Raw genomic sequence first — 44,030 nt, forward strand, 5'->3', positions numbered from 1 at the left:
TCCGCCGCGCCGCAGAACGAGAGCGCGGCGACCGAGCCGCAATAGAGCCCGCGCGGCGCGCCTTCGATGGCGGCCACGATGTCGGTCGCGCGGATCTTCGGCGCGCCGGTGATCGAGCCGCCGGGAAAAGTTGCGGCGATCAGGGCCCCGACGCCGAGGCCCGGCCGGAGACGCCCGGTGACGGCCGACACGAGGTGGTGCAGCCCGGCATAGGACTCCAGCGCGCAAAGCTCGGGCACGTCGACCGAATCCGGCTCGCACACGCGCGACAGGTCGTTGCGCAGGAGATCGACGATCATGACGTTCTCGGCCCGGTCCTTCGGCGAGGCGAGAAGGGCCTCGGCGGCGGCCCGATCCGCCGCTTCGTCCGGCGCGCGCCGGATCGTGCCCTTGATCGGACGCGTCTCCACATGGCCCTCGCGTAGGCGTAGGAAGAGCTCGGGCGAGGCGGAGGCGACCGTGCGGTGCGGCTCCTCGATGAAGGCGGCGTAGGGCGCGGGGTTCACGGCGCGCAGCCGCAGATACAGGGCGAACGGGTCGAAACCTGCGGGCAGCGCGGCCCGGAGCCGGCGCGACAGGTTGGCCTGATAGACCTCGCCGTCGAGGATCAGCGCCTTCACGCGCTCGACGTCGGCGGCATAGGCGGCAGCGTCGCGGCTCGAACGCCAGTCGGGCGAGGTCGCGGGCAGGGCGCCGGGGGCGGGCGTGGGCCCCGCCAGCGCAGCTTCGAAAAGGTCGAGCCGTTCCCCGGCCCGCCGCTGCCGCGCGGCAAGGGGGGCCGCCACGTCGAGCGTCGGCGAGAAGCCGGCGGAGACGAGGCGGGCGGTGCCGTCCTCGTGGTCGATGACGAGGGCGGTGTCGTAGAGGCCGAAGCCGAGAAACGGGCGCTGCGGATCGAAGCCCGCCGGCCGGTGGAGGGTCTCGAGGAGGTGGCCGGCCTCGAAGTCGATCGTGCCGACGAGCCCCCCGGCAAAGGGCGTGGCGTCGGTCTCCCGCTCGCTCCGATAGCGCCGGAGCAGCGCGTCGAGCGCCTCGAACGGCGGTAGGCCGAAGGGTGCGCCGTCGAGCCGGGCGCCGGACAGATCGGCCTCGAAGCGGGCGAAGGGCGCGGCGGCCAGGATCGACCAGCGACCGTTCTGCGGATGCGGGCGGGCGGAATCCAGCCATGCGAGACCGCCGAGCCCGCGCAGCCGCGCTGCCGCCTCGGCGGGAGAGGGGATGTCGATCGTCCGCTGCCACATGGAGCGAGGCTCCTACAGCATCGCCCGGCAAACCGGTATGGCGAAGTTCGCCTCAGCCGGTGCCGGACGAGAGACGCCATGCCGACCCGCCGGCGACCGGGTTTGGTCGTCGCCGGTCCTCAGCCCTCGACCAGGAGGATGTGCAGCGTCGCCGGCCCGTGGACGCCGATCACGAGGCTCCCCTCGATGTCGGTGGTGCCGCTCGGGCCGGTGACGACGACGAGGTTGCGCGAGCGGGCGAGATCCGCCCCGGCCACCGCATCCTCGAGATAGGCGACGATGTCGCGCACCCGCAGCACCGCGATGTGGTGCAGCGGCAGGAAGGCATCAAGAATCGCCATCTCCGGCCCGGAGCGCAGGACGAGGCTCGCCGTCTCGGCGATCCCCCGCTCCGCCATCGACACGGACACGCGGTCGTCGACCTCGGCGGAGGCGGCAAGGCCGGCCGCCGGCCAGTCGAGGCCCTCGAGATCGGGCCGCGGCTGGATCTTCAGCGCGGGCGCAAGGCCGAGCGCGGCCAGGCGCCGCGCGCAGGCGGCCGGCACCTCGCCGAGGCTCCCGAGGCGCTCCGAGGATGCGCCGGGCGGCAGGCGCTTCACGGCCGCCTCGAACAAGGTGACGAGATCGCCCTCGGGCAGGCGCGGGCGCACGCGCTCCGGCTCGGCAAGCAGCGCATCCGCCTCGGCCCGGATGGCGGCGGGGTCCGCCGGCTGGCCGAGGGCGCGGCCGATCGCGGAAAAGATCGCCTCGCGCGCGCTCATGCGTCTCTCTCGCGCTTCTGCCGCGCGGCCTCCCGCTCCAGGAAGGTCGGCCCCGGCGGCGGCGCCGGCATGTCGCGGTGGAGCGTCCAGGCGCCGGCAAGACCGGGAAGCCTCGCGATCACGCCGCGCCGGCCGCCCATGAAGCGCAGCACCCGACCGGCCATCGCCGTGCCGAGGCGATAGAGGCGCGGACGGGTGGCTGCGAGGGTGAAGAGGCTCAAGCCGTAGCGCATCGAGCGCGGCTCCAGCCCCTCGCGCCAGCTCCGCTCGCGCCAGCCCTTGATGAGGGTCGGCAGCGGAATGTCGACCGGACAGACCTCGCGGCAGCGCCCGTTCAGGGTGCAGGCGTGGGCGAGATCGCGGGTCTTCTCCGTCAGTCCGTCGAAGACCGGGGTGAGCACCGCGCCCATGGGGCCGGGATAGGTGCCGCCATAGGCATGGCCGCCGATCTGGTTGAACACCGGGCAATGGTTCATGCAGGCGCCGCAGCGGATGCAGCGGAGCATGTCGCGCAGCGCATGGTCGGCGAGCATCGCGGTGCGCCCGTTGTCGACGAGGACGATGTGCATCTCCTCCGGCCCGTCGAGGTCGCCTGCCCGCTTCGGCCCGGTGTGGAAGGTCGTGTACTGCGTCAGCGCCGCCCCGGTCGCCGAGCGCACGAGAAGCCGCAGCATCATCGCCGCGTGGCCCATCGAGGGCACCAGCTTCTCGATGCCGGCCGTCACGATGTGGACGCGCGGCGGCGTCGTCGTCATCTCCGCGTTGCCCTCGTTGGTCACGGTGCAGACCGAGCCCGTGTCGGCGACGAGGAAATTGGCGCCGGAGATGCCGACCTCGGCGGTCAGGAAGCGCCGGCGCAGATGCCGCCTGGCGGAGGCGGCCATGGCTTCCGGCGTTTCCTCGCGGTGCGGCTCGGCGTGGGACGCCTTGAAGAGTTCGGAGATCTGCTCGCGCGTCTTGTGCATGGCCGGCCAGATGATGTGGCTCGGCCGCTCGCCCGCGAGTTGGACGATGTGTTCGGCGAGATCCGTCTCCACCCGCTCGATGCCGGCCGCCTCCAGCGCGTGGGGCAGGCCGATCTCCTCGCCGAGCATCGATTTCGAGCGCGTCGCGCTTCTCGCGCCCGCTTTGCGGCAGAGGTCGACGACGATGCGGCAGGCCTCGTCCGAGGTCGCGGCGTAATGCACGACCGCCCCGTTCGCCGCGGCGTTGCGCTCGAACTCGGCGAGGTAGTGCCCGAGGTTGGCGACGACATGGTCCTTGATCTGGCGGCCGCGCTCGCGCGCCACCGCGAAGTCCGGCCACTGGCCGACGATCGCTGCGCGCTTGGTGCGGGCGGTGCCCGTGGTCCGGTCGATCGCGACCTTCAGCCAGTCGTCGGCGAGCGCCTCGCGGGTGCGGGCGTGGAAGTCGAGCTCGGCCCGCTGGCTGGTGGCGCTCATCGCTTCGTCTCCCGGCCGGGCGCCTCGCCGATCGCCGGCGTTGAGAGCCGCCCGGTCAGCGCCTCCACCGTGTGGAAGGCCCGAACGCGCGAGCCGCGCCGTCCGAGCCGCCCGGCCATGTTCATGAGGCAGCCGAGATCGCCGCCAAGGAGGATGTCGGCCCCGGTGCCCTCGATCGCGCGCGCCTTCTCGTCGACCACGGCGTTGGAGATCGCCGGATACTTCACGCAGAACGTGCCGCCGAAGCCGCAGCACACGTTGGCATCGGGCAGCGGCACCATCTCCAGCCCCGGAACACTCCCGAGAAGCCGGCGCGGCTGGTCGTGGACGCCGAGCTCGCGCAGGCCCGAGCAGGTGTCGTGATAGGTCGCGCGGGCGTCGGCGCGGGGCGCCGGCTCGGGGTCGAAGCCGAGGACGTCGACGAGGAAGCTCGTGATCTCGAAGGCGCGCGCGGCCAGCCGCTCGGCGCGCGGGCCCCAGACCGCATCGCCCGCGAAGGTCTCGGGGTATGTGTGGCGGATCGTGCCGATGCAGGAGCCGGACGGGGCGACGACATAGTCGTAGCCGTCCAGTGTCTCGATCTGGCGGCGGGCCATCGCCCGGCCGTCCGCCTCGTCGCCGGAGTTGAAGGCGGGCTGGCCGCAGCAGGTCTGGTCGAGGGGCACCTCGACACGGGCGCCGGCCGCGAGCAGCAGCTCGCGCGTCGCCTCTGCGACGGCTGGGCGCATCACGTTGACGAGGCAGGTCACGAAAAGCGCGACGCGCGGCGCTTCGCCGGCAGGCAGGCGCCCCGGCGTCGGTTGGGTCTGCGCGGTCATGTCCTCGGCCAGTCTCCCCAGCGGTCCGCTTCGGTTGTGGGGCCGGCCGTGCGGCGTTGCAAGCCGCTTCCGGCGCCCGCCGTACACCATGGGTGGGGATGCCTCCGGCTGTCACGAGACTTTCGCTTGGTGATCGGCGCAACCCATGCTTAACTTTTCCTCAACTGCAACGGAGGCCCAAGAAATGTTCGTTGTGCGCATGGACTACGAGGACGTCCGCAAGTTTCAGGCCTTCCGCTCGGTGGTGGACGCGCGCGCCCATGCCCGCCGCTGCCGCCAGGAGGACGACCTCGGCGAGGTCGGCATCCGCATCTTCGACGTGCCGGACACGACGGACGCCGAGATCGCGGTGATGGCGGTGCGCGATGGTCTGGGCATTCCGGTCGGCGAGGCCGAGCCCGATGCGGCGCTGATCCTCGCCTCGATGGGGCTCGGAACCGGCCTGCGGATCTGACGATCTGTCGCACCGCTCGGGAACGCTGTGGCGTCCTGTCCGTTTTGCTCACCTGCAACCGGACAGGAGCCGTTACCCATGGCAACCGATGCATTCCAGCAAGGCAAGCTCGCCTTCCAGAACAACGTGCCGAAGTCGGCCTGCGAATACCCGGCCGGCTCGACGCTGCGAAACGAATGGATGGAGGGCTGGACGCAGGGGCTGAACGCGCGCCCCGCGGACCACTCCCACGACGCCGGCCATGAGGGCGAAACGCGCCACTGACCGGCTCTTCGACCTGATCCTCATCACGTCCTCGTGAGGCCGGCGGCGCAATCCGCCGGCTTTGCGGCATTGTGCCCAAACCCGCCAGCCATGCACTGGCCGAATGTGTCGCGCGCCATAGGTCTTGAGGAAGCGGATGGCGGCCCTTGCGGTGCCGCGGTCCGCCGAGGGGGATCGCGGCGCGGGGGCGCCTCGTCGGTCCGAGCATGGGGGCCGACCTGAAACGCTTGCACACCCAATCCGCGTGGATCACCCGATCGGCCGTCCTGGCCGCGGCCGTCCTCGCGCTCGCCGCCTGTCGCGGGCCGCAATCGACCTTCGATCCGGCGGGCACCGAATCCGCGAAGGTCCTGCACCTGTTCTGGTGGATGCTGGGCGGCGCGGTCCTGATCTGGCTCTTCGTCATGGGCCTGTCGGTCTACGCGACCAAGGTGCGCCCAAAGGCGCACAGCGAGCGGACCGGCACCAAGTTGATCCTCTGGGGCGGCGTCGCCTTTCCCGTCGTTGTCCTGACCGTTCTCCTCGTCTTCGGCCTCCAGATGATGCCGGGCTTTCGAGCGCCGGCCGACGGGCCGCGCATCGCAGTTTCGGGCGAGCGCTTCTGGTGGCGGGTCCATTACGAGGCGCCCGACACGCCGGGCGTCGCCAAGGTCCTGTCGGGCGAGGGCGTGCCCTCGGCCAACGAGCTCTGGATCCCGGTCGGCAAGCGCACCGAGATCCTGCTGTCGAGCCCCGACGTCATCCATTCCTTCTGGGTGCCCAACATCGCCGGCAAGGTGGACACGATCCCTGGTCGCATCACGCGCATCGTCCTCGAGCCGACCCGCACCGGCACGTTCCACGGCATCTGCGCCGAGTTCTGCGGCGACGCGCACGCACAGATGCGCTTCGTGGTGAAGGTCGTCTCGGAGGCCGATTTCGCCGCGCGCGTCGAGGCCGAGCGGGCCCCCGCCACCGTGCTCGACCATCCCGGCCGCACCGCCTTCGAGGCCAACGGCTGCGGCGCCTGCCATCAGGTGCGCGGCACGGGCTCCGCGGGCCTCGTCGGCCCCGATCTGACGCACCTGGCTTCACGTGAAACACTGGGCGCCGGCATCCTGCCGATGACCGTCGACAACATCCAGCGCTTCATCGCGCTCACCGAACACGAGAAGCCGGGCGTCCAGATGCCGTCGTTCGCGACGCTGCCGCAGGCCGAGACCCGTTCCATGGCCGAATGGCTGGAGACTCTGAAATGAGCGCGGCCGTCGAACTCAACGCCATGCGTCGTCCGGGAGACCCGGACCAAGAGGACGAGGCCGTCCGCCGCGGCCAGCAGGAGCGCCTGATCAAGGTCTGGGACACCCCGCCTGGCTGGCGCTACTGGTCCGACGTCAACAACACGACGGTCGGCGTCTGGTACACGGTCACCTCGTTCGCCTTCATGCTCTTCGCGGGCGTTCTCGGGCTCCTGATTCGCGTGCAGCTCGCCGTGCCCGACAACGACTTCCTGTCGGCGACGATGTACAATCAGGTGTACACGCTGCACGGCACTGTGATGATGTTCCTGTTCGCCGTCCCGATCTTCGAGGCGGTGGCGGTGATCCTCCTGCCGCAGATGCTCGGCGCGCGCGACCTGCCGTTCCCGCGCCTGTCGGCCTTCGGCTACTGGTGCTTCCTGATCGGCGGCATCTTCGTCTGCGGCTCGATCTTCTTCGGGCAGGCGCCCAATTCCGGCTGGTTCATGTACCCGCCGCTGACCACGCAGGCGCGTTTCACGCCGGGCTACGGCGCCGACATCTGGCTGCTCGGCCTGTCGTTCATCGAGGTCGCCTCGATCGCGGCGGCGGTCGAGCTCATCGTCGGCACGCTGAAGTGCCGCCCGCCCGGCATGCGCCTCAACCTCATGCCGCTCTACGCCTGGTACGTCCTGGTCGTCGCGGCGATGATCCTCTTCGCCTTCCCGCCGCTGATCGCCGGCGACATCCTGTTCGAGATGGAGCGCCTGTTCGACTGGCCCTTCTTCGACCCGACGCGCGGCGGCGACCCGATGCTCTGGCAGCATCTGTTCTGGATCTTCGGCCACCCGGAGGTCTACATCATCTTCCTGCCGGCGATCGCGCTGCTGGCGATGATCATCCCGACCTTCGCGCGGCGCCCGCTGCTCGGCTATTCCTGGATCGTGCTGGCGGCGGTCGGCACCGGCTTCCTGAGCTTCGGGCTCTGGGTCCACCACATGTTCACGACCGGCCTGCCGGCGATCTCGCTCGGCTTCTTCTCGGCAGCGTCCGAGGCCGTCGCGATCCCGACGGGCGTCCAGATCTTCGTGTTCCTCGCGACCTGCCTTGCCGGCAACGTCATCTATTCCGTGCCGATGCTCTTCGTGTCGGGGGCGCTCGGCATCTTCGTGCTCGGCGGCCTCACCGGCGTCATGGTGGCGCTCGCGCCGTTCGACTGGCAGGTGCACGACACCTATTTCGTGGTGGCCCACCTCCACTACGTGATCCTCGGCGGCGTCCTCTTTCCGATCGTCGCCGGCATCTACTACTACTGGCCGATCGTCGCCTCCCGGAAGCTCCACGACACGGCCGGCAAGATCGCCTTCTGGCTGATGTTCATCGGCTTCAACGTGGCGTTCTTCCCAATGCACTATTCCGGCATGATCGGCATGCCGCGGCGGGTCTACACCTACCCCGCGATGATGGGGCTGGAGATCCCGAACCTGATCTCCACGGTCGGCGCCTTCATTTTCGCCGCCGGCTTCCTGACCGTGATCGTCGACATGTTCCGGCCGCGCAAGGATCCCTACGCCAGCCGCAATCCCTGGAACGCCGGCACGATCGAATGGTCGGGCGAGATCCCCGACCAGCCCTGGGGCGTGCGCTCGGTGCCGATCGTCAAATCGCGCTACCCGCTCTGGGACCAGCCGGGCTTCGTCGACGACATGGACAAGGGCCGCTTCTACTTGGCCGACGCCGAGGAGGGAAAGCGCGAGACGCTGGTGACCAGCGTCCTCGACGCTGAGCCGATCCAGTGCCTGCGCGTGCCCGGCCCCTCCTTCGTGCCGATGTGGGCGGCGATCTTTCTCGGCGCCTGCTTCATCGCCGCGACCTTCCATCTGTGGACGGTGACGATTGCAGCGCTCGTCGTCGCGATCGCGGTGATCCTGTTCTGGCTCTGGAAGGCGACCGCGGTCATTCCGGAGAAGGAGACGAAATACGTCGGCCTGGGGCTGGAACTGCCGCTCTACGTCTCCGGCCCGCAGTCGGTGTCGTGGTGGGCGATGTTCATCACCATGATGGGCGACGCGACGGCCTTCCTGTCGCTGTGCTTCGGCTACTACTTCTTCTTCACCGTCCATGCCGACTTCCCGCCGGCCGGGACGCAAGGACCCGGCCTCCTGTGGCCGACGGTGTCGCTGGCGCTCTTCGCACTCGCCTGGGGCAGCTGCCTCCTGTCGCACCGCGTCCTGAAGGCGGGCGGCGTCGGGGGCGCGCGTGCGCTCCTCGCGCTTTCGTTCCTCGCCTCGCTCGGCGCCGGCGCGGCGCTCCTCTGGGGGCCGCACGCGACGGGGCTCCAGCCGACCGCCCACGTCTATCCCGCGACCGTCTGGATCCTCGCCATCTGGACCGCGATCCATGCCTTCGTCGGAACGCTGATGGTCGGCTACTGCCTCGCCCGCTCGTTCCGGGGCTTCCTGACGCCACGCCACGACATCGACCTGTCGAACGTGACGCTCTACTGGCACTTCGCCATGGCGACCGGCCTCGTGACGGTGGCCACCATCGCCTACTTCCCGCTCGTCGCCGGTGGAGGCGTCTGATGCTCGGCTTGCGGCGCGGCACGCGCGACAGTCTCATCACCATGATCGCGACGCCCACGGTGTGGGCGCTGCACTTCCTGTTCTGCTACATCGCGGCCGCCGTGGTCTGCGCGCCCAACACCAACATCTTCGAGCCGATCGGCGGCGTGCGCGCGGCGATCGCGGTGGCGACCTTCGCCGGCCTCGTCTTCTGCTGGTTCGCCGGGATCCGGGCCTGGCGCGAATGGAAGCAGGCGGGCGGCAAGCCGCCGCACGACAAGCCGACCGACGACGATCGCGAACGCCAAATGGAACTGGCCTCCGTGCTCCTGTCGGGCCTGTCGTTCCTCGCCATCATCTTCACCGCGCTGCCGGCGCTGCTCGTGGCGGACTGCCGGTGAGCCCCGCCCTCAGCCGCCACGCGCCGCTGGGCTTCGGCCTCGCGCTTCTTCTGTTCCTCTGGGCGGGACCGCTGGTCGGACGTGCCGAGACCTCGTTCGCCGCGCACATGATCCTTCACATGGGCCTCGTCGCCGTCGCGGCGCCCGTTCTCGCCTTCGGGCTGACGCGCTCGGTGCCGGCGCTCGGCGCGCGCATCTCGCCGCGCTTTGCAATCCTCGCTGCCCTCGCCGAGTTCGTGCTGGTCTGGTCCTGGCACGCTCCGGCGCTGCACGACGCGGCGCGGCGCGAGACATGGGTGCTCGTGATCGAGCAGGCCTCGTTCCTGACGGCGGGGCTCCTCGTCTGGACCGCCGCCTTCGGCACGGCCGAGGGTGCGCGGGGGGCCCGGGCGGCGGGCGTCGCAGCCCTCCTGATGACGTCGATGCACATGACCCTTCTCGGCGCGCTCCTCCTCTTCGCGCCGCGCCCGCTCTACGCCTGCGGCGACCTCTGCTCGCCGCTCTCGACCCTGACCCCGCTCGAGGACCAGCAACTCGGCGGCGTCCTGATGCTGATCGTCGGCGGCTCGGCCTATCTTGTGGGCGGCCTGTCGCTGCTCGCCCGTCTCCTCAACGAAAAGCGCGACGCGCAGGTGCCGGCATGAAGTGGACGCTGACGATCCGCCCCTGGCACCTCGTGGCCGCGCCCTTTGCGGCGGTCGGGGCCGCCCTTCTCGTCGGCGGCTCGGGCCTCGTGTCGGTCGCCGCCAACACCGGCCACTTCGCGCCCGTCGAGTGGTTCCTGCACTGGACGCTGCAGCGCGCCGTCGACACGCAGTCGCTGCCGATCTCCAAGCCCGACGACGTGTCGCTGGATGACCCCCTCCTCGTGCAGCGCGTCGCCGGGCACTTCGCCAGCGGCTGCGCGCCGTGCCACGGCGCGCCGGGCGAACTGCAGACGCCGGTCGCGCGCGCGATGATGCCGCCCGTGCCGCGGCTGGAAACCCAGGTCGGCGAGTGGCGCGACCGCGAGCTGTTCTGGATCGGCCGCCACGGCATCAAGTATTCCGGCATGCCATCCTGGTCGACGCAGGACCGCCCCGACGAGGTCTGGGCGCTGGTCGCCTTCCTGCGCGCGCTGCCCGACATGAGCCCCGAGCGCTACCGCGAGCTCGCCTACGGGCAGCCGAGCGCCGAGCCGGGCCGGCCCGGCCTCCAGGCGCTAGGGCAGGCGGGCGACACGGCGCTGGCCGACTGCGCCCGCTGCCACGGCGAGGACGGGCGGGGCGTCGGTCCCGCGGGCAGCTTTCCGCCGATCGGCGGCCAGTCGGAGGAGTATCTCTTCCGCACGCTGCAGGCCTTCTCGTCCGGCACGCGCCAGAGCGGCATCATGACGCCCGCCGCCGGCATCCACGACGAGGCGACGCTGCGCCGCCTCGCCGCGCACTATGCCGCGCAGGCGCCGATTCCGGCACCGGTGGGGCCGCTCGGGCCCCCGGCGGGCGTTGCGATCGGCTACGAGGGCGCCGTGCGCCTGCCGCGCGGCTCGATCGGCCCCGACGCGCCCACGGACGAGCCGGTGCCGACCGGCGCCGCGGCCGCCGTCGACCCGTCCGCCGCCCACGGCTATCCGGTCTCGACCAGTGGCCTGATGGAACTCGGGCGCCGGATCGCCGAAGAGGGCCTGCCGCGCCAGAAGCTCGCCGCCTGCCAGACCTGCCACGGCGCCGATGCGGCGGCCACCAATCCGCTCTATCCGCGCCTCGACGGCCTGCCGGAATGGTACACGGCGACGCATCTCCAGATGTGGAAGGACCGCCATCGCGGCGGCACGCCGCTCGCCCACGTGATGGAGACGATCGCGATCAACCTCACCGAGGAGCAGATCGACGCGCTGGCGCTCTGGTACTCGCGGCGCGGCGACTGACAGGACGGGGCGCTTCCGAAGGAACGCCCTTTCCGGCATGAAGAAGGTCCGAGCGATTCGCGCGAAAGGACCGGCACCGATGGACGACCGCCCGACGGACGCCGCCTCGTGACGGAGCCCCTGTTCCTTGGCCTCGATGCCGGCGGCACCGCCTGCCGCGCGCGGCTGGTCGATGCGTCCGGCCTCGTCTTCGGCGAGGGGCATGCCGGACCGGGACAGGCGCGGCTCGGCGTCGAGGCGAGCTTCGAGGCGATGCTGACCGCGGCCCGCGAGGCGTGGCGCGCGGCCGGTCTCGGACCCTTCGACTTCGCCCGCCTCCATGTCGGGGCCGGCGTCGCCGGGATCGAACGGCTCGGCGTCGCAGACACGTTCGCCGCGCGGCCGCATCCCTTCGCCAGCCTCGTCTTCTCCGGTGACGGCGCGATCGCCTGCCTCGGGGCCCATGGCGGCGAGGACGGCGGCATCGTCGTGGCCGGCACCGGATCGATCGGCTTCGGCCTTCTCGAAGGGCGCCTCCTGCGGTTCGGCGGCTACGGCTTTCCCGGCTCCGACGAGGGCTCGGGCGCGCGCATCGGTCTGGCGGCGGTGGAGGCGGCGTTCCGGGCGGTCGACGGGCGCCTGTCGGGCTCCGAACTGGCCGATGCCCTCCTCCAGCGCTTCGGTGGGGAGGCGCATGCGCTGACACGCTGGTGCGACGGCGCCTCGGCAAGCGACTACGCGTCGCTGGCCCCGCTGGTGGTCGAGGCGGCGGCATCGGGCGACCGCGCGGCCGACGCGATCCTGCGCGCGGCGGCTCAGGCGATCGGCGATCTCGCCGATACGCTGCGCGACGCCGGCTGCGAGCGCGTCGCACTGACCGGCGGGCTGGGCGCACCGCTGACCCCTTACCTGCCCGACGGCCTTGCCGAGACGCTGGACGAGCCGCTCGGCGATCCGCTCGACGGCGCGCTGATCCTCGCCGGTCTCGAGCCGTCCGGCGCCGGGGATCGCTGAACGAAGGCTGGCGCCGCTCCCCCCTCGGCCTATAGTCAGGCCCGATCCGAATCGCCCGACACCAAGGACTGGACCCGATGAAGTCACGCGCCGCCGTCGCCTGGGAAGCAGGCAAGCCGCTCACGATCGAGACCGTCGACATCCGGGGGCCGCAGCCGGGTGAGGTGCTGGTCGAGATCATGGCGACGGGCGTCTGCCACACCGACGCCTACACGCTGTCGGGCCTCGATTCCGAAGGCAAGTTCCCGGCGATCCTCGGCCACGAGGGCGCGGGCATCGTGCGCGAGGTGGGCGCGGGCGTCACCTCCGTGAAGCCCGGCGACCACGTCATCCCGCTCTACACGCCGGAATGCCGCAACTGTAAGAGCTGCCTGTCGCAGCGCACGAATCTCTGCACCGCGATCCGCTCGACGCAGGGGCAGGGCGTCATGCCGGACGGCTCCTCGCGCTTCCGCTGCGACGAGACGACCGTCTTCCACTACATGGGCTGCTCGACCTTCTCGAACTTCACCGTCCTGCCGGAGATCGCGGTGGCCAAGGTGCGCGAGGACGCGCCCTTCGACAAGATCTGCTACATCGGCTGCGGCGTGACGACGGGCATCGGCGCCGTGATCTACACCGCCAAGGTCTGGCCGGGCGCCAACGTCGTGGTGTTCGGCCTCGGCGGCATCGGCCTCAACGTGATCCAGGGCGCGCGCATGGTCGGCGCCGACAAGATCATCGGCGTCGACATCAATCCCGGCAAGGTCGAGATGGCGAGGCGGTTCGGCATGACCGACTTCGTCAATCCGCGCGAGGTCGGCAACGACAAGGTGGTGCAGGCCATCCTCGACCTCACCGGCGGCGGCGCCGACTTCTCGTTCGACGCGACCGGCAACACCGACGTGATGCGCCAGGCGCTCGAATGCTGCCATCGCGGCTGGGGCGAATCGATCATCATCGGCGTGGCAGAGGCGGGCAAGGAGATCTCGACTCGGCCGTTCCAGCTCGTCACGGGCCGCGTCTGGCGCGGCACGGCCTTCGGGGGTGCGCGCGGCCGGACCGACGTGCCGAAGATCGTCGACTGGTACATGGACGGCAAGATCAACATCGACGACCTCATCACCCACACGATGCCGCTGGACGAGATCAACACCGCCTTCGACCTGATGCATGAGGGCAAGTCGATCCGCTCGGTCGTCGTCTACTGAGCGTGACCGCCGAGACGTGCTGGCACTGGTCGCGGCTCCCCGAGATGACGGGCGAGCAAGTCCACGATCTCCTGAAGCTCCGGCAGGACGTCTTCGTGGTGGAGCAGGCCTGCGCCTTCCCGGAGATCGACGGCCGGGACGGCGAGGCGCTGCACCTGCGGGCTCTGTCGGGCGACGACCTCGCCGGGGTCCTGCGCGTCTTCGCGCCGGACGAGGCGGGCCGGGCCCGCATCGGCCGGATCGCGACCGCAGCCGGCTTTCGCGGCGGCGGCCTCGGTCACAGGATGATGGCCGAGGCGCTGCGTCTGTGCGCGGAGCGCTGGCCGGAGGCCGCGATCGACCTGTCGGCGCAGGCGCATCTGGAAACCTTCTATGCGCGTCATGGGTTCGTCACCATCTCGGATGCCTATCTGGAAGACGGCATCCCCCATCTCGACATGCGTCGCGCGCCGGCGGCGTAAGACCAACCGAAAGGACCGCCCATGCCCCTCGACGTAATCTCGGAAGCGAAGGCCCATGGTGGCACGCAAGGGGTGTATCGCCACCAGTCCCGCACCACCGACACGCCGATGACCTTCGCCGTGTTCACCCCGCCGCAGGCCCGGGACGGGAAGGTGCCGGTCCTGTGGTACCTGTCGGGCCTGACCTGCACGCACCAGAACGCGATGGACAAGGGCGAATTCCGCCGCGCGGCGGCCGAGCACGGGATCATGATCGTCCTCTCCGACACCAGCCCGCGGGGCCCTGGGGTGCCCGACGAGGCGGACAACTGGCAGTTCGGCTCGGGCGCCGGTTTCTACGTCGACGCGACGCAGGCCCCCTATGCCGCCAACTACCGAATGTATTCCTACGTCACCGACGAGCTGCCGGGCTACGTCGCGACGCATTTCCCGGCCGACATGAACCGGCAGGGGATCTTCGGCCATTCCATGGGCGGGCACGGGGCGCTCGTCGCCGCGCTGCGCAACCCCGAGGCCTACAAGAGCGCGTCGGCGTTTGCGCCGATCGTCCAGCCGTCGACGGCCGACTGGTCGCGCCCCGCCTTCGAGAAGTATCTCGGCCGCGACCGGACAACGTGGCGGCCCTACGACGCGACGCTCCTGATCGAGGACGGGCACCGCTTCCCGGAGTTTCTGGTCGATCAGGGAACAGCCGACCCGTATCTCGACGACGGTCTTCGCCCGCAACTCCTCAAGGAGGCCTGCGACAAGGCGGGCATCCGCCTCGCGCTCAACATGCGCGAGGGCTACGACCACTCCTACAACTTCATCTCGACCTTCATGGACGACCACATCGCCTGGCACGCCGAGCGCCTGAAGCGCTGAGCGCCCGGGCGGGCGTTTCAACCGTTTCGATGGAACGCCCGCCCGTCATCCGTTAAACCCGTGGCCCGAACAGGCACGTGGAGGGCGAATCGGATGAGCGGCAACCAGGCGGATCTCGGCGTCTTGGGCATGGGCACGATGGGGGCGAGCCTTGCGCTCAACTTCGCCGACAATGGCGGGTTCACAGTCGCTCTCGGCAACCGGACGGTCNGATCTCGGCGTCTTGGGCATGGGCACGATGGGGGCGAGCCTTGCGCTCAACTTCGCCGACAATGGCGGGTTCACAGTCGCTCTCGGCAACCGGACGGTCGAGAAGGCCTACGGCGTGCGCGACGAGAACCCGGCGCTCGCCGATCGTCTGGTGCCGACCGACTCGATCGAGCACTTCGTCGGGGTGCTCAAAAGCCCGCGTGTCGTGGTGCTGATGGTCAATGCCGGCCGGCCGGTGGACGACCAGATGGATCTCGTCCTGCCGCATCTTTCCCCCGGCGACATCCTGATCGACGCCGGCAACGCCGACTTCAACGACACGGTGCGCCGCGAGAAGGCGGTGAAACCCACCGGCATCCATTTCGTCGGCATGGGCGTGTCCGGCGGCGAGGCCGGCGCGCGCAACGGCCCCTCGATCATGGTCGGCGGCGACAAGGCCGTGTGGGAGCGCTTGAAGCCGCTCCTCGAGCCGATCTCGGCCCAGTTCGACGGGTCCCCGTGCGTCGACTGGCTCGGCCCCGACGGCGCCGGTCATTTCGTCAAGACGATCCACAACGGCATCGAATATGCCGACATGCAGATGATCGCCGAAGTCTACGGCATCCTGCGCGATGCGGTCGGGCTCCGGCCGCAGGAGATGGCCGACATCTTCGCCGACTGGAACACGCGCGATCTCCAGTCCTACCTCATCGAGATCTCCTCGCTGGTGCTGGCCGAGCGCGACCCCGAGACCGGCGGCGCCTTGGTCGACCAGATCGTCGACGAGGCGGGCCAGAAGGGCACCGGGCGCTGGTCGGTGATCGAGGCGCAGAAGCTCGGCGTCGGCGCGACGACGCTGGAGGCGGCGGTCTCGGCGCGCGGCATCTCGTCCCGCCGCGCCGAGCGGGCGGAGGCGGCGCGCATCTTCGGCGGCGTCCGGACGGCGCGCGCCGAGTTCCACGCCGATCACGAGGGCCTCAGCGAGCTCGAGGGCGCGCTCGTCGCCGCCAAGATCATCGCCTATGCGCAGGGCTATGCGACGCTCGCCGAGGCCTCGAAAGAGTTCGGCTGGAACCTGCCGCTCGGTGAGATCGCGCGCATCTGGCGCGCCGGCTGCATCATCCGCTCGCGCTTTCTCGACGACATCAGCCAAGCCTACGCGGCGGGCGACGTCGTCAACCTGCTGCTCGCGCCGAGCTTCACGAGCCGCATCGAGGGGGCCCAGGAGGCGCTGCGCCGTGTCGTCGCCAAGGCCTCGCTCGCCGGCATCCCGGTGCCGGGCGCGCGGCACCACGAACCTGACGCAAGGGCAGCGCGACCTCTTCGGCGCCCACACCTTCCGCCGCCTCGACCGCGACGGCGTCTTCCACCACCGGTGGCCGCAGGCTTGAGGCGTCGAGCCACGGTGTCGCAGCGCCGCTCACGTTTCGTCAACTAAACGGGAGCGGCGTTGTCCGCTTCTCGCGTCCGATTAGTTCGCCGTCGATGGGAAGACCGCCCCGGTCTTCGATCTCATTCGACGACGAGGAACGCGACGATGCGACTGACCCTTCGATCCGGTGGCCTCGGCCTCCTTCTGGCCGGCACGATGCTTGCCACCGGCGCCCTGGCGCAGGACACCAACAGCCAGGGCGAACGCCTGCCGCACGTGGACGGCAACGCGCCGGCGACCGGCACCGCGTCCTCGACGCAAGGGGCGGCCACGGGCCAGCCGATCGAGACGGAAGCGGCCAACGCCCCCGACCAGAAGCCGGCCTTTGCCGGCCAGACCCGCGCGCCCCAGCCGACCGACATGCCCGAGGTGACCACCGAGACGGTGGCCGAAGGCCTGCCCAACCTCTGGGCGCTGGAGTTCATGCCGGACGGGCGCATGCTCGTCACCGCCAAGGAAGGCAAGCTGATGATCCTGCCCGCGATGGGGCAGGAAGGCGAGCCGATCGAGGTCGCGGGCGTGCCCGAAGTGGCGTCGGCCGGGCAGGGCGGCCTGCTCGACGTGGCGGTCGGGCCGAACTTCGCCTCCGACGGGATGATCTACTTCACCTTCTCCGAGCCGCGCGGCGCGGAAGGCAATGGCACGGCGCTCGCCAGCGCCAAGCTCACCACGGCGGACGGCTCGGCCAGGCTCGAGGGCATGAAGGTCATCTTCCAGCAGATGCCGAGCTACGACGGCGACAAGCATTTCGGCTCGCGCATCGTCTTCGACAACGAGGGCAAGATCTTCCTCGGCGTCGGCGAGCGCTCGGACGAGCCGATCCGGGACCAGGCGCAGAACCTCGATTCGGGCCTCGGCAAGGTGTTCCGGATCAATGCCGACGGGTCCATCCCGCAGGACAACCCGTTCGTCGGCCGTGAGGGTGCGCAGGACGCGATCTGGAGCTACGGTCATCGCAACATCCAGTCGGCGGTGCTCGGACCGGACGGGCGCGTCTGGACGATAGAGCACGGCGCCCGCGGCGGCGACGAACTGAACCGGCCCGAAGCCGGCAAGAACTACGGCTGGCCGGTGATCACCTACGGCATCGCCTATGGCGGCGCGCCGATCGGCGAGGGGATCACGGCCAAGGACGGCATGGAGCAGCCGGTCTATTACTGGGATCCGGTCATCGGCCCCTCCGGCATGGCGATCTACACCGGCGACGAGTTCCCGGAATGGAACAACGCGATTCTCGCGGGCGGCCTCGTCACGCAAGGGCTCGTGGTGCTGCGGATGAACGACGAGGGCCGGGTGGCGACGGAAGAGCGCGTGCCGCTCGAGGCGCGCATCCGCGACGTCAAGGTCGGTCCGGACGGGGCGGTCTATGCCGTGACCGAGACGCGGGGCGGCGGCGGCTCGACGATCCTGCGGCTGACCAAGGCCTGATCCCCGCAAGGGAGCGACAAGACGACGGCTCGGGACCGGACAGCCGGTTCCGGGCCGTGTCGTTTCGCGGTGGTCAGAGCGCGAGCGGCCAGCCGCCCTCACGCGTATTCAGGACGCGCACGGGGTCGCCGACGCGAAGCGTGCCGGTGCCCTGTGCCACGGCGTTCCAGCCGAACAGGACACCGGGCGCCCGCTGGACGCCGGAGCGACGGAAGCGCCCGAGCGTGGCGAGCGGCTCCTTGCCGGTGCGCCGCCCCTCGTCCTGATCGACCGTCGTGACCGCGCAGCGCGCGCAGGGCTTCACGAGATCGAGCACCACGTCGCCGACCGCGATCTGCGCCCAGCCGTCCTCGGCGAAGGGCTCGGTGCCGTCGATCACGATGTTGGGCCGGAAGCGGCTCATCGGTACGGCCTCGCCGCCAGTGGCGACGATCCGCCGGTTGAGATCGCGCAGCGAGGCGGTGGTGGCGACCAGCAGCGGAAAGCCGTCGGCAAAGCCGACCGGATGGTCCTCGGCGGTCCAGTCGCGCGAGACGGTGCGCTGCGAGCGCGCGTCGAAATGGACGAGCCGCACGGGAAGGCCGAGCCAGCGCGACAGGGCGGCGTCGGTGTCCGCGCCGGCAGCGGCGGCGTCCACCGTGTCGCTCCAGACGGTGACCGTCACGCGCTCATCGCCGTCCGGCGTCGCCACGAAGCGCTCGCCGCCGTCCGACCCCTTGATGCCGGGAAACGACAGGTGCAGCCCGTCGTCGTCGGGCTCGGCGTCGAGGAGCGCGAGGGGCGGATGCTCGCGCTGCGACAGGAAGCGTCCCGCGGCATCGACCAGCATCCAGCGCCGGTCGCCCCGCAGCCCCATCGGGTCGAGCCCCACGCTGGCGGGATGGCGCACACGCCCGCCCTTGACCGGATGGATGGCGAGCGTCGAGACCTGCATCGGTCGTTCCTCTTCTTTTGGAAGCCGTCTCTGGAGCGTCCAACAATGCGTTGCGGCGTCGGCCGGCCGGGTCTTCGGCTTCCGGGCGTCGTTGCCGATGCTCGTCCATGCGCTGCATGGGCGGCGCTCGGCTCCTCGCCCTGACACCCAATCCCTCGCCAGCCCTCCGCCCGGAGGGGCCGTCGGACGCTTCTAGTCGGTCGCCGCTTCCAGCGCTTCCATGTCCTCGTCCGACAGGCCGAAATGGTGCCCGATCTCGTGGATCAGGACATGGGCGACCAGTGTGCCGAGGCTTTCCTCGTGCTCCGCCCAATAGTCGAGGATCGGGCGGCGGTACAGGAGGATGCGATTGGGCATCTCGCCGGTCTGGGGCGTCCCGAGCGCGCCGACGGCACGGCCCTCGAAGAGGCCGAGAATGTCGAAGGGGCTTTCGAGACCCATCTCCTCGACCACGTCGTCCTCGGGAAAGTCGGCGACATGGAAGCGGATCTCGCCCGACAGGATTCGGAATTCCGACGGCAAAGCCGCATAGGCCTCGATCGCCAGCGCCTCGATCTCCTCGAGGCTCGGCGACAGCCTGCGCGCCCAGTCGCCGGTCTGGTCCCTCTGGCCCATGCCGCTCTCCTCCCTGGCGGTTCCCATCCGTACCCCGCGTCTTAAGCCATCGCGCCCTGGAGCACCACGACCTTGGTGCCGTCGAGGACGCGGCGATGGAGGTCGATCACATCCTGGTTGAGAAGCCGTATGCAGCCCGACGAGACGGACTGGCCGATCGACCAGTCCTCGTTGGTGCCGTGGATGCGATAGAGCGTGTCCTCGCCGCCCCGGAAGAGATAGAGCGCCCGCGCGCCGAGCGGGTTGGTGGGCCCCGGCTCCATGCCCGCGCCAAGGTGGCCGTAGCGGGCGGGCTCGCGCGCCATCATCGCGTCGGTCGGGCGCCAGCGCGGCCAGGCGCGTTTGTACTGGACCCGGGCCTCGCCCTCGAAGGCAAGGCCCGCCTTGCCGACGCCGATCCCGTAGCGCAGCGCCCGGCCGCCTTCCATCTGGAGGTAGAGGAAGCGCGCGGGCGTATCGACGATCAGCGTCCCGGGGATTTCGCCGCTCCGGTAGGCGACCTCCTGCCGGTAGAAGCGCGGGTCGATCTTCGTCAGGTCGGGAGCGGGAACCGGGAAGGGCTCGCCCGTCACCGGCGCGTACATGGCGAGATAATAGGGGTCGACGACGCGTCTGGGCGCAGCGGGCGCCACGTTGCCGAGGCGTCCGGACACGCAGCCGGCCAGAAACAGCGGGGCGCCGGCAAGGAGGGATCGACGGGTCAGGGACATGGGCAGGCGTCTTCGGATCGGTGACAACGGGTTGGAGGGCTCCTCCTGCCTGTCGGTCACGCCACACCGCAACGCCGCATCGCGGGTCCTGACGCGATCGTGACGGCGTGACGCCGGACCCAAGGGGCGGCCGCCGTCGTCCACCGGAATTCGTTCCCTATCAACAGGAAAATAATCTTGGCCACCGTCTCCTTGACTCCGGGGGGCGACTCGGAAATTTCCTAGAACATATGAGGAACACGAAGGCGGCCATGAACCCATCCGCCGATGGAGACCGGCATGACCTGGACCACTGGACCGCGACGACGACCGGGCCTGGAGCCCGCAGATAGCCCGAATGAAGGGCGTCCCGCAACCGAGGCGACAGAGGATGCCGGGGTGGGGCCGGGCGGTGGACCCGACCGCGCACGCGCCGCGACGCTCTCGGCGCTGCGCCAGGCGATCGGGCGCATCGAGGGGGCGCCGTTCGCGCGCGGCGTGCCGGGTGGCGAGGACGAAAAACCCAACGACGACGATCGTCTGGCGCTGGGGGCGCCGGCCTTCGACGCCGCGCTCGGAGGCGGGCTGCCGCGCGCGGGGCTGGTGGAAGCGCGCACGCTCGCCATGCGCGACGGTGGGGCGGGCGTCGGCTTCGCGCTGGCGCTCGGCATTCGCCTCGGCGCCTGCGCGCGTCGTCCGCTCCTCTGGATCGCGGCGGCCGACGCGCTCGCCGAAGGGGGCATGCCCTATCGCGAGGGGCTCGCTCATTTCGGCCTCGACCCCGATGCCCTGGTCGTGGTGCGCGCCCGGCGCATCGTGGACGCGGCCTGGGCGGGCGAGGAGGCCGCCCGCTCCGGCGCCGCCGCGCTGGTGGTGGTCGAAGTGCGCGGCAATCCGACGCTTCTCGGGCTGGAGGGGACGCGGCGCCTCCACACCCGCGCTCGGGAGGCGGGCGGCGCGGTCATGCTCTTGCGCCAGGGCGGCGAGACGGAAGCCACCGCCGCCCCCGTCCGCCTGCGGGTCGAGCCGGTGCGCGCCGCCCCCGTGCCGGGGTTGGAATCGCTGCCCCTGATCGGTCGCCCTCGCTTTTCCCTGGCGCTTGAAAAGGCGCGGGGTCTCTCGCCCCGAACGCTCTGCCTGGAATGGGACCCCCATGACCGACGCTTCCTCGACCACGACCCCCTCCTGCGCGCGGCCGGGCGAATTCCTGGCGCTCCGGCTGACGCGACTGCCCAGCGACCGGATCCGGCGCGAGGAACGGGGGCGCTCGTGGCGCTGCGGTCCCTTCGCGGCGGCGCGGCGGGGGAGGATGCCGCGCACCGACGCTTCGGCGCGGCCTGACCTCCTGTCGGTGCCGCTCGGCGCGGGCAACGGGCACCGCCCGCCGGATGCGGGCCGGGGATTTGCGCCGCCGGACGCGGGCGGGGGCGCCGGCAGGCCGGAGGTCGACCTGCGGCCGCTCGCGCTCTTCGCCCGCGAGGACCGGGCCGAGCGGATCGTCGCCGCCTGCGAGGGGGCGGAAGCGCTCGGCCTCGTGTCCGGTCTAGGCCTGGCGGAAGCGCGCGCCCGCTTTCCGCAGGTGGACTATCGGCCCCACGATCCCGCGGCCGACCGGCGCCTTCTCGACGCGGTGGCCGACTGGTGTGACCGCTACACGCCGCTCGTCGCTCTCGACGGCGCCGACGGCCTCGTGCTCGACCTGACGGGGGCGTCCCATCTCTTCGGGGGGCCGGGCGCCTTGCGCGACGACCTCGTCTCGCAGCTGGCGCGCCAGGGCTTTGCGGTCGAGGCGGTGGTCGCCGCCCATCCCGGCACGGCGCGCGCCTGCGTCGGCGTGGCGGGGGCGGCTCGTCTCGTGGCGGGGGGTGACGAGCGTGCCGCGGTGGAGGGGCTGCCCGTGGGAAGCGGCCTGCGGCTCGACGCGGAGACCGCCGCACGGCTCCACCGGCTCGGTCTGCGCCGGGTGCGCGATCTCCTCGCCCTGCCGCGCGCTGCCCTCCACCGCCGCTTCGGTCCCGACATCGCCCGCCGGCTGGACGAGGCGACGGGCGCCGCCCGCCGTCCGATCGAGCCGCGGCGCGCGGTCGCGCTCCTCATCCGCGAGCGCCGCCTGTTCGAGCCGGTGAGCCTGCCCGAGGACATCCTGCGCATCGCGACGCACCTCGCCGCCCGGCTCTGCGAGACCTTGGCCGAGCGCGGCGAGGGCCTGCGCGAGGCGGAGCTCGCGCTGTTTCGCGTCGACGGTCATGTCGAGCGCCTCCTGGTGCGCTCGGGTGCCCCGTTGCGCGATCCCGCCCGGATCGCGCGTCTCTTCGCCGAACGGCTGAAGGCCTCTGGGGACGAGATCGACGCCGGCTTCGGCTTCGACCTCCTGCGCCTGTCGGTGCTGGCGGCGGACGCGATGGCGGATCGGCAGGAGGACCTCGAGGACGCGGGCGCACGGCCCGCCGAGGAGCTCGGCGCGCTGATCGATCGCTTGGGGACGCGGCTCGGCGAGGCGGCGGTGTTTGCCTTCGCGCCCGAGGACCGGCACCGGCCGGAGGCTGCGCAGCGGCGCGTCGCCCCGGTCGGGGCGGGCGGTTTCGGTGGGCAGGCCGATCTGGCGCCCCGTCCCTTGCGCCTCTTCGCCCGGCCGGAAGCGGTGGAGGCGACGGCCGAGGTGCCGGACGGGCCGATCCGCCAGTTCCGCTGGCGCCGTGCCTTCTACCGCGTCGGCCGGATCGAGGGTCCCGAGCGGATCGCGCCGGACTGGTGGCTCGGGGATGTGGGCGCGAGCCGCGATTACTTCCGCGTCGAGGACGAGGCCGGTCGGCGCTACTGGCTGTTTCGCCAGGGGGCCGGCGAGGGCGCGCCGTCCGGCTGGTTCCTGCACGGGCTCTTCGCGTGAGCGGCGAGCCGCCGGTCGAGCCGCTCGCGCCCGGTCCCGGCTTCTGCGAGATCGGGGCGGCCTCGAACTTCTCCTTCCTGCGCGGCGCCTCCAAGCCCGGCGAGATGGTGGTCGCGGCCGAGGCGCTGCGGCTCGGCGGGCTCGGCCTTGCCGACCGCAACACGGTGGCGGGCGTGGTGCGCGCGCACGGGCAGGCGCGGGTGCAGCGGTTTCCCTTCCGTCCCGGCGCGCGGCTGGTCTTTGCCGACGCGACGCCCGACGTCTTCGCCTATCCGCGCGACCGCGCCGGTTGGGCGCAGCTCTGCCGCCTCCTGACCACCGGCAACTTGCGGGCACGCAAGGGCGAGTGCATCCTGCGCCTTCCCGATCTTCTGGAACGGGGCGAGGGGATCAACCTCGCCGTCCTCGCACCCGACGGACTGGGGCGCGACGGACCGACGGGGACGGGCGCCACCGAGCGGCTTGAGGCGGCGCTCGGGCCCTTGCGCGCGGCCTTTCCCGGCGCCGTGCGTCTTGCCGTCGCCCCGCGCCACGACGGGGGCGACGCGCGCCGCCTCGGCCGGGCGGCGGCGCTCGCCGAGACATGGCGCACGCCGCTTCTGGCCACCAACGACGCCCTGTTCCATGCGGCCGAGCGGCGCCCGCTCGCCGACGTCGTGGCGGCGATCCGCGAGCATGTGCCGCTCGCGGGAGCCGGCCGGGCGATCCTCTCGGCCCATGCCGAGCGGCGGCTGAAGCACGAGGGCGAGATGCTGCGCCTGTTTCGCGGCTTCGAGCCCGCGATCGTCGAAGCGCGCCGCTTCTTCGAGGAGCTTCGCTTCGACCTCGCGACCCTCCAGTACGACTATCCCGACGAGGCGCTGCGCCTCGGCGTCTCGCCGCTGGAGGAGCTGCGCCGCCTGGCTCACGAGGGCGCGCACTGGCGCTATCCCGGCGGCGTGCCGGCGCGGATCGTTCCGCAGATCGAGCGCGAGCTCGCGCTCATCGCGAAGAAGAAATACGAGCCCTACTTCCTCACCGTCCACCGCATCGTCCAGGCCGCGCGCGGGATGGGCATCCTGTGCCAGGGGCGCGGGTCGGCGGCCAATTCCACGGTCTGCTACTGCATCGGCATCACCGAGGTGGACCCCGAAAAGGCCGGCCTCCTCTTCGACCGCTTCCTGTCGGACGAGCGCGACGAGCCGCCCGACATCGATGTCGACTTCGAGCACGAGCGCCGCGACGAGGTGATCAACTGGATCTACGACGCCTACGGGCGCGATTCGGCGGCGATCGCGGCGACCGTCATCTCCTATCGCGCGCGCTCCTCCTTGCGCGAGGTCGGCAAGGCCTTCGGCCTGTCGGAGGATGCCGTCTCGGCCCTGTCGGGCTCGGTCTGGGGCTACGGCCCCGCCGACATGGGCACGCGCGAGACCGACGCCGCCGGTCTGTCGGCGGAGGACCCGACGACGCAGAACGTCCTCGCCTATGCGCGGGCGCTGAACGAGTTTCCCCGCCATCTCTCGCAGCATGTCGGCGGCTTCGTGCTGACGCGCGGGCGCGTCGACGAGACGGTGCCGATCCACAACACCGGCTCCAAGGGCCGGATCATCGTGGAATGGGACAAGGACGATCTCGACGAACTGAAGATCCTGAAGATCGACATCCTGGCGCTCGGCATGCTGAGCGCCCTGCGCCGCGCCTTTGACATGCTGAACACGCTTTACCCCGGCGAGGCGACGCTGGACGGGCGCCCCGCCTCGCTCGACACGCTGCCGATGGAGGCGCCGGACGAGCCGGTCTGGAAGATGACGCACCGGGCCGACACGCTCGGCACGTTCCAGATCGAGAGCCGCGCGCAGATGACGATGCTCCCGAAGCTGAAGCCCAACGTCTTCTACGACCTCGTGATCCAGGTCGCGATCGTGCGGCCCGGCCCGATCCAGGGCGACATGGTTCACCCTTACCTGCGCCGGCGCATGGGGCTGGAGGATGTCGACTATCCGAAGGAGGAGTTGCGCGAGATCCTCGAGCGCACCTGCGGCGTGCCGCTGTTCCAGGAGCAGGCGATGCGCATCGCGATGGTCGCCGGCGGCTTCACCGGTGCGGAGGCCGACAAGCTGCGCCGCGCCATGGCGACGTTCCGGCGCACGGGGCAGGTGAAGGATTTTCGCGAGCGCATGGTCTCCGGCATGCTGCGGAACGGCTACACTGAGGAGTTCGCCGAGCGCTGCTTCAGCCAGATCGAGGGCTTCGGCGAGTACGGCTTTCCCGAAAGCCATGCGGCGTCCTTCGCGCTCCTCGTCTACGCCTCGGCCTTCATCAAGTGCCACTACCCGGACGTCTTCTGCGCCGCGATCCTGAACGCGCAGCCGATGGGCTTCTACGCGCCGGCCCAGCTGGTGCGCGACGCGCGCGAGCACGGGGTGGAGGTGCGCCCCGCCTGCGTCAACGCCTCGTCTTGGGACTCGGCGCTGGAGCCGTGCCCCTTCGATCCCGCCGCCGTCTTTCCGCGCCACCGCGAGGCGGCGGCCGCTATCCGCACGCGCCATGCGGTGCGGCTCGGCTTGCGGCAGGTGAAGGGCCTGTCGGAGACCGAGATCCGGCGCCTCGTCTGGGTGCGCGACACGTCGGGTCCGTTCGATTCGGTGCGCGAACTCTGGCTGCGCACCGGCCTGTCGCGGCAGGCGGTGGAGCGGCTGGCCGACGCCGACGCCTTCGCGGGTCTAGGTCTGGCGCGGCGCGACGCGCTCTGGGCGGCGCGGGCCTTGAGCGAGGGCGCGGCGGCCGAGCGCCTGCCGCTCTTCGAGGGCCTTGGCGAGGTGACGGCCGAGCCCGAGGTCACGCTTCCCGCGATGCCGCTCGGCGAGGCGGTGGTCAACGACTACCGCTTCCTGTCCCTGTCCCTGAAGGCGCATCCCGTGTCCTTCCTGCGCGAGGACCTTCGGGCACGCGGCATCGCCCCCGCGCAGACGCTCGACACCGTGCGCTCCGGCCGGCGCGCCAGCGTGGCGGGGCTCGTCCTGGTGCGCCAGCGGCCGGGCTCGGCCAAGGGCGTCATCTTCATGACGGTGGAGGACGAGACGGGCGTCGCCAACATCGTGGTCTGGACCAAGGTCTTCGAACGCTTCCGCCCGGTGGTGCTCGGCGCGCGGCTGGTGCGCGTCTCGGGCCGGGTCGAGGCCGACCGCGGCGTGATCCATCTCGTCGCCGAGACGATCGAGGACCTGACGCCGCTCCTGTCGCGGCTTGCCGACCGTGGGCTGGAGGGCGCGCGCATCCTGCAGCCGACCGATCACGTGAAGAGCCCGCTCCGCCGCCATCCCGAGCCGCGGCACGCCGCCGCCATGCCGGACGACGACCTGACCGAGGCCGCCGCGGCGCTCGGCGCGGTGCTGGCCTCGGCCGACGAGGTGCGCCGCCCGGTGCGTGTGGTTCAGCCCTCGACGCGCGACGTCGGCGAGGAGACGGTGAGAGGCATGCGCGCCGTCTTGCCCAAGGGACGCAATTTTCACTAGAGGCTGGAGCGAGGCACAGCCGCTGGAAGGACGCCCGTGGAACCGAACCCGGCCCCCCGCATCACCATCCGCTACTGCACGCAGTGCCAGTGGCTCCTGCGCTCGGCCTGGCTCGCGCAGGAACTCCTGCAAACCTTCGGGCCGGACCTCGGCGAAGTGGCGCTCCTGCCGGGCACCGGCGGCGTGTTCGAGATCGCCTATGACGGCGAGACGATCTGGGAGCGCAAGGCCGACGGCGGCTTTCCCGAAGCCAAGGTGCTGAAGCAGCGCGTGCGTGACCGGCTCGACCCCGAGCGCAGCCTCGGGCACAGCGACCGCTGACACGAAAAAAGGGCCACCGCGCGGGAGACGCGCGGCAGCCCTTCTCGATCAGTCGAGCAATGCTCAGTTGGCGTAGTAGATGACCTTGCGGTCGGCCTTCGAGACGATCACCGGCTGGTTGTCCGAGGTGTAGAAGTACTCGTAGTCCGGGTTCGACGGCACCGGCACGAGCGTCACGGAGCCTGGGATGACCGACCCTTGCGTGATCTTGCCTTCCACCACGACCGGCTGGGTCGGGTTGGCGACGACGTACTGGCGCACCTCGTCCGGAGCGGAGGCCGCACCGCCGATCGCCATGCCGGCGACGCCGCCAACCACTGCACCGACCGGGCCACCGACCAGCGCGCCCGCCACGGCACCGGTGCCGGCGCCGGCCAGCGTGCCCGCGGCCTGCTCGCCTTCGCTCTTCGGCTCGGTGGTGGTCACGACGGTGGTCTGGGCGAGAACCGGACCGGCCAGGAGGCCGAGAGCAGCAGTGGCGAGAATAAAACGACGCATGGTTGTGTGTCCTTGAAAGAACGTCCCTGTGGCCGCCATAACAACCCGAGCGTCCATCCGTTCCATTCGTCCGCCGCCGCTTATTTCCCTTGTCCGACGACGATCCGCACCTTGTCGGGATAGAAGGCGAGATAACCGGCGATCTGGCGCGCGGCGGGCTTGGGGTCGTCGTAGGACCAGACCGCGTCGGTCTCGCCGTAGCCGCCGGCCGAGATCGACCAGTAGCGCGCCTCGCCCTTCAGCGGGCAGGTGGTCCGCTTGTCGGATTCGTCGAAATAGGCCATCTCGACATGCTCGCGCGGGATGTACAGGACGGGCTCGCGGTTGCCTTCGTAGAGCCGCAGCGCCTCGGTCGTCGAGGCGATCACGGTGTCGTGGAACGTGACGTTCACGGGCTGCGGCTCGCGCTCGACGCGCAGGGTGGACTGGGAAACGGCGGACATGGCTTTCCTCCTCGAGGGCCGGTATGACTCAGTCCGAGCAATCCGGCGGCCTGCCGTCCGGTTCCCTGTTCGATGCCCCGGAGACGTATGCTGCACGGCCCATCGTCCGAAGACGCGCGCCAGCGCCTGGTCCTCGCCCTCGGCCGGGTGGCGGACGGCGAGCGCGACGCGCTGCGTACCGTTTATGATCTCACCAGCGCGAAGCTTTTCGGCGTCACGCTGCGTATCTTGAACGACGAGGCGGAAGCCGAGGATGTCCTGCAGGACGTCTTCGTCACCGTCTGGAACCGGGCCTCCGGCTTCGATCCCTCGCGCGCCAGCCCGATCACCTGGCTCTGCACGCTGGCGCGCAATCGGGCGATCGACCGCCTGCGGGCGCTCCGGCACCATCGCGCCGGGACCGATCTCGACGCCGCCGACGAGGTGGCGGACGAGGCGCCCGACGCCTTGTCGCTGCTCGAGGCCGACGGCGAGGCGCGGCGGCTGGCCGCCTGCCTCGACGGGCTGGAGCCGCGCGCGGCGCAGGCGATCCGGGCCGCCTTCTTCGGGGGGCGGACCTACGAGGACCTCGCGCAGGGAGCGGGCGTGCCGCTCGGAACGATGAAGAGCGTGATCCGGCGCGGCCTGATCCGATTGAAGGGATGCCTGGAAGAATGAGCGCGGGCGACGAACGGGATGGCGGCGACGAGGCCCTGGCCGGCGAGTATGCGCTCGGTCTCCTGGCGCCGGCCGAACGCCGCGCCTTCGAGCGGCGGCTGCGCATCGACGCCGCGCTCTCGCGCGAGGCCGGGCTCTGGGAGGAGCGGCTTCAGCCGCTTCTCGACGCGGCCCCGGCCCTCTCACCCCCGGCGCGCCTGTGGCAGGCGATCGAGGCGGAACTCGGCCCGGCTGCCGCAGCGCGCGCGGCCAAAGAGGGCGTCGCCAACCCGGCGCACGCGCGCACCGACGCGCAGGCCCCGAGGACCCGCAAGCCGGCGCGTGCCGGCCGCCGCGTCTCGGCGATCTGGCAGTGGCTCGCGATCGGCTCGATGGCGCTCGCCGCCGCGAGCCTTGTCGGCCTCGCGCTCGACCTCCGCCCGGCTGCGGCTCCGATGATGGCGTCGATCGCCGCCAGTGGCGGAGCGCCGCTCTTCGTGGCCGTGGTGGACCCTGACGGCGGCCACGCGACGTTGATGCCGGTCTCGCTGCAGCCCGAGGAAGGGCGCGTTCCCGAGCTGTGGCTGGTGCCGGCCGGCGGCGCGCCGATCTCGCTCGGCCTCGTCGACCCGGCCGCCCCCTTGCGCGTCGACCTCCGCGCCAGGACGGGAACCGGCATGCAGATGATGCGCACGCCTGGCGCGGCGCTCGCCGTGTCGATGGAGCCGACCGGTGGATCGCCCACCGGCCAGCCGACGGGCCCCGTGGTCGGGCAGGGCATGCTGCGCGCCATCTGAGCGCGGATCCGGCCGGGAGGGGCGTCGATGGCGAGCGAGGGGGCGGAAGCCGAGGCGAGGGCCGTCCCGACGGTGCGTTTTCGCGCCGGACGGTTCCAGACGGCGACGCGCGACCTGCCGTCCGAAGTCGCGGTCGCGATCTCCGTCAACGGCTCGACCCATGCGGTGATGATGGCGACCCCCGCCGACCTTCCCGACCTCGCCGTCGGCCTTGCCCTGAACGAGGGCATCGTCTCGGACGGCGCCGAGATCGAGCGGCTCGACGTCGAAGCCACCGACGCCGGAATCGACTGCCGGCTCTGGCTCGCGCCGGCGCGCGCTGCCGGCTACGTGGCGCGCAGGCGCCAGATGACGGGACCTGTCGGATGCGGTCTCTGCGGCGTCGAGAGTCTCGAACTGGCGGCCCGCACGCTGCCGGCCGTGACGGGCGGCGCTGTGGTCCGCCCGGAGGCTATCGTGGCGGCGATGGGCGCGATGGGCGACGGGCAGCGGCTCGGCCGGCGCACCCGCGCGGTCCATGCCGCAGCTTTCGCCACGGCGGCCGGCGAGGTCGTCGCGGTGCGCGAGGACGTCGGCCGGCACAACGCGCTGGACAAGGTCGCGGGGCATCTGGCGGCCGCCAACATCGCGGCGTCCGGCGGCTTTCTGGTCCTCACCAGCCGGGTCTCGGTGGAACTCATCCAGAAGGCGGCGATGATGGGCTGCGGATTGCTCGCAGCCGTCTCGGTACCGACGCAGCTCGCGGTCCGCGAAGCGGACGAGGCCGGCATCACGCTCGTAGCCGTGGTGCGCGGCGAGGAGTTCGAGGTGTTCACCCATCCCGGCCGGATCGTGGGCGCAAACGCTTTGCCGTCGTCGGGCTAGACGAGACCTCGAGCGCTGTCAGGCGCGTTCGTCGCGGCGGGTTCCCGAGACAAACAGCATGCCGGAATAGCCGCTGCGAATCTCGCGATCGACGAGCCCGATCGTCTCGCAGTGAAGATCGCGGATCGTCGGCTCGAGGACGGCGCGCACCCGCTCCGGCGACACATTCAGGATCGGGAACGGGCGCCCGGCCACCTCGTAGTCGGACGAGCCGACGAGGAATGCGCCGACCACGGTGCCGCCGGGGCGCACGCAGCCGGCAAAGCGCGCGCAGGCGCGATCGAACTCCGCCTCGTCGCCGGTGATCGATTCGGCGCAGAAGAACATGGTGGCAAGGTCCCAGCCCGCCTCCGGCAGGTCGTAGACCGAGCCCTGTCGGATCGTGGTGCACGCCTCTAGCTCGCCGAGCGGATCGGCGGGAAGCGCGACGTCGCCCCCGACAGAGGCTTCCACCACGCGCCAGAAGTGGCTCCATTGGGGCCGGAGCTGCGGCGCGCGCAGTTCGGCCTCGAGCCAGGCGACGTTGCTTGCCGAAAATTCCCAGGCCGTCAGGCGGCTGGCGCGCGGCAGGGCGCACAGGAGCGGAAAGAGGTTCGGCCCGGTGCCGATGTCGATCGTCTCGAGCGCCCGGCCGGCCGGCTCGGCGCGGGCGATGGCCCGGCTCACCAGCCCGACCAGCACCTCGTCGTCGACATGCGGCTCGCCGTAATAGTGCTGGAAGTAGCTCTCGGAATCGAACTGATCCCAGCTGTAGGCGCCGTTCGCTCTCGTCATCGCCGAAGATCCCTGAAAGGCCGTCCGTCGCTCTTGGCACGAACGCCGGGCGACCGGAAGGCCGGTCGGCGCGCGTGAGGGCGACGCAGCGGGGCTCAGGCGCCCTGTGCGGCCTCCCGCACGTCCTCCGTGCGGCGCTGGACGTCGGCGTTGAACGAGGCGACGAAGCCCGCGAGCCCCGGCGCCGGCAGGGGCTTGGCGAAGAGGTAGCCCTGCAGGAGGTCGCAGCCGAGTGCCGCCATGGACTGACGTTCCGCCTCGGTCTCGACGCCCTCCGCCACGATGCGGCTGCCGAGCGCATGGCCCATCTCGACGATCGCGGCGACGATCGTATGCGCGGCCACCTGCTGCTGCGTGCCGCTGACGAAGGAGCGGTCGATCTTGATTAGGTCGAACGACAGGTCGAGGAGGTAGCGCAGGCTGGAATAGCCTGTGCCGAAGTCGTCGAGCGCGATGCGGAAGCCGGCGCGGCGAAGGCGCTTCAGCGTGTCGGCCGTCTGCGTGTTGACGTTGAGGAGAAGGCTCTCCGTCACCTCGAGGATGATGCGGCGCGGGTCGACGCCGTCGGCATCGGTGAGGGTCAGGAGCATGTCCGTCAGGTTGCGATGGCGGAACTGCAGCGGCGACAGGTTGATCGCGATCGACAGGTCCGGCCAGTCGCGCGCCTGCCGCACGGCGCGGCGCAGGACGAAATCGCCGAGCTCGGGCATCAGGCCGCCCTCTTCGGCGATCGGCACGAACACCGAGGGCGGCACCGTTCCGAGTTCGGGATGGTGCCAGCGCAGGAGCGCCTCCGCCTCCTCGATCCGGCCGGTGCGCGCGTCGACCAGCGGCTGGTAGTAGAGTTCGAGGGTTTCCAGGCGGATCGCCTCGCGCAGGTTCGTCTCGATGCGATGCCGCTCCGACAGATCCTTCGCCATCGACCCGTCGAACGTGACGGCGCGGTTGCGGCCCTGGCGCTTGGCCTCGTAGAGCGCGATGTCGGCGTGGCGGGTGAGGTCGTCGAGCGTCGTGCCGTGCTGGGGCAGCGACGCCATGCCGACCGACGAGGTGATGGTCACCGCGAGATCCTCGACCTGGAGCGGCGTTGCGAGCGCTTCCGCGATCAGGGCGCCGATGTCGTTGCGCTCCACCGCGTGGCCGCTCTCCACCATCGCGAACTCGTCGCCGCCGATGCGGGCGAGGAAGATGTCCTGCGGGAGTGTGCGCCGCAGCCGCGCGCCGAACTCGCGGATCAGGATGTCGCCCTTGTGGTGGCCGAGCGTGTCGTTGATGTCCTTGAAGCGGTCGATATCGATGTAGCCGATGCGAAGGCGGCCGGACGAGGCGAGCGCGTCCGCCACCCTGTGGCCGGCCTCGTCGTGGAAGGCCGACCGGTTGGGCAGGGAGGACAGGTCGTCGTGGCGGGCGTCGTGCCGGGCCTTCTCCTCGCGCACGGCCAGCGCGTCGGTCGCGACCTCAATGCGCGTCAGCATGCGGCCGGCCATGACACCGCCGATGATCGACAGGATCGCGGCGAGTGGCAGGATGACCGAGAGGATCGGCTGGCCGGGGGCCGCCGTCTTCCAGGTCAGATATCCGGCAGTGTGGCCCTCGTCCGTGACGAAAGGCTCGGAGGCGGTGAGGGGGGCCTCGCCGAGTTCGGGGGTCAGCCGCAGGTCGGAGATCAGGAGCGAGCTTCCGACCTGCTCCAGGACCTCCGGGGTGATCTTGACGATGCTGACGAGAAGATACGGCCGGTCCATGACGAGCGACATGTCGACGTTCGGGCCGATCGTAATCGCGGTGACGATCGAGGGCTCGTCGTCGACCATCACCACGGCGCTGAACCAGTTGGCCGTCGTGCGCACGCCGCCAAGCTTCTGATAGGCGGCCTGACGGTCGAGGAAGAGATCCGGACGCCGGCTGGAAAACGAGCGCTCGCCGCGCCGGACGCCGTCGAGAATCGGCTTCAGCTTGGCAAGGCGCGACGACATCTCGGCCGGCGAGGGCGTCTCGCCTTCCGCCGCCCCGCGCCGGTGCGTGTAGACCGGGCGGTTCATCCCGTCGACGATATAGACTTCGTCCTGCTGGTAGGTCTCGGTCAGGAACAGACCGAAATTGGACGCGGTGAACTCCGCGTCGAAATCCATCGCGACCTTGCGCACCGCGTCGTCCCACCAGGCGACGCTGCGCTGCTGGTCGAGGACGCCGGCGATCGTCTGGTCGAGCGCATTGTCGATGCGCCGGCGCTCCGCCTCGACCTCGTTGTGGTTGGCCGACCAGCCGAGCCAGGCCGTCAGCCCGACGAGGGCGACGCCGAGCGCGAAGATGAGGACCCGGATCGCGATCGCCGTCGATCGCGCGTGGGACTGAGGAAGAGCCATCCTGTTTTGCATGGCCGACCCGGCTCCGGAGCAAAAGGCACGGCGAGGACGCCGCTCGAACGACGACCTTAAGCGCTGCATCCTTTCGAAAGACTTCATCTTTCCTGTTGCAATTTGCCGGGACGAAGCGTCGGATCGGTCGTTCGCCTCGTCGGGGAAGCGGCATGGGTCTCAATCTGGCGGCATGCGCATTCGAGCCCTGGGTCGCCGACTTCGTGGCGGCCAGCAACGCGCTGTCGGGCATCGAGCGCGCCGCGACGGCCGGTGAGATCGCCGCCCATCGCGGTTTCTTCGCCCGGCGGCGGGTGGGGGCCGCCAACGTCGTCCTCCTTCGGGCACACCTCAGTGGACCGGACGGGCGCGCGGCGGTCGAAGAACGTCCCGACGCCGCGACGCTCTCCGGCATCGACGAACTTCTCTCCGATGATTTGTTGCCCTGGCAGCTCTATGCGGCATTCCGCGAGCTTGCCCCGTTCGCGCATGCCAACGGACGCTGTGCCCGCGCCCTCTGGATGAGCCGACGCCTCGCGGAGGGCGCCTCGCCCCAGGTGGAGCGCCTGCCGCCGGAATGGGCGCGGGATGCTCGCGACGGACGCCGTGTCGTGGGCGAGATGCGCGCGCGAGGGGAAGCCTAGTTGAGCCGCGCCCCGGCGACGCCGTCGTAGCGGACCCAGACGTTCGGCTCCTCGTAGAGCCCGACGTCGCGGTCGAGATCGATCTGGAGCGGCACGAGGCCGCCCTCGATCTCGAACGGGCCGGAGGTCTCGAAGCGGCGGCCGGCCCAGGCCTCCCAGAAGGCCACCGGTTGCTCCACCACCATCGAACGGTCGCAGACGCCGACGAGGCGCGCGCCCTGATGCAGGTGGCTGCGCAGCCAGGGGTCGAAGCAGCGGCCCTCCCGGTCCTGCCAGCCGACATAGTCCTGCATGCGCACGCTCGGGTGGCCGAACTTGCGGGACGGGCGAACCGGGGCGATCAGGGAGGAGAAGCCCTGGCGCTCGCACAGCGTCTTCAGCTCGCCGATCATGCGCTGCGCGTGGCCCGCGCCGCGATGGCGCGGCGGCACGGAGATCGCAAGCGCCCCGAGCGTATTGGGCGCCGGCGCGTCGTCGCGCGCCCCTTCCTCGACCAGCCAGTCCCAGCCCCTCGACGGCAGCGCCGCGCCGTCCCAGGCGATCGGCGTGCAGTTGGCGAGCGCCACCATTTCGCCCGTCGCATCGTCGACGAGGCAGAGCTGGAGGTCGGCGAAACGCGTCAGGATCGTGTCGTAATGCCGGTGATGGGCATCGGTGAAGTTGAGATATCCAAGGTGGCCCCAGACCTCGTCCTCAAGCCGGCAGGCGGCTTCGGCCACGGCGGCGCTTTCGCTGCGGGGCCGGATGCGGAATGTCTCGGGCATGGGATCGGGGAGCATCCAAATGATTTGTCTTACGAAGCATTAACGACCTTCCGTGAACGGACAATCGGGGTCCGTGGTCGTCACGAAAACTTGTCCCGCCGGTGCGGCCATCGGGCATCACATGGCTTCGGGCGGCCGCGGCGAAAAAATTCGACGCCTCTACCTGATGCCCTTTTGCCACAGGCGGATCGGTCCCATATCTCCCGTCAGCGGCCGGCTTTCGGGCGGCCGACTCCACGCTTTTTCGTGCGCATGCCGTCTTCCGGGTGACGCGCGAGACAAGGAGACGACGAATGGACATGGAAAAATACACCGACCGGGTCCGCGGCTTCATCCAGGCCGCCCAGACCGCGGCGATGGCGCGCGACCATCAGCAGTTTGTCCCCGAGCACCTTCTGAAGGTGCTGGTGGACGATTCGGAGGGGCTCGCCTCCGGCCTCATCGAGCGCGCCGGCGGCCGGCCGAAGGACGTGCGCCTTGGCGTCGAGGCGGCGCTGGAAGCGCTGCCGAAGGTGTCGGGCGGCAACGGGCAGATTTATCTGGCGGCTCCGACCGCCAAGGTCTTCGCGACCGCCGAGGAGATCGCCAAGAAGGCGGGCGACAGTTACGTCACCGCCGAGCGGCTGCTCTTGGCGCTGGCGCTGGAGAAGAGCGCCAAGACGTCGGAGATTCTCGCCAAGGCCGGCGTCACCCCGCAGGGCCTGAATACGGCGATCGAGAGCTTGCGCAAGGGCCGTACGGCCGACACGGCATCCGCCGAACAGGGCTACGAGGCCCTGAAGAAATATGCCCGTGACCTCACGAAGGATGCGCGCGAGGGCAAGCTCGACCCGGTGATCGGGCGCGACGACGAGATCCGCCGCACGATCCAGGTTCTGTCCCGCCGCACCAAGAACAATCCCGTCCTGATCGGCGAGCCCGGCGTCGGCAAGACCGCGATCGCGGAAGGCCTAGCGCTGCGCCTCGTCAACGGCGACGTGCCGGAATCCCTGCGCGACAAGCAATTGATGGCGCTCGACATGGGCTCGCTGATCGCGGGCGCCAAGTATCGCGGCGAGTTCGAGGAGCGCCTCAAGGCGGTCCTGTCGGAGGTGATGGCGGCCGAGGGCGGCATCATCCTCTTCATCGATGAGATGCACACGCTGGTCGGTGCGGGCAAGGCGGACGGGGCGATGGACGCCTCGAACCTCCTGAAACCTGCGCTTGCCCGCGGTGAGCTGCACTGCGTCGGCGCGACCACGCTCGACGAGTACCGCAAGCATGTCGAGAAGGACCCGGCGCTCGCCCGGCGCTTCCAGCCGGTCTTCGTGTCGGAGCCGACGGTCGAGGACACGATCTCGATCCTGCGCGGCCTGAAGGAGAAGTACGAGCAGCACCACAAGGTGCGCATCTCGGACTCCGCCCTCGTCGCCGCCGCGCAGCTGTCGAACCGCTACATCACCGACCGCTTCCTTCCCGACAAGGCGATCGACCTCGTGGACGAGGGCGCCGCGCGCCTGCGCATGGCGGTCGATTCCAAGCCCGAGGCGCTCGATGAGATCGACCGGCGCGTCGTGCAGCTGAAGATCGAGCGCGAGGCCCTGAAAAAGGAACACGACGACGGGGCGCGCTCACGCCTCGAGCGGCTCGAGGCGGAACTCGCCAACCTCGAGGAGGAGAGCGACCGGCTCACCACCTCGTGGCAGGCCGAGAAGTCGAAGCTGGGGCTGGCGGCTGATCTGAAGAAGCGGCTCGACGAGGCACGCAACGATCTCGCGATCGCGCAACGCCGCGGCGAGTTCCAGCGCGCGGGCGAGCTCGCCTATGGCGAGATCCCGCAGCTGGAGCGTGAGCTCGCCGAGGCGGAAGGCTCCGATGGCAAGGCGTCGATGGTCGAAGAAACCGTGACGGCCGACCATGTCGCACAGGTCGTCTCCCGCTGGACCGGCATCCCCGTCGACCGGATGATGCAGGGCGAACGCGAGAAGCTGCTCTCGATGGAGGACGCGCTGGCCAAGCGCGTGGTCGGGCAGGGCGAGGCGGTGCAGGCCGTCAGCCGTGCCGTGCGCCGGGCCCGCGCCGGGCTGCAGGATCCGAACCGGCCGATCGGCTCGTTCATCTTCCTCGGCCCGACGGGCGTCGGCAAGACGGAGCTGACCAAGGCGCTCGCGCGCTTCCTCTTCGACGAGGAGACCGCGATGGTGCGCATCGACATGTCGGAATTCATGGAGAAGCACTCCGTGGCTCGGCTGATCGGCGCCCCTCCGGGCTATGTCGGCTACGAGGAGGGCGGCGTCCTCACCGAGGCGGTGCGGCGGCGGCCCTATCAGGTGATCCTCTTCGACGAGATCGAGAAGGCCCATCCGGACGTCTTCAACGTCCTTCTGCAGGTGCTCGACGACGGGCGGCTGACGGACGGGCAGGGGCGCACGGTCGACTTCCGCAACACGCTGATCGTGATGACCTCGAACCTCGGCTCGGAATACCTGACGGCGCTGCGCGACGATGAGGATGTGGCGAGCGCCCGGCCGCAGGTGATGGACGTGGTGCGCTCGGCCTTCCGGCCGGAATTCCTCAACCGCGTCGACGAGATCATCCTGTTCCACCGCCTGAAGCGGGCGGAGATGGGGGCGATCGTCGACATCCAGATGGGTCGCCTCGAGAAGCTTCTGGAGGAGCGCAAGATCGTGCTCGAGCTCGACGAGAGCGGGCGCGAGTGGCTGGCCGATAAGGGCTACGACCCCGCCTACGGCGCGCGGCCCCTGAAGCGGGTGATCCAGCGCGAGGTGCAGGACCCGCTCGCCGAGAAGATCCTGCTCGGCGAGGTGAAGGACGAGGACCAGGTGAAGATCTCGTCCGGCACCGACCGGCTCAACTTCTACGTCGTCGGGTCGAAGGCCGGCACGGCGGGAGACCGGGTCGCGGCCTGACGGATCGACGATCCGAAACGACAAAGGGGGCGGCCCGGCGGGCCGCCCCCTTTTCTGCCTGCGGCTCGCCGTTCAGTAGTAGGCGACGCCATAATAGTCGTTGATGCGCCGGCCGTAGTCGGCATCGACCCAGTTCGGGCGCTCGGCCGCGCCGAAGCGGGGCGCGTCCTTCAACTGGTCGATGGTGATGCCGACGACGTAGCCGCCCTGGCGCTCGTCGTATTTCAGCACCTCCCACGGCAGGGGATGATACTCCTCGCCGATGCCGAGGAAGCCGCCGAACGACATGATGGCGTATTTGACGCGTCCGTCGCGCTTGCCGATCACGATGTCGTAGATGTGGCCGAGATTATCGCCGTCGGTGTTGTAGACGCGCGTGCCGTTGACGCGGCTCGCTTCGATGGCGTCGGCCCCGACCTCGATCTCGGACGTCGGACCGGTTCCCAGAGTGGAGGACATCGCACCTTCTCCCTTCGGTTGCTCGTGATGGGGAAACGGCAAGCAGCGCGGGGTGTTCCGAAAAAGGCGGGTGCGGTCGGGTACGCCCCTCGTTAACTCGAGGTTCATTTGCGCTTCGTTAACCATCTTCGGACCAGCATTGCGCCCTATTTGCCTGTCAGGCGTTCGCCGTTCGGGCGTGGCCCGCAAGGCTTGAGCGAAGGAGGCGGAAGACATGGCAAAGGGTGCGGTGAGGGCGGTGGCTCTCGTTCTGGCCAGCCTGTCGGCCGGCGTCCTTCCGGCCGCGGCGCAGGGCTACGACCCGGCCTACGAGGATTACGGTCCCGGCACGGAAAGCTTTCGCGACGAATTCGGCAACATCGTCACCGTCGATTCCTACGGCCGGGTGATCGCGGTGGAGCGGCCGGGCGACCGGCGGCAGCGGCGCGGGCAGCGCGGCAACGCGCCGTCCGGTCCGGTGGTGCTGGAAGGGCGCGTCGGCGAGGTGCCGCCCGCCTCCGATTATGGCGCCCCGCAGAACCCCTATGACGACTACGACCGCTATGGCGACGCGCCGGTGGAGAGCCAGCCCCTGCCGCCGCCGGGTGCCTGGGATCAGGCCGGACTGCCCGACCAGGGCACCACCGGTTCGATCGCGCCGGGAGAGGGATCGTCGGCCTTTCCCTCGGCCGGGCCGGGCCTCGAAGGCCAGACGATGATCGAATCGAACCCGGCGCCCAAGGTCGCCGGGCCGACCGGCAAGAACGCCAAGATCGAGACCGCCGCCCTGCAGGTGCTCCTCGACCGTGCCGGCGCTTCGCCCGGCGTGATCGACGGGCGCATGGGCGGCAATGTCGACAAGGCGGTCGCCGCCTATGCCGAGATGACCGGCCGCTCGATCGACGCGACCAACGCCCAGTCGCTGATGGAAGAGCTGATGGCGACCGGCGGTCCCGCCGTCGTCACCTACGAAATCACCAACGAGGATGTCGGCGGCCCCTATGTCGCGGCGATCCCAGAGGATTACGCGCACAAGGCGATGCTGCCGGCGATGAGCTACGAGCGCGTCACCGAGATGCTGGCCGAGCGCTTCCACATGGACGAGGGCTATCTCAAGGAGATCAACCCCGGCGCCGACTTCACCCGTCCGGGCACGCAGATCAAGGTCATGGCGACCGGCGACAACGTGACGGGCCAGCAGGTCGCCAAGATCATCGCCGACAAGGGGCGCGAGCAGGTGCGCGCCTACGATGCGAGCGGGCGGCTCGTCGCAGCCTATCCGTCCTCGATCGGCTCGACCTCGACGCCCTCGCCCTCCGGCACGGTGGAGGTCGCCCGCATCGCCTTCGATCCGAACTACACCTACAATCCGAAGATCAACTTCAAGCAGGGCACCAACGACAAGGTGCTGACCATCCCGCCCGGCCCCAACGGGCCGGTGGGCACGATCTGGATCGCGCTGTCGAAGCCGACCTACGGCATCCACGGCACGCCCGAGCCCTCGAAGATCGGCAAGACCAACAGCCACGGCTGCGTGCGACTGACCAACTGGGACGCGGCCGAACTCGCCAAGCTGGTGAAGCCGGGCGTCACCGTCGAGTTCGTGGACTGACAACGGCATGAAGCGGGGGCTGCGGATGGCAGACCGGTCGATCCTCCAGCTGGCGATGCTGGGCTTCCTTGCCGCCGCACCCGCCACGGCGCAGAGCGTGCCCGTGCCGACCGAGGCACCCGGCGAGCGGCCGGCTGCAGCCGACGTGGCGCCGGGCGCGCCGTCGAGCGCAGCCGCGACCCCCGATCCCGCCAGCGTGCCAGTCCCGGAGGAGCGCCCGGCACCGCCCGAGGCGCCCCCCGCCGCTGCGGCGGAGCCTGCCGATCCTACGCCCGCAGCGCCGGCCGAGGCCGAGGCCCCGCCCGCCGCGCCGCCCGCACCCGCACCGGCGGCGGCCGACGCGCCTCAGCCCTCTTACGTGTCCCCCGAAAAGGCCCGGACCGAGCCCGAGCCCGGTGCGCCGGACGTGCCGCCGATGGCCGTGACGCCGGCCGAAACCGTCGAGGCCGCGGCGGCCGTCGAGGATGCCATCCAGTGCGAGGGCGAACTCAAGGCGCGCGGCGCCGACTTCACCGTCGGCGAGACGATCGCCGAGGGCGACTGCGGCGTGCTGCGCCCGGTGTCGGTGAAGAGGCTTTCCAACGGCACCAGCGTCGAGCCGGGCACGGTGATGCTGTGCCGGACGGCGCTGGCGCTCGACGTCTGGGTGTCGGAGGGTGTGGCGCCCGCCGCCAAGGCCGAGTTCAAGGGCGCGACGGTCAAGGCACTGACCCAGGCCTCCACCTATGTCTGCCGCGCACGGGCGAGCGAACAAAAGATCTCGGAGCATTCGCGCGGCAGCGCCATCGACATCGCGGGCTTCGAGCTCTCCGACGGCACGACGCAGCCGGTGGAGGCGAAGGACGCCGGAACGCCGGCCGACCGGTTCGCGGCCGCCGTGCGCCGGGCCGCCTGCGGGCCGTTCCGCACGGTTCTGGGACCTGGCACCGACAGCGATCACGGCACCCATCTTCATCTCGACATCGCGGCCCGCAACGGCGACGCCACCTACTGCCGCTGACGCCGTTCGGCGGGCATGGAAATCCTCGGACCTTTTGCCGGCCGAGCCCCGATCGCGTCTTTCCTCCGCAGGGCTTGCGACTATAGTCCGCCCGCGCCGCCGGGTCCGGCGGCCGAGAGGAGGACTTATGCCCTATACCGCCGACGACCAACGCTATGCCCGCGCCGACTTCCGCCGCTGCGGCCGCTCCGGGCTCGACCTGCCCGCCATCTCGCTCGGCCTCTGGCAGAACTTCGGCGGCACCGACGTGTTCGAGACGGGCCGGGCGATCCTGCGCCGAGCCTTCGACCGCGGCGTCACGCATTTCGATCTCGCCAACAATTACGGGCCGCCTCCGGGCTCCGCCGAGGAGAACTTCGGCCGCTGGATGGATCTCGACTTCCGCCCCTATCGCGACGAACTGGTGATCTCGACGAAGGCGGGCTGGGACATGTGGCCGGGCCCCTACGGCAACTTCGGCTCGCGCAAGTATCTCGTGGCGTCGCTCGACCAGGGCCTGAAGCGCATGGGCCTCGACTATGTCGACATCTTCTACCACCACCGGCCGGACCCGAAGACGCCACTGGAGGAGACGATGGGCGCGCTCGACGCGATCGTGCGCTCGGGCAAGGCGCTCTATGTCGGCGTGTCATCCTACGGGCCGGACCGCACGCGCGAAGCCCATGCCATGCTGAAGGCCATGGGCACGCCGATGCTGATCCATCAGCCGTCCTACTCGATGCTGAACCGCTGGGTGGAGGAGGAGCTTCTCGACACGCTGACCACGCTCGGCGTCGGCTGCATCGCCTTCTCGCCGCTAGCGCAGGGTCTCCTGACCGACAAGTATCTCGGCGGCGTGCCGGAAGGCTCGCGCGCGGCGAAGGCGAAGTCCTTCTCGCCCGATCTCGTCACCGACGAGAATGTCACGCGCATCCGCGCCCTCAACGAGATCGCCAAGGCGCGGGGCCAGTCGCTGGCGCAGATGGCGATCGCCTGGGTGCTCCGGAACCCGGCCGTCACCTCGGCGCTGATCGGGGCACGCACGGTGGCGCAGCTCGATTCCTCGCTGGACGCACTCAATAATCTCGAGTTCTCGGGTGAGGAGCTGGCGGCCATCGACCGCTCGGCCACCGAGGGCGGGATCGACCTGTGGCGCTCGCAGTCGTCGATCGGTCGCCAGCCGGCCTGACGAACGACCACGGAAGGGCGGGCCGGAACGGCTCGCCCTGTTTCCGCTCTAGTGGGCGGCGACGCGCATCTCGTCGACGCTGTCCTTCAGGAGGTTGTCGATGCGCTCGCGCTCGCGCTGGAAGGCGACGAGCTGGTCGCCGGCAAGCTGCCGGCCCGACGGCAGGCGAATGCGCATCGGATCGACGCGCGTGCCGTTGACGGTCACTTCGTAATGCAGGTGGTTGCCGGTCGACAGGCCCGTCGAGCCGATATAGCCGATGATCTGCCCCTGGCGCACGCGCGCGCCCTTCACGACGCCGCCGGCGATCTTGCTCTGGTGGGAATAGGACGTCTCGTAGCCGTTGGCATGACGAATGATGGTCTGCTGGCCGAAGCCCGTCGACCAGCCCGCCTGCTCCACGATGCCGGAGCCGGACGCGAGGATCGGCGTGCCGCGCGGCGCCGCCCAGTCGACGCCCCAGTGCATGCGGGCGTAGCCGAGAACGGGATGGCGGCGCGAGCCAAAGGGCGAGGTGAACCGGCCCTTGGGCACCGGGTTGCGCAGGAGGAACTGCTTCGCGCTGCGCCCGTCGTCGTCGTAGTAGTCGGTCTGGTCGTCGTCGGAGGTAAAGAAGCGGTAGTAGCGCTTGGTCGTGTCGCCGAACTTGGCTTCGACGAACAGGATCTGGGAGTCGGCGCTGGCCTCCTCTTCGCCCTCCTTCAAAGAATAGAGAAGTGTGAGCCGATCGGTCGGATCGAGCCGCGCCTGGAAATCGACGTCGGCCGAGAGGATCTTCAGGAGCTTGCGGCAGAGACGATCGTCGAGCCCGTAGGCAAGCGCCGCCTGGTAGATGCCGTCGTAGACGGTCGGCATGTTCTGTCGCAGCGGCGCCTCGGTGGCATTCTCGTCGAAGGCCTGGGCGACGGAGCGGCTGAGCGCGGGCTCCGGTCCTTCCTCGAACGAGCCGTCGTCGGCGAGCGCCACGGTCGCCAGATGCCGCTCGCCGCGGTAGGCCGACAGGCGCACGATCCGCGATCCTTCGCCGGACGGCTCGAGACCCAGACGCAGCACCTCGCCGGCATCGAGCGTGCTGCGCCCGAGAAGCGCGGACAGGCGCGAGGCCGCCGCTTCGCCGTCCTCGTGCCCATTCTCGGCGAGCGCCCCTGAAATCTCGAGCGTCTCCCGGAACGGCACGATCTCCTCGAAATAGCGGGACACCCTGTCCTGCCGTTCCTCGGCCGGCGACATCGAGACGTTCTCGGCCGTGACACGAGCGGCGGAGCCGGGGACGTAGTCCGCAGCGTCCGACAGCGTGCCGCCGAAGCGGGAGGTGTCGAAGGCCTGGTAGGCGGCGACCTGGACCGGTGCGGAGGCGAGGCGCGGCACCGCCTCGCGCACCAGGAACTCGGCCTCGCGCGTGCCGATATCGGGCGCATCGTCGTAGCTCGCCGCATCGAATTCGAAGGGCTCGACGGCGAGCCCGACGTCGCCCTCGACCTTGGCGTCGTAGATCTGTCCGGTTTCGGGGGCCTGCGCGGGCTCCGACTCGTCGTCGTCACTGCCGATGACGTTCATCGCGTCGAAGGTCGGATAGGAGACGGTGGTCGGATGCCGCGCGCCCAGAAGCATCGAGGCATACGCGAAGGGAAGGGAGCGGATGACCTCGCGGTCCCCCTCGCGCATCAGGGTCGGCACCTCGATGGTCGAGCGATTGCGGTCGATCGGGATCGGGGTCGCGAAGACGCGCTCGCCGCGCTCGACGATATCGGTCTGAGGCGCGGAGACCTCGCCGACGACGGCGGGTGAGACCAGCATCCGGCGTCCGTCGTGGGCGGCCGACAGGGCGATACCCATCATGGCGCTCGACGTCAGGCCAGTCAGAAGGGTGCCGGCGAGCCAACGAGCCGAGACCTGGCGGCGGTCCGGCTTGCGACGGACGTCGGCGACGAGCGCAGGCTGGTTCCCGAAGTTCGGCTTGGCGTATCGCTCGTGATTCATTCCGGTCTCATGCTGGTCCGCCTCCCCCTGGCCTCAACAAAGCGGCCGAAAAGCGAAGGCGACGCGCAAGGGGCATCCCCGGACCGCCGCTGTTGCCGGGCGGACACAGGGACGATCGTTGCGTGAGATAGAGAGGCGGCGATCAGGAGATGTCAACCAATCGACCCATCTCCCGCTTGGGGAAGCTGGGGACGGGCCGTCTCGTCTCGAAGAAGGGCACGGACACATCGACCGAACCATGGGAGATCGGTCGTTCCGACATGTGGACCCCGCGATCCTCGAGGACTGAAGGATGCTGTGCCGGAATGCCGTCCCTCGCCAGCGTCGTGTTCCCAAGGAAGAGGATGGTGATGGACCTCAGGAGCCCTTTCCTCTTGCACTTTCATGCCTTCGTGTCGGCCCGATGACGCTGTCCTGACGATCCGAACAGCTCTCAACATGCTGGCGTCGCTTCAGATTTCCAATTTTTTCCCTTTGGTCGGCATTTCCCTGTTGACCTTCTGCGGTGGGTCCCCCTATAAGGCGTTCATCGACGACGGCGGTGGCGCCGGGGCGGACGGACTGGACGGCTGAGGCGG

Annotated in this window: 39 protein-coding genes and 1 pseudogene (1 of these 40 cut by a window edge); 25 read left to right on the forward strand and 15 right to left on the reverse strand. The window is 70.3% G+C overall.

The features are described from left to right. The 4 genes from ASF65_RS03695 to ASF65_RS03710 all read right to left on the reverse strand — a co-directional run. A protein-coding gene (locus ASF65_RS03695; RefSeq protein ID WP_055885351.1) for an anthranilate synthase component I family protein crosses the window boundary here: on the reverse strand, positions 1-1,241 show its 5' portion. 154 nt of this gene lie to the left of the window's left edge; the window shows 1,241 of its 1,395 coding nt (coding positions 1-1,241); it begins with the start codon at positions 1,239-1,241; the stop codon falls past the left edge of the window. Positions 1,242-1,360: 119 nt separating this feature from the next. Next, positions 1,361-2,002, reverse strand: a complete 642-nt coding sequence (locus ASF65_RS03700; protein WP_055885353.1) for an LUD domain-containing protein — start codon at positions 2,000-2,002, stop codon at positions 1,361-1,363. Beyond that, positions 1,999-3,444 (reverse strand): LutB/LldF family L-lactate oxidation iron-sulfur protein, encoded by a 1,446-nt coding sequence (locus ASF65_RS03705; RefSeq protein ID WP_055885355.1) that lies wholly within the window; start codon positions 3,442-3,444, stop codon positions 1,999-2,001. The genes ASF65_RS03700 and ASF65_RS03705 overlap by 4 nt, the downstream gene beginning before the upstream one ends. Next, on the reverse strand, positions 3,441-4,262 hold the full coding sequence (locus tag ASF65_RS03710) for a (Fe-S)-binding protein (RefSeq protein ID WP_055885357.1): 822 nt from the start codon (positions 4,260-4,262) through the stop codon (positions 3,441-3,443). Before ASF65_RS03710 ends, ASF65_RS03705 begins: the two co-directional genes overlap by 4 nt. Before the next feature lie 184 nt (positions 4,263-4,446). Between ASF65_RS03710 and ASF65_RS03715 the strand changes: the two genes are divergently transcribed. From ASF65_RS03715 to ASF65_RS03775, 13 genes and pseudogenes are all read left to right on the forward strand, one after another. Beyond that, complete coding sequence (locus ASF65_RS03715) at positions 4,447-4,716, forward strand: hypothetical protein (protein ID WP_055885360.1); 270 nt, start codon at positions 4,447-4,449, stop codon at positions 4,714-4,716. A gap of 78 nt (positions 4,717-4,794) precedes the next feature. Continuing rightward, entirely contained in the window at positions 4,795-4,980 is a 186-nt protein-coding gene (locus ASF65_RS03720; RefSeq protein WP_055885364.1) for an Rmf/CrpP family protein, read from the forward strand. Positions 4,981-5,207: 227 nt separating this feature from the next. Next, complete coding sequence (locus ASF65_RS03725) at positions 5,208-6,218, forward strand: c-type cytochrome (protein WP_055885470.1); 1,011 nt, start codon at positions 5,208-5,210, stop codon at positions 6,216-6,218. 23 nt (positions 6,219-6,241) lie between these two features. Then, positions 6,242-8,782, forward strand: coding sequence for a cytochrome c oxidase subunit I (gene ctaD / locus ASF65_RS03730; protein ID WP_055885473.1), 2,541 nt, complete (start codon positions 6,242-6,244; stop codon positions 8,780-8,782). Beyond that, the gene (locus tag ASF65_RS21960) at positions 8,782-9,162 is read left to right on the forward strand and encodes a hypothetical protein (RefSeq protein ID WP_055885367.1); all 381 of its coding nucleotides are present in this window, start codon (positions 8,782-8,784) and stop codon (positions 9,160-9,162) included. Before ctaD ends, ASF65_RS21960 begins: the two co-directional genes overlap by 1 nt. Then, a complete protein-coding gene (locus ASF65_RS03740; protein WP_055885370.1) occupies positions 9,159-9,806 on the forward strand; it encodes a cytochrome c oxidase assembly protein in 648 nt (215 codons plus the stop codon). Before ASF65_RS21960 ends, ASF65_RS03740 begins: the two co-directional genes overlap by 4 nt. Next, positions 9,803-11,068: a c-type cytochrome gene (locus ASF65_RS03745; RefSeq protein ID WP_055885374.1), complete on the forward strand. Its 1,266-nt coding sequence runs from the start codon at positions 9,803-9,805 to the stop codon at positions 11,066-11,068. The genes ASF65_RS03740 and ASF65_RS03745 overlap by 4 nt, the downstream gene beginning before the upstream one ends. Before the next feature lie 108 nt (positions 11,069-11,176). Next, positions 11,177-12,061, forward strand: a complete 885-nt coding sequence (locus ASF65_RS03750; RefSeq protein ID WP_055885378.1) for a BadF/BadG/BcrA/BcrD ATPase family protein — start codon at positions 11,177-11,179, stop codon at positions 12,059-12,061. 77 nt (positions 12,062-12,138) lie between these two features. Next, positions 12,139-13,251 carry an S-(hydroxymethyl)glutathione dehydrogenase/class III alcohol dehydrogenase gene (locus ASF65_RS03755; protein WP_055885380.1) on the forward strand — a complete coding sequence of 371 codons (1,113 nt, stop codon included), beginning with the start codon at positions 12,139-12,141 and terminating at the stop codon, positions 13,249-13,251. 44 nt (positions 13,252-13,295) lie between these two features. Next, positions 13,296-13,712, forward strand: coding sequence for a GNAT family N-acetyltransferase (locus tag ASF65_RS03760; protein WP_055885475.1), 417 nt, complete (start codon positions 13,296-13,298; stop codon positions 13,710-13,712). 21 nt (positions 13,713-13,733) lie between these two features. Continuing rightward, positions 13,734-14,576: an S-formylglutathione hydrolase gene (fghA, locus tag ASF65_RS03765; protein WP_055885384.1), complete on the forward strand. Its 843-nt coding sequence runs from the start codon at positions 13,734-13,736 to the stop codon at positions 14,574-14,576. A gap of 211 nt (positions 14,577-14,787) precedes the next feature. Then, positions 14,788-16,156: pseudogene (gndA, locus tag ASF65_RS03770) on the forward strand (NADP-dependent phosphogluconate dehydrogenase); the annotation flags it as partial. 146 nt (positions 16,157-16,302) lie between these two features. Continuing rightward, on the forward strand, positions 16,303-17,625 hold the full coding sequence (locus ASF65_RS03775) for a PQQ-dependent sugar dehydrogenase (RefSeq protein ID WP_055885387.1): 1,323 nt from the start codon (positions 16,303-16,305) through the stop codon (positions 17,623-17,625). A 73-nt stretch (positions 17,626-17,698) separates the two neighbouring features. Here ASF65_RS03775 and ASF65_RS03780 read toward each other — a convergent pair whose 3' ends face one another. From ASF65_RS03780 to ASF65_RS03790, 3 genes are all read right to left on the reverse strand, one after another. Further along, the gene (locus ASF65_RS03780; protein ID WP_055885389.1) at positions 17,699-18,559 is read right to left on the reverse strand and encodes an MOSC domain-containing protein; all 861 of its coding nucleotides are present in this window, start codon (positions 18,557-18,559) and stop codon (positions 17,699-17,701) included. A 192-nt stretch (positions 18,560-18,751) separates the two neighbouring features. Then, positions 18,752-19,174, reverse strand: coding sequence for a metallopeptidase family protein (locus tag ASF65_RS03785; RefSeq protein ID WP_055885392.1), 423 nt, complete (start codon positions 19,172-19,174; stop codon positions 18,752-18,754). A gap of 41 nt (positions 19,175-19,215) precedes the next feature. Further along, positions 19,216-19,884, reverse strand: coding sequence for a L,D-transpeptidase (locus tag ASF65_RS03790; protein ID WP_055885394.1), 669 nt, complete (start codon positions 19,882-19,884; stop codon positions 19,216-19,218). A gap of 279 nt (positions 19,885-20,163) precedes the next feature. Between ASF65_RS03790 and ASF65_RS03795 the strand changes: the two genes are divergently transcribed. Genes ASF65_RS03795 through ASF65_RS03810 form a run of 4 tightly spaced genes read left to right on the forward strand, consistent with a single transcriptional unit; the run spans position 20,164 to position 26,568 of the window. After that, a complete protein-coding gene (locus ASF65_RS03795) occupies positions 20,164-21,204 on the forward strand; it encodes a hypothetical protein (protein ID WP_156369152.1) in 1,041 nt (346 codons plus the stop codon). After that, complete coding sequence (locus tag ASF65_RS03800; RefSeq protein WP_082505150.1) at positions 21,173-22,750, forward strand: DNA polymerase Y family protein; 1,578 nt, start codon at positions 21,173-21,175, stop codon at positions 22,748-22,750. The genes ASF65_RS03795 and ASF65_RS03800 overlap by 32 nt, the downstream gene beginning before the upstream one ends. After that, positions 22,747-26,247 (forward strand): error-prone DNA polymerase, encoded by a 3,501-nt coding sequence (locus ASF65_RS03805; RefSeq protein ID WP_055885399.1) that lies wholly within the window; start codon positions 22,747-22,749, stop codon positions 26,245-26,247. Before ASF65_RS03800 ends, ASF65_RS03805 begins: the two co-directional genes overlap by 4 nt. A 36-nt stretch (positions 26,248-26,283) precedes the next feature. Beyond that, positions 26,284-26,568, forward strand: a complete 285-nt coding sequence (locus ASF65_RS03810; protein WP_055885402.1) for a SelT/SelW/SelH family protein — start codon at positions 26,284-26,286, stop codon at positions 26,566-26,568. Positions 26,569-26,631: 63 nt separating this feature from the next. On the opposite strand, the gene ASF65_RS03815 is transcribed toward ASF65_RS03810, so the two are convergent. Both ASF65_RS03815 and ASF65_RS03820 read right to left on the reverse strand, forming a co-directional pair. Then, a complete protein-coding gene (locus ASF65_RS03815) occupies positions 26,632-27,066 on the reverse strand; it encodes a DUF1236 domain-containing protein (RefSeq protein WP_055885405.1) in 435 nt (144 codons plus the stop codon). 80 nt (positions 27,067-27,146) lie between these two features. After that, complete coding sequence (locus ASF65_RS03820) at positions 27,147-27,509, reverse strand: DUF427 domain-containing protein (RefSeq protein WP_055885408.1); 363 nt, start codon at positions 27,507-27,509, stop codon at positions 27,147-27,149. Positions 27,510-27,596: 87 nt separating this feature from the next. Here ASF65_RS03820 and ASF65_RS03825 point away from each other — a divergent pair, with 87 nt between their 5' ends. From ASF65_RS03825 to fdhD, 3 genes are read left to right on the forward strand one after another with little or no spacing between them, the layout of a single operon-like run. Further along, positions 27,597-28,166, forward strand: a complete 570-nt coding sequence (locus ASF65_RS03825; RefSeq protein ID WP_055885410.1) for a sigma-70 family RNA polymerase sigma factor — start codon at positions 27,597-27,599, stop codon at positions 28,164-28,166. Continuing rightward, positions 28,163-28,942: an anti-sigma factor gene (locus ASF65_RS03830; RefSeq protein WP_055885413.1), complete on the forward strand. Its 780-nt coding sequence runs from the start codon at positions 28,163-28,165 to the stop codon at positions 28,940-28,942. The genes ASF65_RS03825 and ASF65_RS03830 overlap by 4 nt, the downstream gene beginning before the upstream one ends. A gap of 27 nt (positions 28,943-28,969) precedes the next feature. After that, on the forward strand, positions 28,970-29,806 hold the full coding sequence (gene fdhD / locus ASF65_RS03835; RefSeq protein ID WP_082505153.1) for a formate dehydrogenase accessory sulfurtransferase FdhD: 837 nt from the start codon (positions 28,970-28,972) through the stop codon (positions 29,804-29,806). An 18-nt stretch (positions 29,807-29,824) separates the two neighbouring features. Here fdhD and ASF65_RS03840 read toward each other — a convergent pair whose 3' ends face one another. Both ASF65_RS03840 and ASF65_RS03845 read right to left on the reverse strand, forming a co-directional pair. Continuing rightward, a complete protein-coding gene (locus ASF65_RS03840) occupies positions 29,825-30,580 on the reverse strand; it encodes a hypothetical protein (RefSeq protein WP_055885414.1) in 756 nt (251 codons plus the stop codon). A 95-nt stretch (positions 30,581-30,675) separates the two neighbouring features. Further along, entirely contained in the window at positions 30,676-32,946 is a 2,271-nt protein-coding gene (locus ASF65_RS03845; RefSeq protein ID WP_055885418.1) for an EAL domain-containing protein, read from the reverse strand. A 164-nt stretch (positions 32,947-33,110) separates the two neighbouring features. On the opposite strand from ASF65_RS03845, the gene ASF65_RS03850 reads away from it, so the two are divergent. Then, entirely contained in the window at positions 33,111-33,581 is a 471-nt protein-coding gene (locus tag ASF65_RS03850; RefSeq protein ID WP_055885421.1) for a hypothetical protein, read from the forward strand. Here ASF65_RS03850 and ASF65_RS03855 read toward each other — a convergent pair. Next, positions 33,578-34,345, reverse strand: a complete 768-nt coding sequence (locus tag ASF65_RS03855; RefSeq protein WP_055885483.1) for a hypothetical protein — start codon at positions 34,343-34,345, stop codon at positions 33,578-33,580. The two genes, ASF65_RS03850 and ASF65_RS03855, sit on opposite strands and share 4 nt — an antisense overlap. 293 nt (positions 34,346-34,638) lie before the next feature. Between ASF65_RS03855 and clpB the strand changes: the two genes are divergently transcribed. Next, on the forward strand, positions 34,639-37,254 hold the full coding sequence (clpB, locus tag ASF65_RS03860) for an ATP-dependent chaperone ClpB (RefSeq protein WP_055885424.1): 2,616 nt from the start codon (positions 34,639-34,641) through the stop codon (positions 37,252-37,254). 72 nt (positions 37,255-37,326) lie between these two features. Here the strand turns inward: clpB and ASF65_RS03865 are convergent, their stop codons facing one another. Continuing rightward, the gene (locus tag ASF65_RS03865) at positions 37,327-37,713 is read right to left on the reverse strand and encodes a PRC-barrel domain-containing protein (RefSeq protein WP_055885426.1); all 387 of its coding nucleotides are present in this window, start codon (positions 37,711-37,713) and stop codon (positions 37,327-37,329) included. Positions 37,714-37,927: 214 nt separating this feature from the next. Between ASF65_RS03865 and ASF65_RS03870 the strand changes: the two genes are divergently transcribed. The 3 genes from ASF65_RS03870 (at position 37,928) to mgrA (ending at position 41,472) form a co-directional block, all read left to right on the forward strand. Further along, on the forward strand, positions 37,928-39,304 hold the full coding sequence (locus ASF65_RS03870; protein WP_055885429.1) for a L,D-transpeptidase: 1,377 nt from the start codon (positions 37,928-37,930) through the stop codon (positions 39,302-39,304). Between the two features lie 7 nt (positions 39,305-39,311). Continuing rightward, the gene (locus ASF65_RS03875) at positions 39,312-40,304 is read left to right on the forward strand and encodes an extensin family protein (protein WP_082505155.1); all 993 of its coding nucleotides are present in this window, start codon (positions 39,312-39,314) and stop codon (positions 40,302-40,304) included. Positions 40,305-40,431: 127 nt separating this feature from the next. After that, positions 40,432-41,472 carry an L-glyceraldehyde 3-phosphate reductase gene (gene mgrA, locus ASF65_RS03880; protein WP_055885435.1) on the forward strand — a complete coding sequence of 347 codons (1,041 nt, stop codon included), beginning with the start codon at positions 40,432-40,434 and terminating at the stop codon, positions 41,470-41,472. A gap of 48 nt (positions 41,473-41,520) precedes the next feature. On the opposite strand, the gene ASF65_RS03885 is transcribed toward mgrA, so the two are convergent. After that, positions 41,521-43,452, reverse strand: coding sequence for a M23 family metallopeptidase (locus ASF65_RS03885; protein WP_055885438.1), 1,932 nt, complete (start codon positions 43,450-43,452; stop codon positions 41,521-41,523). 357 nt (positions 43,453-43,809) lie between these two features. Then, on the reverse strand, positions 43,810-44,030 hold a 221-nt coding region (locus tag ASF65_RS21895; RefSeq protein WP_210166635.1), incomplete at its 5' end, for a hypothetical protein.

This window comes from Aureimonas sp. Leaf324 (assembly GCF_001423245.1).
In the GTDB taxonomy this organism is placed as follows: Bacteria; Pseudomonadota; Alphaproteobacteria; order Rhizobiales; family Rhizobiaceae; genus Aureimonas.

Coding starts and splice junctions, on each gene's coding strand:
- ASF65_RS03825 (WP_055885410.1), top strand. CDS start 27,597: ATGCTGCACGGCCCATCGTCCGAAGACGCGCGCCAGCGCCTGGTCCTC.
- ASF65_RS03855 (WP_055885483.1), bottom strand. CDS start 34,345: ATGCCCGAGACATTCCGCATCCGGCCCCGCAGCGAAAGCGCCGCCGTG.
- ASF65_RS03840 (WP_055885414.1), bottom strand. CDS start 30,580: ATGACGAGAGCGAACGGCGCCTACAGCTGGGATCAGTTCGATTCCGAG.
- ASF65_RS03820 (WP_055885408.1), bottom strand. CDS start 27,509: ATGTCCGCCGTTTCCCAGTCCACCCTGCGCGTCGAGCGCGAGCCGCAG.
- ASF65_RS03760 (WP_055885475.1), top strand. CDS start 13,296: ATGACGGGCGAGCAAGTCCACGATCTCCTGAAGCTCCGGCAGGACGTC.
- ASF65_RS03785 (WP_055885392.1), bottom strand. CDS start 19,174: ATGGGCCAGAGGGACCAGACCGGCGACTGGGCGCGCAGGCTGTCGCCG.
- ASF65_RS03745 (WP_055885374.1), top strand. CDS start 9,803: ATGAAGTGGACGCTGACGATCCGCCCCTGGCACCTCGTGGCCGCGCCC.
- ASF65_RS03870 (WP_055885429.1), top strand. CDS start 37,928: ATGGCAAAGGGTGCGGTGAGGGCGGTGGCTCTCGTTCTGGCCAGCCTG.
- ASF65_RS03795 (WP_156369152.1), top strand. CDS start 20,164: ATGACCTGGACCACTGGACCGCGACGACGACCGGGCCTGGAGCCCGCA.
- ASF65_RS03715 (WP_055885360.1), top strand. CDS start 4,447: ATGTTCGTTGTGCGCATGGACTACGAGGACGTCCGCAAGTTTCAGGCC.
- ASF65_RS03710 (WP_055885357.1), bottom strand. CDS start 4,262: ATGACCGCGCAGACCCAACCGACGCCGGGGCGCCTGCCTGCCGGCGAA.
- mgrA (WP_055885435.1), top strand. CDS start 40,432: ATGCCCTATACCGCCGACGACCAACGCTATGCCCGCGCCGACTTCCGC.
- ASF65_RS03865 (WP_055885426.1), bottom strand. CDS start 37,713: ATGTCCTCCACTCTGGGAACCGGTCCGACGTCCGAGATCGAGGTCGGG.
- ASF65_RS03720 (WP_055885364.1), top strand. CDS start 4,795: ATGGCAACCGATGCATTCCAGCAAGGCAAGCTCGCCTTCCAGAACAAC.
- ASF65_RS03755 (WP_055885380.1), top strand. CDS start 12,139: ATGAAGTCACGCGCCGCCGTCGCCTGGGAAGCAGGCAAGCCGCTCACG.
- ASF65_RS03775 (WP_055885387.1), top strand. CDS start 16,303: ATGCGACTGACCCTTCGATCCGGTGGCCTCGGCCTCCTTCTGGCCGGC.
- ASF65_RS03885 (WP_055885438.1), bottom strand. CDS start 43,452: ATGAATCACGAGCGATACGCCAAGCCGAACTTCGGGAACCAGCCTGCG.
- ASF65_RS03875 (WP_082505155.1), top strand. CDS start 39,312: ATGAAGCGGGGGCTGCGGATGGCAGACCGGTCGATCCTCCAGCTGGCG.
- ASF65_RS03790 (WP_055885394.1), bottom strand. CDS start 19,884: ATGTCCCTGACCCGTCGATCCCTCCTTGCCGGCGCCCCGCTGTTTCTG.
- ASF65_RS03830 (WP_055885413.1), top strand. CDS start 28,163: ATGAGCGCGGGCGACGAACGGGATGGCGGCGACGAGGCCCTGGCCGGC.
- fghA (WP_055885384.1), top strand. CDS start 13,734: ATGCCCCTCGACGTAATCTCGGAAGCGAAGGCCCATGGTGGCACGCAA.
- ctaD (WP_055885473.1), top strand. CDS start 6,242: ATGCGTCGTCCGGGAGACCCGGACCAAGAGGACGAGGCCGTCCGCCGC.
- fdhD (WP_082505153.1), top strand. CDS start 28,970: ATGGCGAGCGAGGGGGCGGAAGCCGAGGCGAGGGCCGTCCCGACGGTG.
- ASF65_RS21960 (WP_055885367.1), top strand. CDS start 8,782: ATGCTCGGCTTGCGGCGCGGCACGCGCGACAGTCTCATCACCATGATC.
- clpB (WP_055885424.1), top strand. CDS start 34,639: ATGGACATGGAAAAATACACCGACCGGGTCCGCGGCTTCATCCAGGCC.
- ASF65_RS03800 (WP_082505150.1), top strand. CDS start 21,173: ATGCCGCGCACCGACGCTTCGGCGCGGCCTGACCTCCTGTCGGTGCCG.
- ASF65_RS03705 (WP_055885355.1), bottom strand. CDS start 3,444: ATGAGCGCCACCAGCCAGCGGGCCGAGCTCGACTTCCACGCCCGCACC.
- ASF65_RS03845 (WP_055885418.1), bottom strand. CDS start 32,946: ATGGCTCTTCCTCAGTCCCACGCGCGATCGACGGCGATCGCGATCCGG.
- ASF65_RS03815 (WP_055885405.1), bottom strand. CDS start 27,066: ATGCGTCGTTTTATTCTCGCCACTGCTGCTCTCGGCCTCCTGGCCGGT.
- ASF65_RS03850 (WP_055885421.1), top strand. CDS start 33,111: ATGGGTCTCAATCTGGCGGCATGCGCATTCGAGCCCTGGGTCGCCGAC.
- ASF65_RS03780 (WP_055885389.1), bottom strand. CDS start 18,559: ATGCAGGTCTCGACGCTCGCCATCCATCCGGTCAAGGGCGGGCGTGTG.
- ASF65_RS03700 (WP_055885353.1), bottom strand. CDS start 2,002: ATGAGCGCGCGCGAGGCGATCTTTTCCGCGATCGGCCGCGCCCTCGGC.